At 69.9% G+C, this 48392-nt stretch carries 42 protein-coding genes, 1 tRNA gene and 1 pseudogene; 21 read left to right on the forward strand and 23 right to left on the reverse strand.

Annotation, left to right across the window (positions count from 1 at the left end; all coding sequences use genetic code 11):
• Positions 1–124 precede the first annotated feature (124 nt).
• Entirely contained in the window at positions 125–814 is a 690-nt protein-coding gene (locus ACWIGI_RS39170; protein WP_454208707.1) for an alpha/beta hydrolase, read from the reverse strand.
• A gap of 108 nt (positions 815–922) precedes the next feature.
• Positions 923–1885, reverse strand: a complete 963-nt coding sequence (locus tag ACWIGI_RS39175; protein WP_454208708.1) for an amidohydrolase family protein — start codon at positions 1883–1885, stop codon at positions 923–925.
• A 274-nt stretch (positions 1886–2159) separates the two neighbouring features.
• Here ACWIGI_RS39175 and ACWIGI_RS39180 point away from each other — a divergent pair, with 274 nt between their 5' ends.
• Positions 2160–3518: a hypothetical protein gene (locus ACWIGI_RS39180; protein WP_454208709.1), complete on the forward strand. Its 1359-nt coding sequence runs from the start codon at positions 2160–2162 to the stop codon at positions 3516–3518.
• Here the strand turns inward: ACWIGI_RS39180 and ACWIGI_RS39185 are convergent.
• Together ACWIGI_RS39185 and ACWIGI_RS39190 are read right to left on the reverse strand one after the other, a co-directional pair.
• The gene (locus ACWIGI_RS39185; RefSeq protein ID WP_454208710.1) at positions 3508–6144 is read right to left on the reverse strand and encodes an AAA family ATPase; all 2637 of its coding nucleotides are present in this window, start codon (positions 6142–6144) and stop codon (positions 3508–3510) included. The two genes, ACWIGI_RS39180 and ACWIGI_RS39185, sit on opposite strands and share 11 nt — an antisense overlap.
• 285 nt (positions 6145–6429) lie before the next feature.
• Positions 6430–7062 carry a TetR/AcrR family transcriptional regulator gene (locus ACWIGI_RS39190; protein WP_454208711.1) on the reverse strand — a complete coding sequence of 211 codons (633 nt, stop codon included), beginning with the start codon at positions 7060–7062 and terminating at the stop codon, positions 6430–6432.
• 55 nt (positions 7063–7117) lie between these two features.
• Between ACWIGI_RS39190 and ACWIGI_RS39195 the strand changes: the two genes are divergently transcribed.
• Together ACWIGI_RS39195 and ACWIGI_RS39200 are read left to right on the forward strand one after the other, a co-directional pair.
• Entirely contained in the window at positions 7118–8125 is a 1008-nt protein-coding gene (locus ACWIGI_RS39195; protein ID WP_454208712.1) for a PHP domain-containing protein, read from the forward strand.
• A 435-nt stretch (positions 8126–8560) separates the two neighbouring features.
• A complete protein-coding gene (locus ACWIGI_RS39200) occupies positions 8561–9985 on the forward strand; it encodes a DUF1254 domain-containing protein (RefSeq protein ID WP_454208713.1) in 1425 nt (474 codons plus the stop codon).
• A gap of 14 nt (positions 9986–9999) precedes the next feature.
• Here ACWIGI_RS39200 and ACWIGI_RS39205 read toward each other — a convergent pair whose 3' ends face one another.
• From ACWIGI_RS39205 to ACWIGI_RS39215, 3 genes are all read right to left on the reverse strand, one after another.
• Positions 10000–11118 (reverse strand): acyl-CoA dehydrogenase family protein, encoded by a 1119-nt coding sequence (locus ACWIGI_RS39205; RefSeq protein ID WP_454208746.1) that lies wholly within the window; start codon positions 11116–11118, stop codon positions 10000–10002.
• 84 nt (positions 11119–11202) lie between these two features.
• Positions 11203–12189 carry an AurF N-oxygenase family protein gene (locus ACWIGI_RS39210; RefSeq protein WP_454208714.1) on the reverse strand — a complete coding sequence of 329 codons (987 nt, stop codon included), beginning with the start codon at positions 12187–12189 and terminating at the stop codon, positions 11203–11205.
• 149 nt (positions 12190–12338) lie between these two features.
• On the reverse strand, positions 12339–13040 hold the full coding sequence (locus tag ACWIGI_RS39215; RefSeq protein WP_454208715.1) for a TetR/AcrR family transcriptional regulator: 702 nt from the start codon (positions 13038–13040) through the stop codon (positions 12339–12341).
• 234 nt (positions 13041–13274) lie between these two features.
• On the opposite strand from ACWIGI_RS39215, the gene ACWIGI_RS39220 reads away from it, so the two are divergent.
• Complete coding sequence (locus ACWIGI_RS39220; protein WP_454208716.1) at positions 13275–13958, forward strand: alpha/beta fold hydrolase; 684 nt, start codon at positions 13275–13277, stop codon at positions 13956–13958.
• Between the two features lie 242 nt (positions 13959–14200).
• On the opposite strand, the gene ACWIGI_RS39225 is transcribed toward ACWIGI_RS39220, so the two are convergent.
• The gene (locus tag ACWIGI_RS39225; protein WP_454208717.1) at positions 14201–14659 is read right to left on the reverse strand and encodes a winged helix-turn-helix transcriptional regulator; all 459 of its coding nucleotides are present in this window, start codon (positions 14657–14659) and stop codon (positions 14201–14203) included.
• Positions 14660–14745: 86 nt separating this feature from the next.
• Between ACWIGI_RS39225 and ACWIGI_RS39230 the strand changes: the two genes are divergently transcribed.
• The gene (locus tag ACWIGI_RS39230) at positions 14746–16191 is read left to right on the forward strand and encodes an MFS transporter (RefSeq protein ID WP_454208718.1); all 1446 of its coding nucleotides are present in this window, start codon (positions 14746–14748) and stop codon (positions 16189–16191) included.
• Between the two features lie 29 nt (positions 16192–16220).
• The gene (locus tag ACWIGI_RS39235; RefSeq protein WP_454208719.1) at positions 16221–16721 is read left to right on the forward strand and encodes a pyridoxamine 5'-phosphate oxidase family protein; all 501 of its coding nucleotides are present in this window, start codon (positions 16221–16223) and stop codon (positions 16719–16721) included.
• Positions 16722–17058: 337 nt separating this feature from the next.
• On the opposite strand, the gene ACWIGI_RS39240 is transcribed toward ACWIGI_RS39235, so the two are convergent.
• The 5 genes from ACWIGI_RS39240 to ACWIGI_RS39260 form a co-directional block, all read right to left on the reverse strand.
• Positions 17059–18210, reverse strand: coding sequence for a lipase family protein (locus tag ACWIGI_RS39240; RefSeq protein WP_454208720.1), 1152 nt, complete (start codon positions 18208–18210; stop codon positions 17059–17061).
• 268 nt (positions 18211–18478) lie between these two features.
• Positions 18479–19483, reverse strand: a complete 1005-nt coding sequence (locus tag ACWIGI_RS39245) for a hypothetical protein (RefSeq protein WP_454208721.1) — start codon at positions 19481–19483, stop codon at positions 18479–18481.
• A 5-nt stretch (positions 19484–19488) separates the two neighbouring features.
• Positions 19489–19707, reverse strand: coding sequence for a hypothetical protein (locus tag ACWIGI_RS39250; RefSeq protein ID WP_454208722.1), 219 nt, complete (start codon positions 19705–19707; stop codon positions 19489–19491).
• Between the two features lie 71 nt (positions 19708–19778).
• On the reverse strand, positions 19779–20762 hold the full coding sequence (locus ACWIGI_RS39255; RefSeq protein ID WP_454208723.1) for an alpha/beta hydrolase: 984 nt from the start codon (positions 20760–20762) through the stop codon (positions 19779–19781).
• A 233-nt stretch (positions 20763–20995) separates the two neighbouring features.
• Positions 20996–22270 carry a PucR family transcriptional regulator gene (locus tag ACWIGI_RS39260; protein ID WP_454208724.1) on the reverse strand — a complete coding sequence of 425 codons (1275 nt, stop codon included), beginning with the start codon at positions 22268–22270 and terminating at the stop codon, positions 20996–20998.
• 342 nt (positions 22271–22612) lie between these two features.
• Between ACWIGI_RS39260 and ACWIGI_RS39265 the strand changes: the two genes are divergently transcribed.
• From ACWIGI_RS39265 to ACWIGI_RS39305, 9 genes are read left to right on the forward strand one after another with little or no spacing between them, the layout of a single operon-like run.
• Positions 22613–23347, forward strand: a complete 735-nt coding sequence (locus ACWIGI_RS39265; protein WP_454208747.1) for an ABC transporter permease — start codon at positions 22613–22615, stop codon at positions 23345–23347.
• Entirely contained in the window at positions 23347–24207 is an 861-nt protein-coding gene (locus ACWIGI_RS39270; RefSeq protein WP_454208725.1) for an ABC transporter permease, read from the forward strand. The genes ACWIGI_RS39265 and ACWIGI_RS39270 overlap by 1 nt, the downstream gene beginning before the upstream one ends.
• A 4-nt stretch (positions 24208–24211) precedes the next feature.
• Positions 24212–25246, forward strand: coding sequence for an MlaD family protein (locus tag ACWIGI_RS39275; protein ID WP_454208726.1), 1035 nt, complete (start codon positions 24212–24214; stop codon positions 25244–25246).
• Entirely contained in the window at positions 25243–26241 is a 999-nt protein-coding gene (locus ACWIGI_RS39280) for an MCE family protein (protein WP_454208727.1), read from the forward strand. Before ACWIGI_RS39275 ends, ACWIGI_RS39280 begins: the two co-directional genes overlap by 4 nt.
• Entirely contained in the window at positions 26229–27302 is a 1074-nt protein-coding gene (locus tag ACWIGI_RS39285) for an MlaD family protein (protein ID WP_454208728.1), read from the forward strand. The genes ACWIGI_RS39280 and ACWIGI_RS39285 overlap by 13 nt, the downstream gene beginning before the upstream one ends.
• A complete protein-coding gene (locus tag ACWIGI_RS39290) occupies positions 27299–28402 on the forward strand; it encodes an MlaD family protein (RefSeq protein ID WP_454208729.1) in 1104 nt (367 codons plus the stop codon). Before ACWIGI_RS39285 ends, ACWIGI_RS39290 begins: the two co-directional genes overlap by 4 nt.
• Before the next feature lie 26 nt (positions 28403–28428).
• On the forward strand, positions 28429–29526 hold the full coding sequence (locus tag ACWIGI_RS39295) for an MlaD family protein (protein WP_454208730.1): 1098 nt from the start codon (positions 28429–28431) through the stop codon (positions 29524–29526).
• The gene (locus ACWIGI_RS39300; protein WP_454208731.1) at positions 29523–30479 is read left to right on the forward strand and encodes an MlaD family protein; all 957 of its coding nucleotides are present in this window, start codon (positions 29523–29525) and stop codon (positions 30477–30479) included. The genes ACWIGI_RS39295 and ACWIGI_RS39300 overlap by 4 nt, the downstream gene beginning before the upstream one ends.
• A gap of 15 nt (positions 30480–30494) precedes the next feature.
• On the forward strand, positions 30495–31100 hold the full coding sequence (locus ACWIGI_RS39305) for a hypothetical protein (RefSeq protein WP_454208732.1): 606 nt from the start codon (positions 30495–30497) through the stop codon (positions 31098–31100).
• Positions 31101–31221: 121 nt separating this feature from the next.
• On the opposite strand, the gene ACWIGI_RS39310 is transcribed toward ACWIGI_RS39305, so the two are convergent.
• The 5 genes and pseudogenes from ACWIGI_RS39310 to ACWIGI_RS39330 form a co-directional block, all read right to left on the reverse strand.
• Complete coding sequence (locus ACWIGI_RS39310; RefSeq protein WP_454208733.1) at positions 31222–32859, reverse strand: AMP-binding protein; 1638 nt, start codon at positions 32857–32859, stop codon at positions 31222–31224.
• A complete protein-coding gene (locus tag ACWIGI_RS39315; protein WP_454208734.1) occupies positions 32849–33787 on the reverse strand; it encodes an SDR family NAD(P)-dependent oxidoreductase in 939 nt (312 codons plus the stop codon). Before ACWIGI_RS39315 ends, ACWIGI_RS39310 begins: the two co-directional genes overlap by 11 nt.
• On the reverse strand, positions 33784–34542 hold the full coding sequence (locus ACWIGI_RS39320) for a TetR/AcrR family transcriptional regulator (protein WP_454208748.1): 759 nt from the start codon (positions 34540–34542) through the stop codon (positions 33784–33786). The genes ACWIGI_RS39315 and ACWIGI_RS39320 overlap by 4 nt, the downstream gene beginning before the upstream one ends.
• A 45-nt stretch (positions 34543–34587) precedes the next feature.
• A pseudogene (locus ACWIGI_RS39325) lies at positions 34588–34830 on the reverse strand (TetR/AcrR family transcriptional regulator); the annotation flags it as partial.
• 42 nt (positions 34831–34872) lie between these two features.
• Positions 34873–36066 (reverse strand): MFS transporter, encoded by a 1194-nt coding sequence (locus ACWIGI_RS39330; RefSeq protein WP_454208735.1) that lies wholly within the window; start codon positions 36064–36066, stop codon positions 34873–34875.
• An 80-nt stretch (positions 36067–36146) separates the two neighbouring features.
• Here ACWIGI_RS39330 and ACWIGI_RS39335 point away from each other — a divergent pair, with 80 nt between their 5' ends.
• Positions 36147–36728 carry an XRE family transcriptional regulator gene (locus tag ACWIGI_RS39335; RefSeq protein ID WP_454208736.1) on the forward strand — a complete coding sequence of 194 codons (582 nt, stop codon included), beginning with the start codon at positions 36147–36149 and terminating at the stop codon, positions 36726–36728.
• A gap of 96 nt (positions 36729–36824) precedes the next feature.
• Here the strand turns inward: ACWIGI_RS39335 and ACWIGI_RS39340 are convergent, their stop codons facing one another.
• The 4 genes from ACWIGI_RS39340 to ACWIGI_RS39355 form a co-directional block, all read right to left on the reverse strand.
• Complete coding sequence (locus tag ACWIGI_RS39340) at positions 36825–38057, reverse strand: SGNH/GDSL hydrolase family protein (RefSeq protein ID WP_454208737.1); 1233 nt, start codon at positions 38055–38057, stop codon at positions 36825–36827.
• Between the two features lie 247 nt (positions 38058–38304).
• A complete protein-coding gene (locus tag ACWIGI_RS39345; RefSeq protein WP_454208738.1) occupies positions 38305–38532 on the reverse strand; it encodes a hypothetical protein in 228 nt (75 codons plus the stop codon).
• 222 nt (positions 38533–38754) lie between these two features.
• A tRNA-Arg gene (locus tag ACWIGI_RS39350) sits at positions 38755–38827 on the reverse strand.
• A gap of 113 nt (positions 38828–38940) precedes the next feature.
• Positions 38941–40410, reverse strand: coding sequence for a flavin-containing monooxygenase (locus ACWIGI_RS39355; RefSeq protein ID WP_454208739.1), 1470 nt, complete (start codon positions 40408–40410; stop codon positions 38941–38943).
• 560 nt (positions 40411–40970) lie between these two features.
• On the opposite strand from ACWIGI_RS39355, the gene ACWIGI_RS39360 reads away from it, so the two are divergent.
• The 4 genes from ACWIGI_RS39360 to ACWIGI_RS39375 all read left to right on the forward strand — a co-directional run bounded on the left by ACWIGI_RS39360 (position 40971) and on the right by ACWIGI_RS39375 (position 46255).
• Positions 40971–42605 carry a long-chain fatty acid--CoA ligase gene (locus tag ACWIGI_RS39360; RefSeq protein ID WP_454208740.1) on the forward strand — a complete coding sequence of 545 codons (1635 nt, stop codon included), beginning with the start codon at positions 40971–40973 and terminating at the stop codon, positions 42603–42605.
• A 328-nt stretch (positions 42606–42933) separates the two neighbouring features.
• On the forward strand, positions 42934–44553 hold the full coding sequence (locus ACWIGI_RS39365) for an acyl-CoA synthetase (RefSeq protein ID WP_454208741.1): 1620 nt from the start codon (positions 42934–42936) through the stop codon (positions 44551–44553).
• A gap of 59 nt (positions 44554–44612) precedes the next feature.
• Positions 44613–45701: an HtaA domain-containing protein gene (locus ACWIGI_RS39370; protein WP_454208742.1), complete on the forward strand. Its 1089-nt coding sequence runs from the start codon at positions 44613–44615 to the stop codon at positions 45699–45701.
• A 107-nt stretch (positions 45702–45808) separates the two neighbouring features.
• Positions 45809–46255, forward strand: coding sequence for a hypothetical protein (locus ACWIGI_RS39375; protein WP_454208743.1), 447 nt, complete (start codon positions 45809–45811; stop codon positions 46253–46255).
• A 64-nt stretch (positions 46256–46319) separates the two neighbouring features.
• Here ACWIGI_RS39375 and ACWIGI_RS39380 read toward each other — a convergent pair whose 3' ends face one another.
• Positions 46320–46742: an EF-hand domain-containing protein gene (locus tag ACWIGI_RS39380; protein WP_454208744.1), complete on the reverse strand. Its 423-nt coding sequence runs from the start codon at positions 46740–46742 to the stop codon at positions 46320–46322.
• Positions 46743–46831: 89 nt separating this feature from the next.
• Between ACWIGI_RS39380 and ACWIGI_RS39385 the strand changes: the two genes are divergently transcribed.
• A complete protein-coding gene (locus tag ACWIGI_RS39385) occupies positions 46832–48244 on the forward strand; it encodes a serine/threonine-protein kinase (protein ID WP_454208745.1) in 1413 nt (470 codons plus the stop codon).
• The last annotated feature ends 148 nt before the right edge of the window (positions 48245–48392 follow it).

Genomic DNA, 48392 nt, shown 5'->3' on the forward strand with positions numbered 1-48392 from the left:
GGTGTTTGTGGGGGGGGGTTTGTGGTCGGGGCGGGGGGGGGGGGGGGGGGGGGGGGGGGGGGGGGGGGGGGGGGGGGGGGCCGGGGGGGGGGGGGGCCCCCCCCCCCCCCCCCCGGGCCCCGAGTCAGCCGAGTTCGGCGGCGGCCTGGTCGATCAGGTCGGCCACGGCCTTGGGCTGCGAGGCCAGCGACGCGTGGCTCGCGGCCAATTCGATGGTCTTGCGCGGCTCGATCCGCGCCGCCATGCGGCGTTCGTTGTCCGGGTGGATCATTCGATCCTCGGTGGACACCTGGTACCAGCTGGGCTTGACCTTCCAGGCCGGCGCGGTGACGGTGTCGCCGAAGGTGGAGGCCAGCGGCGCCTTCTGGGTCACCGCCATGACCAGTGCGTCGTCATCGGACAGGTCCTGGCAGAAGCTCTCCTGGAATTTGTCCTGCCGGACCCAGAGGTAGCCGTCGGAATCGGGGGCCAGGTTCGCGGCGGCGGCGGGCGGCTGCTCCTGGGTGATCTGCCCGGGGCTCTCGCCCGCGTCCGGGGCGAAGGCCGCGATGTAGACCAGGCCCACCACGTTCGGCAGGTCACCGGCCTCGGTGATGACCGCTCCACCGTACGAGTGACCGACCAGCAACACCGGCCCGTCGATCTGGCGAACCATCTTGCGGGTGCGCTCGGCGTCGTCGGCGAGCGAGGTCAGCGGGTTCTCCACGGCGTGCAGGTCGGTGTATCCGCGCTGCTTCAGTTCGACGATGACATTCGCCCAGTGGGCGGCGCCGCCCCAGAATCCGTGGACGAGAACGATTGCGGGCTTGGCCATTACGGGTCTACCTCTCCATTGATGTCGTGCCTGCTGATGTCGTGCCTTTTCGAAACGAAGGCGACCGGGAGCACCCGGCGCGCCGGCCACGCGGGCCGGCCGTGGAGATCACGCGGTGCGACTCGCGGCGTGCACGAGTCCGAACAATCGCTCGGCGTTGGTTTCCAGGATCGCGCTCGAATCCTCGGGTGCGATGCTCGGATCGGAGACGTAGTCGATCGCGCGAACGAAGATCTTGTCGGCCTCGTAGGGGAAGTCGGTGCCCAGGACGAGCCGATCCGCGCCGAAGGAGTCGATGGCGGCCCGCAGGGCGGGCAGGTGCCCGTGTCCGACGGTGTCGTACCACATCATGCGCGCGAGAACGCTGGGCGCTTCGGGGGTCTGCGGGGCCTCCCACAGGTACTGGTTGTCGGCGCGCTGCAACAGCATGGGAAGCGCACCGCCCAGGTGCGAGTTGATGATCTTGATGTTGGGATAGCGCAGCGGAAAACCGTTGGTGATCAACTGCATGACGCTGATCGTGTCCTCGATCGGCGCGCCCGCCATCCAGGTCAGATGATAGCCGGAGATCAGCGGCGAGCAGGCGCTGTTCCCCGCCGGATGCAGGTACAGCACCGCGCCGCGCCGATCGAGTTCGGCGAAGATCGGGGCGAATTCGGGATCCACCAGCGCGCGATCGAGCACCGTGGTGTTCAGCGCCACCCCGACCATGCCGAGATCATCCAGCGCCCTGCGGATCTCGGTGATGGCGGCATCGATGTGCGGTAGCGGCGCGGATGCGAAGGCCAGGAACCGGTCCGGATAGGCCGAGACGACGCCGGCGTACTGGTCGTTCACGAAACGCGCTGCGGCGACGGCCTTTTCCCGATCCTCGCCGTAGGGGTTCTGCGGTGCAGTGGACAGGACCTGCATGTCGACCCCGGCGCGATCCATGAGCCGGAGTCTGGCCGCGAGTTCCGCGCCCCGCCCCGCGCCCATTCCGCGCTGGGTATCGGTGTCGGTCTTGCCGAGACCGACCAGGAGATCGAGATAGTCGTCGGTCCAGTAGTGCGCGTGTACATCGATTCGCATGGATGCTCCTGTTCCGTTTCCGGACCGGTCCTGCGGGGTTACACGGGTATCCGAGCGGTGCTCCGATCGATTCGCCTTCACGGTAGGAGCGCCGTGTGCGCCGGGCCCCACCCAGAGCGGGTGAAGCGAGCCGATCGGCACGTGGTGAACCGGACAGGGCACCTGATGAACCGGACAACCGGAAGAAAGCGTACTCCGGGTGTGAAGGGGGTCATACGGCGTGCGCGCTGTTCACCCGGTTCGCGTGAGGCCGCCGGTCCCGGGCGTTCGTAGCGTGACCTCACGCCCGGTCACCATGGCCGGCGGAGTCCAGGAGGAGAGCGTCATGCCCGGCGGCCACGGCATTCGGTGGGAGGTTGTCACGCTGTGCGTGAGCGCGGCCGTGGCCGGTCTGGCGGTCAGCGTGCCCGTCGACTTCCAGTGGGCGGCGCACGGATCACTCCCGGAACTGCAGATGCTCATCTTCAACGTGCCGCGCGCGACCGCCACCGCGGCCCTCGCGGCGGTGGTCGTGGCGGTGCTGTGCACGGCCGCCACCGTTCGCATGGCGTGGCTGACCGCGGCGTTCTGCGCGGGGCTCCTGCTGCTGAGCCACGCGGTGGCGCACGGGCTCACCAACGAACTGGCCACCTTCGGCTACGTGGACGCGATCGTGGGCGGTGCGCTGCTGGGCGCCTTGGCGGCGCTCACGGGTGGTCGCCGCCCGGCCGTGTTCGGGCTGCTGCTGGGTGCGCTGTCGGGCATCCTCGTCGGGAATCGCGTCATTCCCCCGGCGGACGGCGGCCACCCGCATCACGTTCTGCACTGGGCACTGGTCGACCCGCCCTCGTTCCTTCTCCTCGTCACCGCGCTCGTGCTGCTGGCCCGAGGTGCCTGGCGGCACCGGTTGTCCGACGCCGTGCCCTGCGATGAGATACCGCTGCGCCCGGTGACGGCGGTGCTGGTCCTGGTGTCCGCGTCCCTGCTGCGGACGGAAGTTCTCGCCGAGCAGGAGAATTGGATCTTCCGGATCGTCGCCGGCAGCGTGCTGGTGGTGGTCGCGACCCTCGTGGCGGCGCTGCTGCTGGCCGCCCGCGACGGTGTGCTGATCGCGATCGCGGTGGCCTTCGCCGCCGCCGGCGGTGTCGTCGGTACCGGCCCCCGGCCGGCCTGGTTCCCGCTCGTCCTGATCGCCGCCGTCGCGGCAGGCCTGTGGGCCGGGAACCGGCTGCCGCGACCGGGTCTGGCCGTGGCGGCGACGATACTGCTCGCGGTGTTCGAGGCCGTCACCAACAACGTCGCCGGTTCGGAGCCGCTGACCGTGGCCGGCGGCGCGCTGATGGCGGCCGTCGGCGGCTATTGTTTCGGATCGATTGTGCCGCAGGAGCTCTCGACCTTGCCCCTGGCTCTCATGGCCCTGATCGCCCCCGCGGTGGTGGCCGCGGTGACCAGCCGCCGCTTCGACCACGTCGGCAGCTCCAAGGTCTGGTTCCACAGCCCGCCCACCGACAACTGGGTTCCGGGCTGGACCGCGGTGGCGGTCACCGTGGGCTGCGGCGCCGTCGCGCTGGCCGTGGGCCGTCTGCGCGCCCCACGCCCGGGAAACCGGCCGCGGGCCGAGCCGAGAACTACCGCCGTCGCGGTCAGGTCGTGAGCCGGAAGCCGTTCTCGAAATCGATGTTGCCCAGATCGCCTCGACCGGCCAGGCCGAGCTTGGCGAAGATGTGGGACAGGTGGTTTCCGACCGTGCGGGGGCTGATCAGCAGGCGGGCGGCGATCTCGCGGTTGGTCAGGCCGGTCGCGGCCAGGCGGGCCACCTGCAATTCCTGGGCGGTGAGAACGTCGGAGGCGGGCGAGGTCGCGGGCGTCGCGGTGGTGGCGCGGTCGCCCGCCATGATGATCTCGCGCCCGGCGCGTTCGGCCCACGGGCGCGCTCCGGAACGCTGGAAGGTGTTGTGTGCCGGACGAAGTAGTTCCAGGGCCTCGTGGCGGCGGCGCACCCGCCGCAGCCATTCGCCGTACAGCAGCTGGATGCGAGCGTAGGTGAAGGGGCGATCGGCGGGCGCGGCCGCCAGCGCGGCCGCGAACAGCGCTTCGGCCCCGTCGTCACCGGTCAGCAGTGCATCGACCCGGTGCCGGTCCGCCACCGCCCAAGCCGCGCCGCCGTGTTCCGCGTGCGCGATCAAACGGTCGAGACAGGAACGGGCGTGGTCGAATCGGCCGATCCGGATGGCGGCCTCCGCGGTATCGGCCGCGCTCAGCACGGCAACGGTCGGGTGGTGCGCGATATGCCCCGGGGCCGAGATCGGGTCCAGGGCGTCGAACGCCTCGTCCGGTCGCCCCGCGCCGAGCGCGCCGACACCGCGTGACCAATGCACCCCGGCGGTCAGCGGATAGAAGCGGCGCGGAAGCGCGAATCCCAGGGTGTGCTCGGTCAGCTCGGCCGCGGCGGCGGTGTCGCCGCGCACCGCGGCGATGAATCCCAGTGCGCTGTAACCGTAGGCGGGGGTCTGCAGACCGCCGAAGTCCTCGGCGAGCGCGATCGCCTCCCGGGCGTCGGCGATGGCGTCGTCCCAGGCGCCCAGCGCACAGCGCAGCATGGCCCGCTGGCTCAGTGAGTAGCCGAGCCAGGTGATGGGTCCTTCGGCGCGCATGCGCTCGATGCACTCCGAATACAGCCGCAGCGCATGGGTTTCCGCGCCGAGGTCGATGGCGACCTCGGCGATCGGCAGGCGGTACGGGGGCAGGTCGGCGCCGCTCGCGATGTCGATCGCGGCGATGTCGCGCAGCTCGGGCGCACCGAGCGGATCGCGCAACGCCCAGGATGCGCGCAGCGCCAGATGCCGCAGTTCCGCGCCGAAGTGCGGCGCGGCGGATTCCGCGTCCCGCAGCAGCATGTGCCGCGCGCGCTCGGGATCGCCGAGCCCCAGTTCCAGCAGTCCGGCGAGGCCACCCGCGGCCGCGCCCACCCGCGCGGACCCGATCCGCTCCTCGGCCCCGGCCAGCAGCTCCCGCGCGGATTCGACGTCGCCGCCGTCCCACGCCGCCCGCCCGGCCCGCGCCAACCGGCCCGCGGCCGCCTCCGCGTCCGGGGACAGCGCGGCGGCGCGCCGATACAGCCGTGCGGCGGACAGCGCGCCGCCGCGGATCCGGGCGCGTTCGGCGGCGGCGTCCAGGGTGGCGGCGATGCTCTCGTCGGGTTCGGTGGCCGTGGCCGCGAGGTGCCAGTCGTGCCGGTCCGGATCGGTGTTCGCGTACGCCCGTGCCAGCGCCGCGTGCGCGGACCGGCGCTCGCCGGGTTCGGCGCTCTCGTACACCGCCGCGCGAATCAGCGGGTGCTCGACCGTTATCCGGCCGTCGGCCAGGTGCAGGAGATCGGAATTCAGTGCGGCGGACCAATTCTCGGCGGACACGCCGAGCAGTTCTGCGGCCGTGCGGACTGTGCGCGCGTCCGCGCCGTCGTCGGCGGCGGCGATGAGCGCGACCGTGCGTTCGGTCGTGGGCAGCGCCCGCAACCTGGCATCGAACGAGGCCCGTAAGCGCGGCCCCAGCGGCAGGGGAGCGGTCGCGGCCGGACCGAGTTCGGCGCTCGCGCCGCGGCCCAATTCCAGTAGCGCGAGCGGATTTCCGCCGGTGACCTGGACGAGTCGCTTGGCACGCGGCGGACTCAAGCTCGGATTATGTTCGGCAACAAGGGCTTTGGCGCTGGATGCGTCCAGCCCCGTGAGAATCAGACTGGGCGTCGCCTCGGTGTTCGCGGTCCCGGGGTGGGTCGCCGCCAAGACGACCATGGACTCCTCCGCGACGCGCCGGGCCACGAAGCGCAGGCAGTTGCGGCTGGGTTCGTCCAGTAGGTACAGGTCGTCGATGACGATCAGCACCGGGCGCTCCTCGGCCAGTTCCGAGAGCAGTGTCAGCACCGCGACGCCGATGAGCATCCGGTCCCCGGCATGCCCGCCGAGGCCCAGTGCGCCGCGCAGCACCGCGGCTTGCGCGGTGGGCAGCGCGTCGATCCGGTCGAGCACCGGCCACAGCAATTGATGCAGCGCCGCGAAGGCCAGTTCGGATTCACTGGGCACACCGCGGCAGTCGAGTACCCGGAAGTCCGCAGCGCGGGAGCGGGCATAACGCAGCAGGGTGGTTTTCCCGATGCCCGGTTCACCGATGAGCAGCAATGCCGAGCCGGCGCCCGCTCGCGCCCCGTCCAGCAGCCGGTCCAGTTCCCGGCGTTCCCGGTCGCGGCCGTACAGGTGCGGCGCGGGCGTGCTGTGCTGCGGCATCGGAGAGGAACGCTCCCTTCACGAAGGATCGATGCGGGGCAGGCTCGTGGTCGAGCGTATCCCGGAGCCGCACCCGGACTATTGTTGAACGAAAACGTCTAACAAATCGCCGATGGTAGCTGGCCGGTGGCGCGAACGCTCCCGGGTTGTCTCAATTGTGATACTGAATAGTCTCACCTTCGGGTGTGTACCGAGGCGCGGCGGGCCGAGCACTCGCCGCCGTTGCCCGCTCGGCTTCGGCCGGCCGCACGCGGGCGCCGCGGCACCGGCCGTGGCCCCGGGCCGTCAGCTCGGCGCGGGCGCCAGTCCGGTCAGGAAGCAGGTCAGCGTCTCGATGATGTCGTCGAGTGCGGACCGCGACGGCGCGGCGCTCCAGTTGTGCACCAGCGCCATCAGGGCGCCGACGAATCCCATTGCCGCGGAGGCGTATCCGCCCGGCGGCGTGTAGTCCTCACCGAAGGTGTAGCGCAACTCGGCCTCGGCGAACTGCAGCCAGATTCGGCGCTGATCCACCCGGTGCTGTTCCACGCGCGCACTGACGCCGATGATCTCCACGAACGAGATCGCCGCCCGGCGCGGATCCTGGCCGAGCGATTCGGCGTAGGCGGTGACCGCGATCCGGGCCCGGGCCGCGATACCGGTCGCGTCGGTCTCGGACAGCGCGGTCACCAGCGCGGTCCGCGCGTCCTCCTGGATCATGTCGTACACCGCGAGCAGCAGATCCTCGCGATTGTCGAAGTGCTCGTACAACTGCGCGCGGGCCAGGCCGGCGGTCCGGCAGATGCTCGCGATGGAGCTGTTGGCGTACCCGTCGTCGCCGAAGACCACGAGCGCGGCGGCCAGGAACTGCCGCCGCCGCTGGGCCCTGCGGTCGTCGACGGACAGCCCGCCGTAGGTGCGCGTAGTCGAACTCGTCACCCGGTAACCGTAGCCGCACCCGCGTCCCGTCCCGGTCCGCGCGCACACTGGAGTGATGGATCCGGTCGCCGCACTGCGTGAGATCGCCTATTTCAAGGATCGCGCCCGCGAGGAGTCCCGGCGGGTGATGGCCTATCGCCGGGCCGCCGACATCGTCGAACGGCTCGACCCCGCCCAGCGCGAGACGCTGGGCCGATCCGGCGGCTGGCAGTCCCTGCCCGGCATCGGGCCCAAGACGGCCGCGGTGATCGCCCAGGCGTGGGCGGGCGGCGAACCGGACCTGCTCGTAGAGCTGCGGGCCGCGGCCGGGGATCTGGGCGGGGGCGAGCTGCGGGCGGCCCTCAAAGGGGACCTGCACCTGCATTCGAATTGGTCGGACGGCTCGGCGCCGATCGACGAGATGATGGCCGCCGCACAGGCTCTGGGCCACGGGTACTGCGCCCTCACCGATCACTCGCCGCGCCTGACGGTGGCCAACGGCCTGTCCGCCGACCGGCTGCGAGCCCAACTCGACGTCATCGACGAACTGCGCGAACGCTTCGCCCCGATGCGGATCCTCACCGGCATCGAGGTCGACATCCTCGACGACGGCTCACTCGATCAAGACGCCGACCTGCTGGCCCGCCTGGACGTGGTGGTCGCGAGCGTGCACTCCAAGCTCCGCATGGATCGCGACGCCATGACCAGGCGCATGGTGCGCGCGGTGTCGGGCGGCCGAGCCCACGTCCTGGGCCACTGCACCGGCCGCCTGGTCGAGGGCGCCCGCGGCACCCGCCCCGAATCGGCCTTCGACCCCGACCAGGTCTTCACCGCCTGCCGCGACCACGGCGTAGCCGTAGAGATCAACTCCCGCCCCGAACGCCGCGATCCCCCGTCCCGCCTGCTGCGCCAGGCCCTGGAGATCGGCTGCGACTTCTCGATCGACAGCGACGCCCACGCCCCGGGCCAGCTCGACTTCCTCGGCTACGGCGCCCAGCGCGCGACGGACAACGGTGTCCCCGCCGAGCGCGTCATCAACACCTGGCCGTGGGAAGAGCTGCGCCGCAGGCTGACTCGCGCCTGACAGCGGGCGGGCGCAGGCCCGAGTGGTCCCGTGGGGCTCGGGCGTCGCACCTGCCCGAGGGTGAGCGCCACAACCGGCTGCTGGGCTGGACCGCCACCACGGTCGCCCCGCAGATCGAGGTCATCACACTCCATTCCCGGCGGGTGCCGGGAATCCGATCCTGTCGTGCGCCGCGTGTGGGCGACTCACCTATTCCAGGTGATGTCGTATGCGAGCGATGACCGCCGTACGGGTCGACCAGCCCGGTTGGCGGTTCACACCTTTGGGGTGAGGCGCCCACCCACTGCCCGGCGGAACAGTGGGCGCGGTCAGTGCAGAAATCCACCAAGTGAGGTGCTTCATGAATTTTCCGCTCATCGATTTGGGCTCCGCCGCCATCAATTTCGCCGATGTGGTGACCTCGATCATGTCGAATGTCACCTACCTGCTGCAGGCGTGGGGATCGCTGTGAACCCGGTGGCGGGTGTGCTCGGGCGTCGTTCGTTGCTGATCGGGGCGGGTGCGCTGGCCGTCACCACGATCGGCGTCGCGGCCTGCGGGCGCCCCGAATCGACGTCGGGTACGTCGACATCCGTCGCACCGCCACCCGCGTCCGACCCCGGCGCGGTGGCTGCCGACGCCTACGTCTTCGGCTATCCGCTCGTCATCATGGATGTCACGCGGGAGACGAGCGCGCCCGCCGGCCACTTCGATCACTCCCGGACCCTGCCGGACGCGGCGAATCGATCACTGGTGCGCCCGAACCAGGACACGCTGTACTCCAAGGCGTGGCTGGATCTGCGCGCCGAACCCGTCGTGGTTCAGATGCCCGCTGTGGAAGCCGGCCGCTACTGGCTGTTGCAGACCATGGACATGTGGACGAACGTCGCCCAGAACCCGAGCAGTGTTCGGCCGCAAGCGATCTCGGGAGCGAACACCGGGCCCTTCACCTACGCCTTCACCCCGCCCGGCTGGTCCGGCACGCTGCCGGACGGCGTCACGGCCATGCCGGTGCCGACCCCGCAGGTGTGGCTGCTCGGGCGGGTTCAGGTCAACGGCGAGGCCGATCTGCCCGCCGTGCACGCGATTCAGGACGCGATGAAGATCGCGCCGCTGAGCGCGTGGACGGCGAACCCGGGCACGAGCAACCCGCCGGCCGCGCCGCCCGCGCCCGCGGACCCGGTGGACATCGTCGCGAGGATGGACGGGCGGACGTACTTCGACCGGATGAACGCGGTCATGACCGTCGATCAGCCCACGCCGGCCGACGCGCCCGCGCTGCAACGGTTTTCGTCGATCGGCATCGTGCCGGGCGGGACCATCGGCCCGGACTCGGCCGACCTGCTGAACGGCGCCGTGATCACCGGGCAGCAGCGGGTCAACAACTACAGCAATCCGAAGAACACCGTCATCAACCAGTGGAATTACAGTGCCGACGCCGGGCGCTACGGCACCGACTACGACATGCGCGCGTACGTGGCCCGCGTGGGCTTGGGCGGTAACCTCCCCGAGGACGCGCTCTATCCGTCCTACTACGGCAGCGCCGACGGACCGGAAACCAGGTTGACCATCCACTTCGAGCCCGGGCAGCTGCCGCCGGTCGACGCCTTCTGGTCCATCACCGCCTACGCGGCCGACGGCTTCCTGATCCCGAACCCGGACGGCGTCTACTCGGTGGGGCATCAGCTCCCGGTCGGCCGCAATCCGGACGGTAGCGTGGACATCGTCGTGCAGAACGCCAGGCCCGCAACAGAACTCGCGACCGCGAACTGGCTGCCCATTCCGGAGAACGGCAGATTCACCCTGACCATGCGGCTGTACGCGCCCCGGCCGCAGGCCGTGGACCACACCTGGCAGCCGCCCGTCATCACCTCCGGCTAGCCGGGCGGCGGGTCTCACAGCGTGCGGGCGATGATCTCCTTCATGATCTCGTTGGTGCCCGCGTAGATCTTCTGTACCCGGTTGTCCACCCACAGGCGGGAGATCGGGTACTCGGTCATGTAGCCGTAGCCGCCGTGCAGTTGCAGGCACTGGTCGATGTTGGCCATCGCCCGCTCGCTGGTCCACCACTTGGCCATGGCCACCGTGGGGATATCGAGTTCGCCGCGGATGTGGCGCTCCACGCAGTCGTCGGTGAACACGCGCATGATTCGTGCCTCGGTGGCCACCTCGGCCAGGGTGAACTTGGTGTTCTGGAAGCCGAACACCGGTTTGCCGAACGCTTCTCGCGCCTTGGTGTACGTGAGGGTTTGTGCCAGTGCGGTTTCCACCGCGACTGTGGATCCCACCGCGATGATCAGGCGCTCCTGGGGGAGCTGCTGCATGAGCTGGATGAAGCCCTGGCCCTCGACCGTGCCCAAAAGGTTGGTCGCGGGCACCCGCACCGCGTCGAAGAACAGCTCGGAGGTGTCCTGTCCGCGCTGGCCGATCTTGTCCAGTACCCGGCCGCGCCGGAAGCCGGGCCGGTCGCCCTCGACCAGGATCAGCGAAATCCCCTGTGCGCCCGCACCTCCGGTCTTGGCCACGACGATGATCAGATCGGCCTGGCCGCCGTTGGTGATGAAGGTCTTCGCGCCGTCCACGACGTACTCGTCACCGTCGCGCACCGCGCGCGTCTTCACGTTCTGCAGGTCGGAGCCGGTACCGGGTTCGGTCATGGCGATCGCGCCCACCACCTCGCCCGAGGCCAGCCGCGGCAGCCAGTGCCGCTTCTGTTCCTCGGTGCCGTAGGCGAGCAGGTAGTGCGCGACGATGCCGCTGTGCAGCGCGGCGCCCCACGAGGAGTCGCCGATTCGGGCCTGCTCCTCGATGAGCACGGCCTCGTGTGCGAAAGTGCCACCGCCGCCGCCGTATTCCTCGGGTATCGACATGCACAGCAGCCCGAGCGACCCCGCGACCTGCCACAGTTCGCGATCCACGTGGTGCTGGTCGATGAACCGCTCGATGTGCGGAGCGATCTCCTTCTCGCAGAACGAGCGCGCCAGATCGCGCAGCGCGTCCAGGTCATCGTCCATCCAGCGGGAGCGGTAGGGGGTTGTCACGTGCGGAACTCTCTTCTTCGAGACAGGACGGTTGCCGAAAGGTGTTGCGGGCGCGGCTCAGTGCGCGGTACGGGCGGGCTCGCTGCGGTAGCGCGAGACCGGGCCGTCGATCTTGCAGAGCTTCCACAGCACCCGCGCGACCGGATTCATCAGGCCGAGGCCGTGGGCGAGCATGCGGACGTCGGCGAAGAAGTCGCGCAGGTTCTTCCGGGATTCCGGGCTGCTCCAGAAGATCTCGTCCACCACGTGTTTGGGCACGTCGCAGTCCTCGCGGAACTTGCGCGTGGGCACCGCGATGAGATCGCAGATGATACGCATGGTCGGCGCGAACAGCAGGGACAGCGCGAACTTGCGGATCCGGCCCATCCGCGGCACCGCGTTCTCCAGGTAGTTGTGCGCGAAGCTGATGTGCCGGGCCTCCTCGGCCACGTGGATCGCCATCACCCGCTGGATCATCGGGTGCGTGTCGCGGCCCGCGCGCAGCAGCAGCTTCTGCCCGTGGTCGATGGGCTCCTCGCCGGCCAGCACCATGACGAAGAACCACTCGGGGAAGATCGAGGCCAGGAACGGGACCAGCGGCCCGACGTAGCGCACCCAGGTCCGCATCCCGGGGGTATCCATGCCGATCCGGTTCACCACCTCCTGGAACATCATGGTGTGGTTGCACTCTTCGATGGATTCGTGTGTGCAGTAGCGGAATTCGGGTGAGCCGTTGGGCACCGAGAACACGTACTGCATGAGCCCGCGAATCAGGATGTTCTCGAACTGCAGGCCGACCTTGGCGATATTGGCCTGTCGCCACATGCCGATCTGGATCTGCCGGTCCAGCGGCAGCGCGCGGTACCAGGGGTGCGCGCCGAGCGCGTCCTCCGGGGGCATCACCCAGCGCGGGTCATCGGCTCGGACCGCGAAATCCGGGTGGTCCCAGTCGATGTCGAGGTACGGGTCGAAACGTTTGTGCACGGACCCGTAGGACAGGGTCGCCAGTGTCTCGGTGTAGTGCGCGTCGGACTGCGCGGCCGCGGTCTGCGTTGTGGAATTCATCCCCAGCACTCCTGATCGAATGAACGTGACACGGTGTCTCGATCACGTCGTGACACGACCGTACCCCGGCCGGGTGGCGTCGAACAAGGGTGACCGCGACATCGTGTCGCAAACAGAATGTGCGGGCGGCCGCGAGCGCGGCGGCCGGATCAGGCGTCGGTGGTGGTCCGGTCCAGCAGCTCGCGCAGCGGCAGGTGCGGATCGATCTCGACGCCGTGCGCTCGGGCATGGCCGTCGATCATGTAGCAGATGGAATCGGTGAGCAGCCGGGTCACCTCGGCCGCCGGATACTCCCTCGGGCTCGTCCGCATCCAGCGCGTGATCGCGCCGTCCGCCATCGACACCACGGCGAAGGCGGCGACCTCCACCCCGGGTTCCTGGATGTCGAGCAGCGCCATCGACATGCTGAACAGTGTCGAAACACGTTCCGCGATAGCTGCTTTCGTGCCGGTCACCACCGCACGCCCGGCCGGGTCATGACTGCCGGGACCGTGTTCGACCCACTCGTGCAGGCGCGGATGTGCTTCCACCAGCGCCACATACGGCCCGACGATCCCGAAGACGGTGTCGTACAGGCTGTCCGACAGGTCCAGGGTCGGCAGTAATCGGTCCACGTTGGACTCGACCGCGAACTCGCGGGTCTTGGCGTCCAGATCCTTGCGATCGGTGAAGTGCCGGTAGACCACCGACCGCCGGATCCCGGCTCGTTCGGCGATGAGCTGCAGGGGAATCTCGGCCCCGGGCTCGGACTCCTCGATGAGGGCGATCAGGGCCTCCATGATGGCGCGCCGGCGCTCCAGGTTGTGGTCACCCCACCGTCCACCGGGAACATCCGCGCTTTCCGACACCATCCGCCAAGCATCCCATCCCGGCCGCGTCCGTATCGTCCCCCGGTCCGCGGCAGGGGTTCGCCCACGTCGCGCAGATCTGCGCGCCCGGCCCCGGGCCGTCCCGTTCGCGGCCGAGCGGGGAAGATCACTGTGCGCGATCCGGTTGCAGGTGTCGCGTGTTCGGCGGTGCGGTCGTGCCTACCGCCGCCGGCCCGTGCCCGATCCGGGCTCGCCACTAGTCGGAAAGGAGCGGATATGCCGCTCGAGTCCTCCACCCCGGTGCTGTTCCTCAGCGGCGCGGGCCTGCCCGCGTGGATCTGGGACGGGGTGCGCGCCGAGCTGCCGGTGTCCTCGGTGGTCGCGGAGTATCCCCGGGGCGGCCGGGCGAGCCTGCGGGAGTACGCCGAGGCCGCGCTGGCCCAGGCGCCCGAGGGGCGTTTCATACTCGTCGCGCATTCGGCGGGCGGGGCCGTGGCCGGTGAGATCGTCGCGGCCGCACCCGATCGGGTGGCGGGGGTGCTCGGGGTCGCCGCCTCGATCCCCGTGCCCGGCGGCTCGTTCGTCTCGGCCCTGCCCGTGCCGCAGCGCTATGTCATCGGGCCGATCATGCGTATCGCCGGTACCCGCCCGCCGGAGAAGGCGATTCGCGCCGGCCTCGGCTCCGGGCTGGGGGAGGACGACCTCGCCCGGCTCATCGCCGATTTCACCCCGGAGTCGCAGCGGCTGTACCGGGATCGTCTGTCCCCGCACGCTTTTCCCGAGCGGGCCGGCTACGTGGTGACGACCGCCGACCGCGAGTTCGCCCCCGCGCTGCAACACCGCTACGCCGTCCGGTTGACCCCCGCCGCGCCCCGCGAGCTGGCGACGGGCCACCTCCCGATGCTGGAGGACCCGAAAGCATTGGCGCGCATCATCGCCGAGTTCCTCGAGACGGCCTGATCCGACGTGCCGTCACCACGGTGGCGGTCCGAGTCCCCGCCTGCGCGCCTGCCTGTGTAGGCGGCGGGAATCCGGGCGGGTGTGCGGGCCGCGCCGACCGAACGGGCTCCCGGCGACGTGCGTGCCCGCGGCTGCCTACAAATCCGGCTGCGTACCAGCACACTTCGAGGTCGGCCGAGATCTCGCGGGAGTCGATCCGCTCGGTGGACTGAATTCTCGCGACAGCCGACGACTCCCGAATGTCAGTGCGCGAGCGCCACGGGCAGCGTGCCCGCCTCGGCCAGCGCCTGCTGCCGGTCGTACGCGTCTCGCGCCGCGGCGATCTGGTTCTGATGCGCCTCGGTCCAGGTGACCAGCGCCTTGATGGTCGTGTGCAGGCTCGCGCCCAGCGGGGTCAGCGCGTAGTCCACGCGCGGGGGGACCGTCGGATAGACCGTGCGCTCCACCAGACCGTCGCGCTCGAGCTGGCGCAGGGTGCGGCTCAGCATGCGCTGACTCACGCCGTCGATCTTGTACTTGAGTTCGCTGAAACGCAGGGTCCGCTCCTCCAGGAGCGCGATCACCAGGAGCGACCATTTGTCGGCGACGCGGTCCAGAATCTGGCGCACCTCGCAGTCGTTGCGCGCGTCCCAGTGCACCGCGTACAGGTCAGGGTCGGTATCCCCGCAGTCACCGGGTGACTTGAATGTGCCGTCTTCCATGCGATCGAATCTTGCCCGAAACTTCCCTTGGTAACAAGAAGTAACCGACCCCACGCTGGGGAACCGTTGATCAAGGGAGTTGCACGATGTTGCAATCCGGGCCGCCCGCGGTCTTCACCGACATGTCCGCTCGCGCGTGGGCGGTACTCGCCGTCCTGAGCGGCGCCATCTTCCTCGAGGGCATCGACGTCGCGATGCTCAACGTCGCACTGCCGTCCATTCGCGCCGATCTGGGCCTGTCCACCGGCATGCTCAGCGGCGTCGTCTCCGCCTACGTCCTGGGCTACGGCGGATTCATGCTGCTCGGCGGCCGCGCCGCGGATCTGTTCGGGCGCCGGCGCGTATTCCTGTTCTGGCTCACGGTATTCGTGGTGTTCTCCGGTCTCGGCGGCTTCGCGACCGAGGGCTGGATGCTGCTGACCGCCCGCTTCGTCACCGGCGTGGCCGCGGCGTTCATGGCGCCGGCCGGGCTCTCGCTGATCACCACCAATTTCGCGGAGGGGCCGGTGCGCAACCGGGCGCTGCTGGTCTACGCCGGAGTGGGCGCGGGCGGCTTCTCGCTCGGCATGGTGGTCGGCGGCGTGCTCACCACCTTCGGCTGGCGCTGGGTCTTCTTCGCGCCGGTGGTGCTCTCGGCGCTGATCCTGGTGGCCGCGCTCGCCCTGGTGCGCGACGCCGAGGGCCCGCGGTCCGAACGCGGCACGGTCGACGTGGTGGGCGCGATCTCGGTGACCGGCGCGATGATGCTGCTGGTGTACGGCGTCGTCCGGCTCGAACACCCGGGTGAGGGCCCCGCGCTGACCGCGGCGGTGTTCGCGGCGGGACTGGCCCTGCTCGGACTGTTCGTGCTCACTGAGCGCCGGGTGGCCGATCCGCTGGTGCGCCTCGGCATCCTGCGGAACGCGAACCTGGTGCGCACCAACGTGATCGCGCTGCTGTTCATCGGTTCCTTCGCCGGCTTCCAGTTCCTGGCGGCGCTGTACTTCCAGGAGTTGCGCGGCTGGAGCACCATGGAGACCGGGTTGGCGATGGCCGTGATCGGACTCGACGCGATTCTCGCGCCACTGCTCACCCCGAAACTGGTGGAACGCTTCGGCAACGGCCGGGTGGTCTTCGGCGGCGTCGTCATCGCCGCGGTGGCCTACCTGCTCCTGCTGCCCATGGGCCTGGATACCGCCTACACCGCGATTCTGCCCGCGCTCATCCTGCTCGGCATCTCCTTCGCCCTGGTCTACGGCCCGCTGACCATCGCGGGTACGGACGGTATCGACGAGCGGGAGCACGGCCTGGCGGGCGGGCTGCTCTACACCGCCTTCCAATTCGGCTTCGCCCTGGGCGTTTCCGCGGTCACCGCGGTGCACGTGGCCGCCATCGCCTCCGGAGCGAGCGGGATGGACGCGATCCGCACGGCCCTGTTCGTCCCGGTGATCGCGGTGGTTCTGGCCGGCCTGTTCGGCGCCTTCGGCCTGCGCCGCGCTGCCGGCTCCACGGCAGCCGAGCCCGCCGAGATCCCCGCCACCGCCGCGGCCTGACCACCGTTCGATTCGAGAGCAATTTCGACATGACCGCCAAGACAACGGCTTTCGCCGACATCGAGACCCAGTTCGACGACTACATCGGCGAAACCGTCTACGCCCACATGGTGACCGTGGATCGCCAGAACCGCCCTCGCGCCCGGGTGCTCATCCCGGTGTGGGAGACGGTGGACGGCATCCCCGTCGGCTGGCTCGCCACCTACCGCACCCCTGTCAAGGAGGCGCACCTGGCCAACAACCCGAACACCACGTTCTCCTACTGGAACCGCAAACAGAACTCGGTGCACATCGACGCCACCGCGGACTGGATTCCCCTGGAGGACCTGACAACCCGTCAGCACGTCTGGAATCTGTACCTGAACACCAGCCCCCGGGGCGCGGGCTATCCGCTGAGCAATTTCTGGACCGGCATCGAGGATCCGAAGCTGCACATCCTGAAGCTCGACCCCTGGCGCATCCAGGTGATCCGCGGGCGGGACCTGCGCAGCACGCTCTGGCAGGCCCCCGCCGAGGTGGCGGCCCGCTGAGCCCCCGTGTCGAGGGCCGCCGAAAGGCCCGGCCCCACAACCGATTCGGTGTGGCTCCGGGCCTTTCCCATGTGGGCGGAGCGGTGTCCGGTGGTCGAGTGCGGCGCCACACCTGCCGGGTAGGTGCCTCGGCGCATCGGGTCATCCGGCAGGGATCCGCACGGTGTGCTCTACCGGGGGACGAGGTAACGGTCAGCCGGATTCCCGGTCGCCCGGCCGGCCCAGCTCCAGTGTGGTTCCGCCGGCCGAGCTCAACGTGCTGATGGATTTCGAAAAACCGCGTCCAGCAACCATTGTGGTGCGGCGACGGCCCTCCTCGCGAGTTTCCGGTGCCGGGTCAGGCGGCGCGGCGCCGGCGGCGGCCCTCGCCGAGCTGCCCGGCCAGCCAGGGCACGGCCACTCGCGTATGCGCCGGACCCGCGGTCAGGTGTTCCAGTCCCCGGAAGCCCCGGAAGGTGACATCGACCCCGAGCCGGGTCCACTCGTCGCGCAGGACCGGGGCCTGCGCGTAGCCGAGCACCTGGTCCCGCTGCCCGTGGGTGAGCAGCACCGGCGCGGCCGGCGCGATCCCGCCGAGCCGGTTCTCCCGGAACCGCGCCAGCCAGTCCGGGTGGGCCATCAGATCCTCGGTCAGGTACCGGTGGCGATCGAAGCGGAACGGCAGCCCGGTCAGGATCTGGGTGACGATGTGCGTATCCGCCAGGCGCGTGGCCATTGCCCGCCCGGCCGGGGTGAGATAGCCGTCGAGATCCAGTTCCGGATACGCGACGTCCATCCCGAGCGCGGTGTACGCGAGCAGCCAGGCGAACCGCCCGCCGTCGAGGAACTCGCCCTGGAATTCCAGATCAGCGGCCACCCCGCCGAGCGCGGCCGCGGCGAGCGGGACGTCGGGCGCGTAGGTGGGCTGGAGCTGTGCGGCCCAGCCCGCCGCGGTCCCGCCTTCGGAATAGCCGAACAACGCCGCCGGCCCGTCCGGCGGCAGCGCGGCCGCCTCCAGCTGCCGGGCGGCGCGCATGCTGTCCAGCACCGCCGGCCCCAGGGCTCGCCCGACGATGTAGGGGTGCCGCCCCGAAGCACCGAGCCCCGGATAGTCGGTGAGCGCGACGGCCCAGCCGCGCCGCAGCAGCGCCATGATCAGCGCCGTCTCGTATTCGAGCCCGGTGAGCAGTTGCAGTGACGGCGCGCAATGGGCTCCGTGTCCCTGCGTGCCGATGGCGTAACCGATCAGCGGCCGCTGCCCCGGATAGGGGCGGCGCGGCACCAGCACGGTCCCCGAGACCGCGACGGGGGCGCCGAGGGCGGTGGTGCTGGTGTACAGCACGCGCCACGCGTGCGCCCGCAGGCCGATGCCCGGCAGCAGCCGCGCGATCATGGGCTCGGCCCGCACGAGGGTTCCCGGCGGTCCCGCCGCCACCCCGTCCGCTGCCGGTCGGTAGAAGTCGCGGTGCCGCAGGGCGGCCGCGCGCAGCGGCGTGGTCGGCCGTCGCATCAGCGCGCCTCGGACGGCTGATCGAGGCGCCCGCCCAGCGCATCGGTGATCGAGGCCCGAAGCACCGCATCGCGGTGAGATTCATTGGTGGGCAGTGCAGTCCCACGTCTGTTGCCTACCGCGGTCGCCGCCGGTGCAACGACCGTGTCAGCCGCACCCGGCGCGGGGCGCGGTGCGTGGACCGCGGGCGCTGAATGATCTGGAGCCGGGCGGGTCTGGAAGTCCCCGTGCCGTCGTGCGGCCGCGAGCGGCGGAACGGTCGAGCATCTCATCGTGCGGCCTCCGTCAGCTGATCGGCGGGTTCGGGCAGGGCGGCGGCGATCCAGCCGCGCAACTCCTCGCCACCGTACGACGCGATGGCGAGCAACGCCGCCCGGTGCTCGTCCGTGTCGGCGGCGCCCGCCAGCGCTTCGACCGTCTCGCGGTCGGCCAGTGCCGGATGCCGGGCGAGCTCCGTGCGGACCGAATCATCAAGTGCGGCAAGACAGGTGAGAAGTTCCCTGTGCGCACCCGCGGCGTGCGCGGCGGTGAACAGGATGCCGGTCTCGACGTCGGGTCCGCCGAACAGCGTGTCGCACAGCTCACGCCCGATATCGGAGTCCAGCCTGGCGAGCACCGACAGCCCGGCCAGTGCGGTCGCCGCGGCGCCGGAGGTCGCCGTGCGCAGAACCCGGTCGCGGCGGCCGGGCGGCAGCAGCCGGATCACATGTGCGAGGCGCTCGGCGGACGAGCTGAGCGCGGCCGTGTGCAGCAGGCCGGCGTCGTCGCCGATGCCGCGCTCGAAGTCCGCGATCAGCTCGTCGGGCGCGTGGTCGAGAAAGCTCGCCGCGGTCACGTAGTCCCGCCGGGCGAGCAGTTCGTTCGCGGCCGGGATGAGTACCGCGGCCGGGATGCGCGGTGCGAGGACCGCGATCGCGCGCGGATCCAGGAACGGGGCGGCGTCGGCCATGTAGGTCGTGGTCAAGGCGCCGAGCAGCCCCGCCGCGCGATCGGGGTGGTCGATGCCTATCGCGCCGCCCGCGCGTCCCGCGACCTCCGGCGGCACGGCCTTGAGCGCGACCTTGGCGGCCAGCGCGTTCGGAATCAACGGGGCCAGCTTCGACACCCGCGCGAAGGTGTCGGCGTGCGCGTCGTACAGCAGCGCCGACATCCGTTCGCGCAGTGCGCGAATGTCGTCCGCGCCCAGCCGGGTCAGCGACTCCAGCTCGGCCACCGGGGCGGCCACGGTCTGCGCGAGCTGTTCGAGCTGGCCGCGCGTGACGAGGTCGGTCATCGTTCTCACTTTCCGAACAGAATCGAGCGGGCGGGCCTGCGCAGCAGGGCGGGTAGTACGTTCAGCGCCGAATCCATGGCCTGGAACAGGCTTTCGTGCTGATCCGTGCGCGCCTGCCGCAGGTGTCGCAGCAGCAGCTCGGCCTCCCGATCGGTGAGCGCGTCCAGCACGGCGCGCGGCTCACCGCCGAGTTCGGTGTACAGCTCGGCCCTCGGGTCCGTCATTCGAGCGATGCTCCTGTCGGGTGAATCGCACGGCGGTGCGATGAATGATGCTCGGGTACTGCGGTTCTCGGTCAGGCGCTGCGGGACAGCCGGGGCCTGGCGAGTGTCCGGTTCACGAAATCGGCGATCTCACCGAGCGCGCGGGTGGCCTCCGGGACGAACCCGGAGGCCGCCTGGAAGACGTGCACCTGACCGGGCCAGGTCTGCAGTTCGGTGTGCACACCGTGGGCGCTCAGCCGCTCAGCGAGCAGAACCGCGTCGGGATAGACCATTTCGTCGCGGCTGGCCTGGATCAGGGTCGGCGGCAAGCCGGTGAGGTCGCAGTGCGCGGGGGACTCCAGCACGGTGTCGCGAACCGCCGCGCGCACGAATTCGCCGAAGATCGGCACCATGGCCGCGGGGAACACCGCGCAGGTTGCCGCCGACGGCGCTGCCAGCTTGGCGGTGAAATCCCAGTCCGCCAGGGGCGCCATGGCCACCAGTGCGGCGGGCGCGGGCAGTCCTCGGCGTTTGACCTCGATGGCGGTCATCATGGTCAGATAGCCGCCCGCGGAATCACCCATCACCACGATCTCCGCGGGGTCCGCACCCGAATCCAGCGCGTACCGGTACGCGTCGACACAGTCCGATACCGCGTCGGCGATGGTGTGCCGGGGCAGTTTCCGGTACTGCACGCTCAGCATCTGCGCGCCGAGCAGCGTCGCCAGGCGACCGACCATGTGCCGGTGCAGCTGACGGCCCCCGACCAGGAACGCGCCACCGTGCGCGTAGATGACGAACCGCCCGCCCACGCGTCGCGCCGGAGTGGCCAGCACCGCGGAACAGTTTGGGAGCGAGCGGAGTTCGCGCTTCACCCCCCGCACCGGCGGCAGCACGCGGCCGAGCTGATCGACGACAGGGTAGGGCCAGCGCCGCTGCGGACCGCGCGACCACGCGGTGATGACGGGCTTGACGGAGCCGCGCACGAACGCGTGCACCATCCGGCCCTGTCGACTCACCCCGTCGAAATCGGTGCGCGCGAACGCCTGTGGCGTGCCGTTGAATTCGGAGCTCATGCCCCTGCCTCCCTCTGCTGCGAAACGGCGGCGCGCCGGTGCGCCGCCGTCGCGGTTCCGCCGCGGATGCTCCGCCGGCGGGACCGGGCCGGCGTCGGCAGAAGGCGCCCGGCCGGCGCCCGGATAGTCTCCGGGCACCGGTGGGCACGACCTGTCGCCGCGGCCGAATCATCAGTATTGGCAGTCCAGGACGGGCGCGTCACTGCACCGAGAGGAGAAAGCGCGCGGGCCGATTAGTCTCCGGGAACAAGGCGCTCGACGGGTGTATTGTCCACGCGCGCAGGGCTCTCGGCCGGATAGAGCCGGTGAATGATGAGCGCCGCGGCGATCAGGCGGGAGCCCCCGGGATCGGCCGGATCGATGCCGGTCAGCTCGGCCACGCGACGCAGACGGTAGCTGAAGGTGTTGGGGTGCACGTGCACTTCCGCCGCCGCCGCTTTACGGTCGGCGCCGAATCGGATATGGGCGTCCAGCGATTCCAGCAGGTGCGGGTGGTCGAGCAGCGGCGCGATGCGGTCGGCGAGCCGGTCCCGCGCGGGTCCGGGGCGCGTCAACTGGAATTCCAGTAGTAGATCGTCCAATTCGTAGACCCCGCCCGGGCGTTCGAGCATGGCGGCCAGCTCCGCGAGTTCGGTGGCCTGCCGGGCGGGTTCCGGCAGTTCGGCGGTGGCGACCCGGTGCCACGGTACGAGCAGCACCGCGGTCCCGAGCTGCTGGGTGAGCATGGTGGCCAGGCGCAGATATCTGGCCCGGCCGCCGTCGGACCGAACCGGCAGCAGGGCGATGCCGGAGCTGCCGTCGAAGGTGTGCAGCGCGCTGGTGCCCACGAGATCGTCGAGCGCGTTCTGGACCAGGCGCAGGCGGCGGCGAGCCATGGCGTGCCCGGCGAGCGGTTCGGCGTGGGCCGCCGATCGGACGCGGATGGCGAGCACGTCGTACTCCGCGGCGGGTCTCAGGTCCGCGCTGACGGCGAGCTCGCCGACGTCCGCGCCGCGCAGCAGCGCCGCGCACAGCGCCCGCCGGGCGTCGCGTTCGATGCCCGTGAACGACTGCTCGACCGCCAGGTAGTCGTCGGCCATGGCCAGGGTGAGGTTGTTCAGCAGGTCGAACAGCACGAGCGAGAACGCGATCAGATCCGGAAGATCCTCGGGCTCGGCCAGTTCCAGCGCCATGGTCCACAGCCGGCGCGCGCCGCCGAAGAAGGCGTCGATGAGCGCGCGCACCGGAATGCGCTCTTCCACGTGCCGCTGGATCACCGGCGTCATGTGGTCCGAGATCTCGGCGACGCTGAAAGGACGCTGTTCCTGGAGCGAGTGCAGGAATCCGGTCATGGTCGCCACGATGGCGGGCAGCACGTCGGGGGTGAAGTGATCGTCCGGAAGTTCGGCCACCTCGGGCATGGTGGCCAGCGATGCCCCGAACAGTTCCTCCGCCACGGTGGGCAGCAGCGCGGTGAAACGCTGGAAGAGGGCGGAGTCGAGATCGAGTTCGGGGCGTACGGCGACCATCGCCAAATTGTCACCGGCGACAGAGTTTGCGGCAAGTTTCCTGAAGAACCGCTTCGCTGGACAGCTGTCTTGCACTCGAGAGACAAAAACCGATCGGGATCTTCTGCGATCCGTGCAGTGACACTCCTCACGCGGCCGCCCTAGATTCGAACACCGGTCCGGATTATTCGGGCCAACGCATTCGGGCCAGGGGAAGGATGCCGCAGGGTGGTAGTCGAGGTCGGCGCGGGGGAGATTCGGAATGCCGGGGCCTCGAGTCGGCGAACCGTGATTTCAACGGTTCGCCAGAATTTTGCTGAAACCGTCTTGGATGCGATCCGCACCTTCGGGCGCGCCGTCGGCATGGCCGAGGAGTCGGTCGTCGTCGCGTTCGGCGATATGGCGCGCAACCGATTCCAGTGGCGCGAGATGATCATTCAGGCCTGGCGGCTGATCACCGTGACCGCGCTGCCCGGATTGCTGATGGCGATTCCCTTCGGGGTCATCGTCTCGGTACAGGTCGGCAATCTGATCCACACGCTCGGTGCGGATTCGCTGCTCGGCGCGACCGGCGGACTCGGCGTGATCAAACAGGGCGCGCCCATGGCCACCGGCTTCCTGCTCGGCGGCGCGGGCGCGGCGGCCATCGCCGCGGACCTGGGGGCGCGCACCATCCGCGAGGAGATCGACGCGCTGAAAACCATGGGCATCAATCCGATTCAGCGGCTGGTCGTGCCTCGCATGGCGGCCATGCTGCTGGTCGCGCCGCTGCTCAACATCCTGATCATCTTCATCGGCGTGCTCGCCGGATACGTCGTGGCCATCGGCGGGCAGGGCGTCACCCCGGGCAGCTACTGGGCGACCTTCGGCTCGTTCACCACCACCGCCGACGTCTGGGTCTCGCTGATCAAGGCGCTGGTCTTCGGCTTCCTGGTGGTGATCGTGGCCTGCCAGCGCGGGCTCGAGGCCAAGGGCGGACCCCGGGGCGTGGCCGACGCGGTCAATGCCGCGGTGGTGCTGTCGGTGGTCTCCATCGTGGTAGTGAACCTGGCCATCACCCAGCTCACCGCCATGTTCCTGCCGACCAGGCTGGCGTGATGGCCGCGCCGTACCGGCCCCGCGCCCTGGCCTGGACCGCGCGGGTGCCCGGTCCGCGCGGCGCGCTGCGCCCGTTCGAATCGCTGGGCTTCGCGGCGGGCTTCACCTGGCAGGTGCTCTCCGCTGTTCCCTTGGCGCTCATGCACTATCGCGCCGAGACGCTGCGGGCCATCACCAATATGACCTGGGGCCGCGGCTCGGTGATCGTGGGCGGCGGGACCGTGCCCATGATGATCGTGCTCGGGCTGGCCATGGGCGCCTCGGTGGGCGTGGAGTCCTTCGCGACGCTGAACATGCTGGGCCTCGGGCCGGTGACGGGCGTGGTCTCGGCCTTCGCGACCACCCGCGAACTCGCTCCCATCGCCGCCGCCATCGGCTTCGCCGCCCAGGCCGGGTGCCGCATGACCGCCGAGATCGGTTCCATGCGCATCTCCGAGGAGATCGACGCGCTGGAATCGCTCGGCCTGCGGTCGGTGCCCTTCGTGGTGACGACCCGCGTGATCGCCGGGGTGGTCGCCATCGTGCCGACCTTCCTGGTCGCCCTGGTGCTGAGCTACCTCGCCTGCCGGGGTCTGATCACCCTGGTGCACGGGCAGCCCGCCGGTGTCTACGACCACTATTTCTTTCAGTTCATCTCCGGATTCGACATGCTCGCGGCGGTCGCCAAGGTCGCCGTCTTCAGCACCGCCGTCATTCTGATCCATTGCTATCAAGGATTTTTCGCCGTCGGCGGACCGGAAGGTGTCGGCATCGCCTCGGGCCGGGCGGTCCGCGCGAGCTTCGTCGCCATCATCGCGATCGACATGGTGCTCTCCATCGCGCTGTGGGGATTCAACGCGGCCATCAGTTTCACGGGATAGGGATATGCCGCACTACGGAATGCCTGGCGTACAGGTCGACAGAAGACAAGCGCTCGCGGCGGGGGCCGTGATCACCGTCGTGGTGACGGCGATCGTGGTCGCCTGGACGGTGACCTCGGGTCTGCGCGAACCCGACCGGGTGCCGGTCACCTTGCGGACCGAGCGGATCGGCGAGGGCATCCGGCCGGGTGTCGACGTTCGCCTGGACGGGCTCGCCGCCGGCACGGTGGACGACATCGAGCCAGGGGAGCGCGGGACGCAATACATTCGGCTGCGACTGGACCCCGAGGCCGCGCGGGCGCTGGACGACAGCATGCTGGTCGACTACGCCGCCGCGAACCTGTTCGGCATCAGCGAGATCGATCTGCGCCGGGGCGCGGGCGGGGCGCCGCTGCGGGCGGGCGCGGTGATCGATCTGACCGGTCCGGGCGCGGCCAAGGCGTACGACGCCACCATGGGTAGTCTGCTGCGCTCGCTGTCGCAGGTGACCAATGACGTGCTCACGCCGCAGCTTTCGAATGTGCTCGCGCGCATCGCCAGTGATGTGGGTGCCTTCACGCCGCTGCTGCAATCGATGGTCGTGCTGGCCCGGACGGTCGCCGACACCCGCACGGTGCCGCTGTCCGAGCAGTTCGGGGCCTACGGGTCGACCCTGGACGGTGTGGGCGTCTTCGCCGGAGCCATCGTGGACGTGATCGGCCAGGCGTACCGCATCGACGTATTGCGCACCGACAGAGCGAAATTCGACGCCACCATCGACATGGTGGTGCAGCGCCTGTTCCCCGCGCTGCAGAACACGCTCTACCACGCCGCTGATCAGTTCTCGGAGTACGCGGGCATGCTCGCTCCGATCCTGTCCGGTGCCGCGGCGATGGTTCCGGAGCCGCAGCGATCCAGTGCCGAACTGCGCGCACTGCTCGACAGCCTGCGCGCGGCCATGCCCGATACCGGGGCGGGACCGGTCCTGAACGTGGACCTGGATCTGAGACTGGTTCCGGCACTGGCCGTTCCGCTGGGCGCCACCGGGGAGGCGCGATGAACACGGCGGGGCGCGCGGGCTGGCGACTCCTGGTGTTCGCGGCCGCCATGCTCGTGGTGCTGGCGCTGATCGTCACCGCCATCCGCCGGCCGGTGGCGGGGGAGACGACACAGTTCCAGGCGCTGTTCACCGACGCCAACGGGCTCAAGACGGGCGATGACGTCCGCATGTACGGCGTGCAGGTGGGCAAGGTGAAAGCCATTCGCCTGCACGGGAATCTGGCCGCGGTGGATCTCGACGTCGAGAACGACTCCGCGATCTACGACAACAGCAGGTTCGCCATCCGCTACCAGAACCTGACCGGCCAGCGGTACGTGGACATTCAGCAGGCCGCCACCCCGGGTACCCGCACCTCCCCGGGGACCGATGTCGGCACCGACCGCACGGTGCCGTCGTACGACGTGACGAGCCTGTTCAACGGGCTCGAACCGGTGCTGTCCACGCTCTCCCCGGAGGCGCTCAACCGGTTCGGTGAGAGCATGCTGGCGGTCATCGACGGCAACGGCAGCGGTATCGGCCCCGCGCTCGACGCGATCGGTCAGCTCAGTTCCTACGTGTCCGATCGGCAGGCCGTGATCTCCACGCTGGTGCGCAATCTCGCGGAGATCTCCGACCGTATCGGTGGTCGCTCACCGCAACTGGTGACACTGCTCGCCAAGCTCTCCGATGTCTTCGAATCACTGCAGGTCAAGATCGACGGCCTGATCGACTTCGCCCTCACCGCCCCGCCGGTGCTCGATCCCATCGACCGGCTGCTCGCCACGGCCGGTCTCACCGAACAGCGGAATCCCGATCTGGACGCCCTGCTGCGCACGGCGTTCCCGAATCCACAGGACATCCTCGACATGTTGAGCAGGCTGCCCGGCGTCGTGGCCGGTCTCGGCGCCACGCTGCCCGGTGGCGGTGCTGCCGAATGCGGCCGCGGCGCCGCGGACATCCCCGCGCCGCTGGCCATCCTCGTTGCCGGACAGCAGGTGACGATATGCCGGCGCTGACCATCCCCGCCGGTGTGCGGAACCGACTCCGCCGGGACGACACCCCCCGCGACGCGGCCGCCCAGCGCCGCTGGGAAACCCGGCGCGGCCTGTTCGGAGCGCTCGCGGTCGTCATCGCACTCGTCGCGGTCGCGGTGCTGTACGCCGTGCCCTTCGGAAAGCACACGTACACCGCCGAATTGACCGAGGCGCAGTCGGTGCGAGCCGGCGACGACGTCCGTCTGGCCGGCATCTCCGTCGGCAAGGTCGAAAGCCTGGAACTGCGACCCGACCGCGTCCTCATGACGTTCACGGTCGACAGCGCCGTGTTCCTGGGCCGCGAGACCTCCCTCGACATCCGGATGCTCACCGTCGTCGGCGGCCACTACGTGGCGCTGTTCCCCGCCGGGACAACCGCATTGGGCTCGGAGCGTATCCCGGCCGATCGAGTGCGGCTGCCCTACAGTCTCGCGGAAGCCTTTCAGGACGCGGCGGCGCCGATCCGCGGCGTCGACGGAGCGACGCTGCGCGGCAACCTCGATGCCCTGGCCGGGGCACTGACCACCGCGCCGGACGGGCTGCGTCAGATGCTCGACGGCGTAGAGAACTTCGTCGACGTGCTCACCCAGCAGCGCTCGGATGTGTCGAAGGCGATCTCCATCTCGGACGAATACCTGCGGGGACTGGTCACCGCCCGCGGCGAACTGAAGCGCCTGGTGGACAAGGTCAACGTGCTCGAAACGGTGCTCGGCGACAAGCGCACCGAAGTCCGCCTCGCGGTGGAGACGCTGAACCGGGTCGTCGGCCGGCTCGCCGGCGTGCAACCCGCCTGGGAGGGAACCCTGAAACCGATGGCCGAGCGGATCGCCGCCGTGGTCCCCGAATTGGACAGGCTCGGTGCGCAACTGGAACCGCTGCTGGGGGCGGTGCAGGCGCTGGCCGGACAGCTGCGCGCACTGACCACCGCCGAGCCCGGCGTCACCGTCGACCGGTCCGAGGTGGTCCTGGACGCCCAGGCCGCGATAGACCCGGCCGCGTTCGGCGAGTTCTGTGTTCCGGTGCGGGGCAGGGACTGCCGATGATCATCAGACTTCTCGGCTCGCGCGGGTTCATGTCGGCCGCGGGCGCACTCGCGGTGGCGGCGCTCGCGGTGGTGGGCTACCTGATCATCGTCCAGCCGCTGCGCGCGCAGAACGCGTACTGCGCCATCATGTCCGACGGCATCGGGCTCTACCCCGGCAACGAGGTCACCATGCGCGGCGTGCCCATCGGCACCGTGCGTTCGGTGGAACCCCGGGGGCGCACCGTACGGGTGGACTTCGACGTGGACGTGGATTACGCACTCGCAGGTGATGTTTCGGCCACGACCGTGTCGCCGACCATCATCGCGGACCGTGCGCTGGCGCTGCTGAGCCCCGACCCGGACGGCCCGCGCTGGGACGGTTCGCAGTGCATCACCAAGACGCTGACCCCCAAGAGCATGACCGAGACCCTCGGCGCGCTGGCCGAACTGTCCAGGCAGACACTGGGTCCCGACGGCGAGAGCCCGGATGCGCTGCGGCGCGGCGTCGCCGCCCTGGACGCGGCGACCGCGGGCACCGGGCCGCAGCTCAACGAGATCATTCGGAAGCTCGGCACCGCGCTGAACTCGCCCGACGCCGCCATCGGTCACCTCGCCGGCGTGATCGACTCGCTCTCGGCCCTCTCGCGCAGCATCGCCGGGAACTGGGGCGACATCAAATCCATGCTGGTGCGGCTGAGTTCGGTACTGAACCAGGTGAACAACGAATTGTTCAGCCGCACGGTCGAGATCATCGACGGCTTCCAGCGGGTGCTGCCGATGCTCAACGACATCACCACGCTCTTCGGTGATCCCATCTTCCGGGTGCTCGACTCCACCGTGCCGCTGGCCGAATTCATCGGGGCGCACGCGAATACCCTGCGCGACCTCATCGGTACCGCTCCCGTGCTGACCGGCGCGTTCGCCGCCGTCACCGATCTGCGGCCCGACGCCACCGGAATCGCCTATCGGCCACCTCGTTTCGCGATTCCGCAGCCCCAGGCCGAGCAGGTCTGCGCGGCGATGAACGCGGTCACCGCCGGTGCCTGCGCGGGTGCGGCGAACGGCCTGGTGGACCTTCGACTCGTGCAGCTGGTGCTGGGAATGGCGGGTGCGCGATGACACGGCGTTCGATCGTCCGGCGTTCGATGATCAGATCCACGGCGACCGGTTCCGCCGGCCGGTGGCGGGCCGGGACCGGGCGCGCCCTGGCCGGGCTGGCGGCCGCCACGCTGCTGCTCGGCGGGTGCGCGTTCGATCCGGCCGCGGTGCCCATCCCCGGTACCGAGGTCTCCGGACCCGCGTACGAGATCGGCATCGAGTTCAGCAACGCGCTGAATCTGCCCATGCGGGCCAAGATCTTCGCGAACGGCGTGCGCATCGGGACGGTCGAGGACGTCACGGTGCACGAATCGGCGGAGCCCGGCGGGCACGGCGGCTACGTGGTGGTGCGCGCGAGCATCAGCGAATCGGTGCGCCTGCCCGTCACGACCACCGCCGACCTGCGGCAGGACACGGTGCTCGGCGATATCCACCTCGCCCTGACCACACCGCCGGACGGGTTCGGCGAGCTGCTCGGCGCGGGCGGAACCATTCCGCTGCGGCAGACCCGGCCGCCGATTCAGATCGAGGACACCCTCGCGGGTATGGCGACGTTCGTGCAGGGCGGTGCGATCAATCGGATGCAGGAGATCGTCAACCGGTTCAATGCCGTGCTGCCCGAGGACCCCGCGCAAACCGCCCGGATCGCGCAGGTGGTCGGCGGCGACGCCATCGATCTGGCGGCGAATCTCGCGCAGGTCGAGTCTCTGCTGAACGGGCTCGGCGGCACCGCGGCGAGCGTGCGCGCCAACGGCGACGAACTGGCGGAGCTGCTCACCGATGACGGGGTGCGGCAGGTGTCGGATTCGGTGACCTCCATCGTCGGTGTGGTCGGCGTGCTGGGCGCGCTCGGTGACGTCGCGCACTCGCTGGCCTGGCTGGCTCCGCTCGCGCAATCCGGTGACGCGGCGGCGGCCGCGTTCGTACCGCTGGCCCTGACCGGGCGGCCGCTGGATCTGAACGCGCCGTCCAATCTGAACGCCCTGGTCGCCCTGATTCGCGACAAGATCATTCCGTGGGTCGAGCACGGCCCGAAGGCGAACATCACCGCCGCGCGGATCACCGGGGCGGGGGAGCCCCCGAGCACCGACGACCAGATCGCGCACATACTCGACGCCCTGCGCATGATCGGAGCCGTGCGATGAAGGCAGGCAACGTGTTCTCCCTCGGCGGGATCGCCCTGATCTGCGCGATCTGCGTGGCCTACCTGAGTTTCGGTGTGCTGCGCGCCGACCCGCTGTCCGAACCGATCCGGGTCGCCATGGCGCTGCCGGAAACAGCCGGGCTGCAGGTGGGTTCGCCGGTGCTGCTGCTCGGGGTGAAGGTCGGTGAGGTCACCTCGCTGCGGCGCGCGGCCGCGGGGATCGAGGTCGGACTCGAGGTCGAACCCGAACGACCGATCGCGGTCGACAGCACGGTGACCATCGAAACCCTGTCCGCGCTCGGCGAGCCCTACCTCGAGTTCGTGCCCGGCACCGACGACGGTCCGCACCTGGTCGACGGCGACCGGGTGCGCACCAAGGCCGTGCGCGTTCCGCCGTCGATTCCGGAGGTGGCCCGGGTGGTCACCCAGGTCATGAACCAGCTCGATCCCCGCGCCATCGAATCGCTGATCGGCACCGCCGGAACGGCATTGGCGGGCACCGAGGCCGTGGTGCCGGATCTGGCGCGCGCCACCGACGTGCTCGCGGCCACCCTGATGACCCGATCCCCGCAGATCGCGTCCATGCTCACCGATCTGCAGTCGATGGTTCCGGACACGGCCTGGACCGGTCCCGCGTTCACCGCCGCCGCACCGGATTTCGTGGAGTTCGGGCAGCGCGTCGACGAGATCGCCAGGGCCGTGGAACGTCTGGTGCGTACCGGTGACACCCCGGCCATGTACCTCGAGGGCCAGGGCCTGGTGCCGTTCCTGGACCGGCTCACCGCCTGGATCGACAAGGCCGGACCCGAACTCCAGCCCTTGATTCCGGTGCTGCTGCCCTTGGCCGAGAGCTCCGCCGCCGCCCCGCGCATCGATATCGGCGCGCTGATCAGCCAGGCCCTGGCCGCCACCGCGCCCGACGGCGCGATCCGGCTCCGGGTCACCGTCAACTAGAGGTTCGAGGACACCATGAGCGACGAGACAACGGGCAGCGCAACGGCATCGGAGACCCCACCGCGTCTCGACAAGGCGCCCGCGCGGACGCCGGCGAGCGGCACCATCTCGGTGCGCCGATCCACCCTGGTCACCGGGGCCGCGCTGCTGGCCGCGGCGGCGGTCGCCGGAACGACCACGACACTGTGGCTGTCGGCTCGCTCCGACCTGAATGCGGCGGACGCCGCCCGGAGCGCGGACCGGCGGGCCGAACAGGTCGCCACCGACTACGCGGTCGGTGCGGCCACGATCGACTACACCCGGGCCGACGCCTGGGTTGGCAAGCTCAAGGCCAATACCTCACCGGAGCTGGCCGGGAAGTTCGACGCGACCGCGGGCAAGCTCCAGGAGATCCTGGTACCGCTGCAGTGGATGTCCACCGCCGCGCCGGTGGCCGCGAAAGTCGCTGGGACGGACGGTGATCTGTACCGGGTGAACGTCTTCGTGAACGTGACCTCCAAGAGCGCCCAGAACCCGGACGGCGTGCAGACCACGGTGACCTACACCGTGAGCGTGGATGCCGCCCGGGGCTGGCAGATCGTCGACGTCGGCGGTAGCGAGGGCGCCTTCCCCGCCAAATAGCCCGATGCCGGGCGCGGTGCGGACCGAGACGGCGCTGTTCGGGAACGATTCCGCGCGGCGGGGTTGGTTCGCGACGCGATGCTCCCGGCGCGGGAAAGCACCGGGAGCACAGGAGCTTCGGTCAGCCCCGGTGATCGCTCGGCCGGGCGTCGAGCTGCTTGCGCAGCACCTTGCCGCTCGGATTGCGCGGTATCCGGTCCAGGGAGCGGAATTCCTTGGGGACCTTGTAGCGTTCGAGCCGGTCGCGAATGTGGGCCTTGAGCTCGTCGTTCCCAGGCACCGAGTGACCGGCCGCCGGGACGACGTACGCGCGCAGTACCTGACCGAATTCCGCACTGGGAACCCCGATCACGACCGCGTCGCCGATCGCCGGATGGTCGGCCAGCACGTCCTCCACTTCTTTCGGATAGATGTTCTCGCCGCCGGAGACGATCATGTCGTCGTCGCGGCCGTCCACATACACCCGGCCGTCGACATCGAGGTGGCCCATGTCGCCGGTGTTCACGTGGCCGTCGACGATCTCCTTGACCGGGGTCGGCGAATTCGCCTCCGCCACATAGCCGTGATAGCCGAGGCCGCCGCGCACGAAGATGGTTCCGGTCTCGCCTGTCGCGGCGGGGGTGCGGTCGGCGCGCAGCACGCGCACCGAGACCCCGATGGCGGGCCGTCCGGCGGTCTTGGGCGAGAACAGCAGGTCCTCGGGGGTGGCGATGGACACCACCCCCGCCTCGGTGGACCCGTAGCCGTTCACCAGAATCGGGCCGAAGGCGGCCAAGAACTTCGAAATCGTCACCGGGGCGATGGGGGCCGCGCCCGTCACCGCCAAACGCAGTGAATCGGTGCGGAACTCGCGGCGGCGCTGCTCGGGAACCGCCATCAGGCGCTGGATCATGACCGGAACGCCGACGAAGACGGTCGCCCGGTGTCGCTCGATATCGCCCAGGGCGACTTCGGGATCGAAGCGGGTGCGGGTGATCACCGTCGCGCCCAGCGCCAGCGCTCCGGTCAGCAGGGCGAGACCGAAGCCGTGGAAGAACGGCGGCGCCAGCACCAGGACGTCGCGGGCGGTGAAGCGGGTCGCCGACATCGAGGTCGCGACCATCTCCAGCAGCACGCGCTGACCGATCGGGCGGGAAACGCCTTTGGCCAGGCCGGTGGTGCCGGAGGTCAGCAGGGTGATCTTCACCGGGACGCGGACGCGCGGCGCGGAGGGATGCGACTGCCGGGCAAGCGAATCCAGGGTCGGGCCGGTCGCGTCGGCGTCCGTGCGCACCCGCGTGCCCCGGTACCCGGCCGCGGCGACGGCCGCCTCGTACTCCGCGTCGTGCACCAGGATGTCCGGCCGGTGCCGATCCAGAATCTGCGCGAGCTGAGCGGCGGGCAGATCGGTGTTGAGGAAGACCAGCTCGCACCCCAGCTGCGCTCCGGTCACCATGGCCTCGATGAAGCCGCGGTGGTTGCGGCACAGCACCGCAAAGGTTTTCGCGCCGGGATGCGTCGCGTTCAGAGCGGCGGCGATGGCCTCGGTGCGGCGCTGAAGGGTTCCGTAGGTGACCGCGCCGCGCTCGTCGATGATCGCGGTGCGATCGGCGTGCCGGGCGGCCGAGATGGCCAGCACCGTCGCGAGCGAGGGACCGTACTGTTGCACAGCGGCCCCGATGCGGACCGCGGTGACCGGGCCGACCGGCGTCAGCGCGCCCGAGGCGAAGAGCGGCAGCACCGCGTCCCGCCAGCGGAAACCCTTGGCGTCATGCGGCATTGCCGTCCCCCTTGACCACGGCCAGCGAGGCTCGAGTGTCCCCGAGGAAGCGGTAGAGGAAGCCTGCCCCTATCTCGAGCGGATTCTGCAGCAGCGCCGCCAGCACCGCGCTCGGCCGGCCGTAGACGGGGGTCAGCGTGCGCGGTTTGCGCACCACGGCGCGGGCGATGATGTACCCGGCCTCGCGGGCGGAATGCCCGGGCAGCGCGGAGATCCAGCCGCTGGGCGCGCTCATGCGCGTGAACATGGCGCCCGCGTAGAGGGTGGTCAGCGTGACGCCGTCCGGGCGCGCCTCCATGCCGACCGCGCGCATCCAGATGTCGAACGCGGCCTTGGAGGACAGGTAGAAGCCCCACTTCGGCGCGACCGGGAACATGACCCCGACTGTCGAGACATTCACGATGTGGCCGGATCCGCGCTCGCGCATGCTCGGCAGCAGCGCCAGCGTCAGGCGCATCGGGCCGATGTAGTTCGCGGCCGTGGTGGTCGCGAGATCCTTCGGCCGGTTGTAGGACAGGTGGATCGAACGGCGCAGCGACTTGCCCGCGTTGTGCACCAGGTAGTCGACCCGGCCGAACTGCGTGAGCACCTGTCCCGCAAAGGAAGTGACCGAATCCTCCGACGCCAGATCCAGCGGGATGGCGACCGCGCTGCCACCCGCCGCCTTGATCTCGGCCACGATCAGTTCGAGCTGATCGGCCGAGCGCGCGCCCAGCACCACCGTCGCGCCCGCGGCGGCGAGCATGCGCGCGGTGGCCTCGCCGAGGCCGTAGGACGCGCCCGTCACGACGGCGATCTTGCCGTCCACCTCGCGGCGCAGCCGGTCCGGATTCTTCAGCCCGAGTGGGCCGATCAGCCAGGCGATACCGCGCCCGAGCGGACCGGCCGCGAGTCTGTTGGTGGGTCCGGTGTCCAGGGAATCGGTCATCGGTCGGGCTCCGTCTCGTCGTCGAGTGCGAATGCGGTGGGGGAGTGCGCCGTATCGGGATCAGCCGGCGCGGTGTGGTTCGGGTGCTGGGCGTGGTCGAGCAGGGCGGCGATGGCGCGAGAGGACAGCGGCGTGCCCGGATCCATCGACAGCACCGCCTGCGCCGTGCCGAAGAAGTTGGTGAGCAACAGCTCTCGCAGCTGCTCCCGGCTCACGACCGGGGCGCGCAGCCAATCGGCGACGGCGCTCTCCACGAACCCGAGCCAGCCCGCGAGCGCGGTGCGAATGAGAGCGGTGCCCGGTCCGCCGGAGACCTCCTGGAGCATGGCGCGGACGAGCTGGTCGAAATACCGCTCGGCGACGGCGCGCAACTCCGGGTCGGTGGCGCGGGCGCTCAACGCCAGCGGGGAACCGAGGTATCGCTCGGCGTGGGCGAAGTACAGGTCCAGGCCCCGGACCAGCCGGGAGAGCGCGGGGCCGCGCAGTGCGCGCAGGCTCTCCCAGAATTCGGCGGTCACCGCCTCGACGGCGGCCAGGTACAGACCGCGCTTGCCGCCGAAGTGATAGGTGATCAGGCCGATCGCCACCCCGGCCCGGCGGGCGATCTCGGTGGTGGAGACCTCGTCCACGCGCTGGGCGGTGAAGGTGGCGACGGCGGCGTCCAGCAGCGCGGCCCGCGCGCCGCCGCCCCGGGCAGACGAGGTTGAAAGTGTTTCAATCGGCGACTGGGCCGGATTCTCTTGAACGGATTTCAAAGCGTTTCCGGTCGCGCCTGCATCGTCGGAATCCGCCGTAACCGAGGTGTCGCCCTCGGTTACGGCGTGATTCGCGGCCTCGGCGTGGATCAGTTCCAGCACTTCCAGACACAGCTCGTTCTTGTTCTGAAAGTTCGAGTAGACAGCGCCTTTCGAGTATCCGGCGGTCTCGGCGACCTGGGTCAGCGAGGTATGCGCCGGACCCTGCGCGACGAAGAGATCACGCGCCGCGCGTACCAGGTCGGCGCGAGTGCGCGCCCGGCTCTGCGCCCGATTCATCCGTGCCATGCGAATCAAGATACCAACGGAATTTGAATACCGGAAGACTCGTCACGCGCGGGCTCTCTCCATCAACACGAACGGCACGGTCAGCAGGGCGAGGACCGCGCCGAGCCACGGAACAGCGGAAACGCTCGCCCCGGAGTTCAGGACGGGGCCGGCCAGCACCGGCACCAGGCCGATGCCGAGCTGAAACGCGGATACCGTGGTGGCCCCGGCCAGGGTGGGTGCGTCACCGGCGATGGTGAACACGCGGCTGTAGATCGCGGGATTCAGGACGAATCCGGCGATGCCCAGCAGCAGCACGAGCGGGATGACGGCGAGCGCGTGCCCGGCCAGCGCCGCGATCAGCACCGAGCACAGGGCGATACCCGCCGCACCGGTCAGCAGGGCGCCGTGCGGCCGCCGATCCGAGATCCGGCCGCCGATGGCCAGGCCGATATACGCCCCCACCCCGAAGAGCACCAGAATCGGTGCGAGCCAATCATTCTCGATACCCGTGACGGTGGTCAGCAGCTCGGCCAGATAGTTGAAGGTGATCATGTAGGCCGCGGTGCTGAGCAGGGTCGCCGCGTAGACGAGCCACAGACTCGGCCGTCGAATGGCCGCGAACTCGCGATCGACGCTGCTCGGCGCGGACTCGGCCGAGGTCGGCGGGAGCAGGACGGCCACCGCGGCGGCCGCCACGACCGTCAGCGCCACCACCAGCCAGAAGCCGCCCTGCCACCCCGTGCGGTAACCGATGAACGTGCCCGCCGGCCCGCCCAGGATCATGGCCAGGCTCAGTCCGCTGATAACCACGCCCGAGGCCCGGCCCGCCCGGTCCGGGGCGACCAGGCTCACCGCCGTCACCGCTGCCACCGCGAAGAACCCGGCGTAGGCGAGCCCCGCCACGAACCGGGTGACCAGCAGGGCGGGGTAGGTGCCGATGAGCAGTCCCGCCGCGATGCTCGCCGCGAACACCACCTGCGACAGCACCAGTGCGGTGCGCCGCGGCCAGCGCAGGCTCACGACCGCGAACGGCGGCCCGCCCACCACCACACCGACCGCGAACGCGGTGATCAGGCCGCCGACGGTGGCCATGCCGACCCCGATGTCCGCGGCGACCGCGGGCAGCACCCCCGCGAGCAGGAATTCCGCGCTGCCCATCGCGAAAAGACTGAAGGCCAGCAGATATACCCCGGCGGGCAGTCGGCCGCCGGTCCCCGGGGCGCGGGCCCCGGACTTCTCGATTGTCGAACTCATGCTTCGGAGCGTGCTGCCCACGGCGAACACCGGCAATGAATCGTTGCCGAAACAGCAACGCCTCGCGTCTACTGGATCCGGTGGAGAATCACCCCGCCCTCACCGCCACCCTGGCCCAGGTCGGCGTGCGCCTGCGCCGCCTGCGCGAGTCCAAAGACCTGTCCCTGGCCGACCTGCACCGCCTGACCGGCATCTCCAAGAGCACCCTGTCCCGCCTCGAATCCGGCAACCGCAAACCAAGTTTGGAGCTACTGCTCCCGATAGCCGCCGCCCTCGGCGTCCCCCTGGACGACATCGTCGCCGCTCCCCGGATAGTGGATCCCCGCCTCCCGCAGCAACCCCGCCACACCGCCGGCCGAGTGATAGTCCCCCTCTCCCGCACCCAAGGCGAGCCGAAGGCCTACAAACTCTTCATCCCCGAGTCCGAGTCCGCCCCCTTCCCCCGCACCCACGCCGGCTACGAGTGGCTCTACGTCCTGACCGGCCGCCTCCGCCTGATCCTCGGCGACTACGACATAACCCTGGGCCCCGGTGAGGTGGCCGAGTTCGACACCCAGCACCCTCATTGGTTCGGCTCGACGGGTCATGGTCCGGTGGAGATCCTGAGTTTGTTCGGCGGCCAAGGCGAACGGATCCACATCCGGGCGAGATCGACGTCGTGATGTGAGTCGAGTTGTTCTGCACCGCAAGCTCTTTCGATCACCGGGACGTTGGCCGTGGCCTCGAGGAATGCGCGGTCGATCGCTCGGGCGGGGTGGTCAGCCGAGATCTACGTCGGTCGCCGCCGTGGCCATCGCGGAATAGCCGGCGTCGCTGGGGTGCAGGTGGTCGCCGGAGTCGTACGCGGCCGCCAGGCGCCGTGGGTCGGCCGGATCGGCGAGGGCGGTGTCGAAGTCGATGACCTCGTCGTATTCGCCGGAGGTGCGAATCCAGTCGTTGACGCGCGTGCGCTCGGATTCGTTGTGCGGCGAGAAGTAGGGCGACCCCTGCATGGGTAGGAGGGTAGCGCCTATCACGCGCAGACCCCGGGCACGGGCCTGGCCGATCAGTGTGCGGTGGGCGGCGACGAGTTGATCGGCCGACACCGGAACCGGGGGTTCGCCTACCTCCGGCGCGCCGGCGCTGAGTCCGATGTCGTTGATGCCCTCCAGGATGATGACGGTGGATACGCCGGGCTGGTCGAGGGCGTCCCGGCCGAACCGCCGCAGCGCGCTCTCGCCCAGCCACTCGGAGTCGACGGTGACCCGGTTGCCGCCGATGCCCTGGTTGAGCACCGCGCGCGAGTTGCCCTGTGCCGCCAGTCGTTCGGCCAGTTCGTCGGGGAACCTGTTGTTGGTGTCGGCGGTGGATCCGACGCCGTCGGTGATCGAGTCGCCGAACACGACGATCCCGGCGGTGCGCGGCAGGATGTCGGCCACCTCGACCCGGGACAGGTAGTACCAGGCCCGGGTGGTGTCGGTGAACGCCGCGCCGTCGGTGTCGGCGCGGTGGTCGCCGGCCGCGCGATAGGAGGTCGCGAGGGCCTGGGAATGCTGGGTGACCGGCCCCGTCGCCGCGGCGAGGTGGAGGGTGACGGCCAGCGTGTCGAGCGGCGCGACCAGCAGCAGCACCGGGTCGGTCAGCAGCTCCGCGCCCGGCGCGATGGTCACGGACCGCGCGCCGCCGAATGTCATCTCGCGCAGGGTGTTCGGGACGATCGCGGCGCCGGACGCGCTGTGGGCGAGATTCGCCCCGGTGATCGGCAGGGGCGCGGTGCCGTACCGGTTGGACAGCTGGATCCGCACGACGGCGCCCCCGGCGGTCACTCGAATCTTCTGGCGCACGGTGTGATTCGCGAATCCGTCCACCGACCAGTTCGGTTCGGGGAACTGGTCCGCTTGGTACAGCGCGGTGGTCCAGGCTGCGGACCAGCCCGGCGGGGTTGTCACCGCGTCGGCCGGAGGCATGGTCGCGGGCAGCGCGAGCAGCGTCACCAGCGCGAGCGCGGACAACAGGTTAGCGAAAACACGAGAGCGGGAGCGCACGACGAAATCCGTTCTGCGATAAGCGGAATGAGCCCGCGCGAGCCGCGCGGTACGACAGCGATTGCTGTACGTCCAACGCTATGACGCGAGGGCGCGTGCTCCAATGTGCGGCTGACTCGGAACCATGCTCGAAAAGAGCAGCCGATCGCCGACGCCGCGCTGTTCGATCCTCACACCGGGCGTTCCAAAGGCGTGGTCGTCGCCAGCGGCGCGGTCAGTCGAACCAGCGGCCCGGCACCTGGCCGATATCGACATTCCATGTGTAGTCGGAGTCGCAGATGATCGGTTGCCCGGTGGCTGGATCCGTGGCCCTGCGGCCGATCTCGTAGCCGTAGCAGGCGTCGCCCAGGTCCGGTTCGGACGCCGTGGAAACCGGTGCGGCGACGCCTGTGGCAACACCTATCGACCACTGAATGAGCAAGACGAGAGCAGCGATCTTCATTTGGGGCCTTCTTCCGCCGGCCGTGCGTACTTCCCCTGATCTTCCGTGCCTTCGATTGTCCCGCACGGTCAAGTCCGGATCGACGCGCCTGACGACAAACAAACGTCGCCGCCGGACAGGCGACGACGCGGGAAGGAGAGAGGCATGGCCCAGGCGAATCGCACCCCGGGTGGGAATCGCCCTGCGACCTGCCCTTCAGGGCATCGGGCCGAGCCTCGGTTGTGCCCTCGGCAGGAATCGAACCTGCGACCTACCCTTTAGGAGAGGGTTGCTCTATCCCCTGAGCTACGAAGGCTGGGCCGGTGCGGTGGGTTACCGAGCCGGACGTCGGGGAGTCTACCTGGTCCGGGGCCCGTGGACAGCATCGAATCGGGGCAGCGCGGCCGGGTACGGCGCGCCGCCGGGGTGTCAGCGGCGGTCGGCGCGCTGCTCCTCGAAGTCGGCGGGGTTGAAAGATTTTGTCTTCCAACGGAACAGGACCGTCGCGCCGGGCCAGTTGTTGGTGATCCGGCCCGAGGCGTTGCGGTACCAGCTCGAGCAGAAGTTCCAGGGGGTGTCCTTCAGGCGCTTCTGCAGCCAGTCGTCCCAGGACTGCTCCGCCTCGGCGCGCGCGGACAGGTAGCCGCCGGGCTTGCCCGCCAGGTACTGCGCGACCTGGCGGATGTAGCGGGCCTGCGACTCCAGCATGTAGATGATCGAACCGGAACCGACATTGGTGTTCGGGCCGTACATCATGAACATGTTCGGGAACTCCGGCACCGACATGCCCAGGTACGCGCGGGCGCCCTCGGGGGTCCACTGATCGATCAGCTTGCGGCCGCCCAGACCGTAGATGTTCATGGGCGCAAGGAATTCGGTGCCCTTGAAACCGGTGCCGTAGACGATGACGTCCACCGGGTGTTCCACGCCGTCCGCGGTGCGGATGCCGGTCGGGGTCACCGCCTCGATGGCGGTGGTCTCCACGTGGACGTTGGGCTGACCCAGCGCCGGGAAGTACTCGTTGGAGAACAGCCCGCGCTTGCAGCCCGCCGCGTAATCGGGAGTCAGCTTGGCGCGCAGGGCCGCATCGGGCACCTGCTTCTCGCGATGGCGGTCCGCGATCGCGATCACCGGGGTCTTCATGGCCGGGATATCGGTCAGCGCCAGCGCCAGCACCTCGAAGAAGCCCCAGATCGCGAAGCGCTCGGCGAGCCGGGTGGCGGGGAGGCGCTCGAACAGCGTGTGATGCAGCGCGGTGTACTCGGTGTCGAGCTTCGGCAGCACCCACGCGGCCGAACGCTGGAACAGCGTCAGATGCTCGACCGTCGGCTGAATGGCCGGAATGTATTGAATGGCACTGGCTCCGGTGCCGATGCACGCCACCCGCTTACCGGTCAGGTCGACCGAGTGATCCCACTCCGCGGAGTGGAAGGCCGCGCCGGTGAAGCTGTCGATGCCGGGCAGATTCGGCATGGCCGGGCGGGAGAGCTGACCCACTGCGGGAATGAGGATGTCGGCGATGTGGGTGTTGCCGTCGGCGGTGCGGACACGCCAGATGCCGTTGCGCTCATCGAATTCCGCCTCGGTCACCTCGACCCCGAATTCGATCTTCTCGGGCAGCCGGTGCTTCTCGGCGACGTCGCGCATGTAAGCGTGGATATCGGCCTGGTGCGAGAAGCGGCGCGGCCAATCGGATTTCGGCTCGAACGACCACGAATACAGGGGCGAGGGCACATCGCAGGCGGCACCCGGGTAGGTGTTCTCCCGCCACACCCCGCCCAGGTCGGCGGCCTTCTCCAGGATCGTGAAATTGGACAGGCCGTGGCGTTGCAACTCCAGCGCCATGCCGAGTCCGGCGAACCCGGCGCCGATGATGAGGATGGACGGCTCACGATTCATAACCCGACAGTATTGGGTATCGGTGCTGGTCAGAAAGACATACCCGGACACTGAATCGATATTTTCGGCCACATTGGGCCGGTCGGGGTCGAAATGTTTGCCGGGAGTCCGGCGCGACGACCTCACAGCCGGAATTTCGGACCGGTGAGCGGCGTCTGACCTGCGCCGCTGTCGCCGACTGGACACCGCGCGGCCGCCTTACCTATATTCACGGAAGACTGTGCTCCAATTTGCTTGTCCTGGTTAGTGATTGGCTATTCTGCGGCGCCGCAGGGGGCGTCGTAGCCGTCGATCTTCTCCGGGACTTCGAGGCCGGCCGGTCGTCGTTCACGCGGCGGCGGGTCGGCGACAGGCTGCGGGCGGCGAAGGTGGGGTTCGCCGCCCGCAGTCATTTTTCCGTTCCGACCGGCCGTGTGTGTCTGCGGTCACCCTGCCATCAGTTACTGCGGGTAACACTAAATCGGTTACCCGAGGTCACAGCTCTGTCCGATTCGACTATTCTGCCGGATAAGTGACCTGGTTCACGGTCGCGAGGAAACGGGCAAGGGAGCGGTTGGGAAATGTTGAGCACAATGCAAGACGAGCAGCTGTCACTCGCGACGCTGCTGCGTTACGCGAGCACCTTCCAGGGTGAGAGCACCATTTCGACCTGGACCGGCGACGGCGTGCGCACCCAGACTTTCCGGGAGATCGGCGCGGACGCCGCCCGTCTCGCCAACGCCCTGCGTGACCTGGGCATCGGCGAGGGCGACCGGGTCGGCACCTTCATGTGGAACAACAACGAGCACATGGTCGTGTACGTGGCGGTCCCCGCCATGGGCGCGGTGCTGCACGCGCTGAACATCCGCCTGTTCCCCGAGCAGCTGGTCTACGTGGCCAACCACGCCGAGGACCAGGTCGTCATCGTGGACGGCACGCTGCTGCCGATGTTCGCGCAGTACCTGCCGAACCTGAAGACCGTCCGCCACGTCATCGTGGCCAACGGCGACGCGAGCGCGCTCACCGCCCCCGAGGGCGTGCAGGTGCACTCGTACAGCGAACTGCTGGCGGCCCAGCCGGACACCTACGACTTCCCGGTCGTGGACGAGCGTTCGGCCGCGGGCATGTGCTACACGTCCGGCACGACCGGCGATCCCAAGGGCGTCGTCTACTCGCACCGCTCGAACTTCCTGCACGCCATGCAGGTCTGCGCGCCCAACGGCATGGGCTTCTCCGAGGCCGACACCGTGCTCGCCATCGTGCCGCTGTTCCACGCCAACGCCTGGGGCCTGCCGTACGCGGCCATGATGTCCGGCGCGAATCTGCTGATGCCCGACCGCTTCCTGCAGCCCGGGCCGCTGCTGGAGATGATGGCCGCGGTCAAGCCGACCTTCGCCGCCGCGGTGCCGACCATCTGGGGCGGCGTGCTCGCGGGTCTGCAGGCCCAGCCGCAGGACATCTCGCACTTGCGCACCTGCGTGGTCGGCGGCGCCGCGGTGCCGCCGTCCATGATGCAGGCGTTCCAGGCCAAGCACGGCGTGCGCCTGCTGCACGCGTGGGGCATGACCGAGACCTCGCCCCTCGGCTCGGTCGCGCACGCTCCCGCGAGCGCGGAGGGCGACGAGGAATGGGCCTACCGCTACACCCAGGGCCGATTCCCCGCCGGCGTGCAGGCGCGCCTGGTCGGCGACGACGGCAGCGTCGTCCCCAACGACGGTGTGGCACTGGGTGAGCTGGAGGTGAAGGGCCCGTGGATCACCGGCTCGTACTACTCGCCGACCGGCGCCGAGGTCGATCCGGACAAGTTCGACGACGGCTGGCTGCGCACCGGTGACGTCGGCAAGATCAGCCCCAACGGCTTCCTCACGCTCGTCGACCGGTCCAAGGACGTCATCAAGTCCGGCGGCGAATGGATCTCCTCGGTGGACCTGGAGAACGCCGTCGTCGGCCACCCGGCCGTCGCGGAGGCCGCGGTCATCGGCATCCCGGACGAGAAGTGGGACGAGCGCCCGCTGGTCGCCGTCGTGCTGGCGGAGGGCGCCGACGCCAAGCCCGAAGAGCTGCGCGACTTCCTGGCGGACAAGTTCGCCAAGTGGCAGCTGCCCGAGTACTGGACGTTCATCGCCGAGGTGCCCAAGACCTCGGTGGGCAAGTTCGACAAGAAGCGGCTGCGGGCGCAGTACGCCGACGGCGAGCTGACGGTCACCGCGCTGTAGTCCGGTTGCCGCGGGGACCGGACTACCGACGGTCCGGATTCTCGCTCGACGCACAGGTCACGCCCGTCCCGGTGTATCCGGGGCGGGCGTTTCCGCGTCGTGGCGGGACCCGCCGGGAACGGGTTTCGCGGCGCGGCGGGGTGCGAGGTTCGCCGAGCCATTCCGTTCGAGGGCTCGCGGTCGTACGGTTGTTTTCGCGGGCACACGCCCGCGGTCGCCGGTGGCAGCCGGCGGGGGTGGACGAGGAGGTCCGGGTGGAATCAGCAGGGGCGCAGGGGCAATCGCGGGCGGCGTACCGTCCGGCCGGTCCGGCGAACGGGGTGCGCGCATGACTCTCGGCCTGATTCGCGCGGTGGGGGAGCGGGCCTATACCGAGGTGGAGTCGGCCCGCCTGATCATGGAGGCCGGGCTGGCCCGGGTCGAATCCCCGACGGTTCTGCTGGCCGCCGCCACCGCCATGCTGCGGTACGGCACGCTGGCCGCCGGTCTCCGGCTCTCGGCCGCCCGGTACGGCGGGCGCACCGCGCTCATCGACGAACTAGGCTCGCTGACCTTCGCCGAGTTGGAGGACCGCTCCAACCGGCTGGCCAACGCCTGGCGCGAGCGCGGCCTCGAACCGCGCGAGGGCGTGGCGATCCTGGCCCGCAACCACCGCGGCCTCCTGGACGCCACCTTCGCCGCCGCCAAGTGCGGCGCTCGAATCATCCTGCTCAACACCGATTTCGCCGGTCCGCAGATCCGCGACGTCGCGACCCGCGAGGGCACCGACCTGCTCGTCTACGACGACGAGTACGCGCACATGCTCGACGGGGTCACCCCGCGCCGGGGCAGCTACCGGGCCTGGACCGACGACCCGCGCGAAGACAGCCTGGAGTGGCTGATCGACATCGGCTCCTCGGCCGCGCCGCCCGCGCCCGGCGTGGAGCCCAAGATCATCCTGTTGACCTCCGGCACCACCGGCACCCCCAAGGGCGCCCCGCGGCCCGAGCCCAAATCCCTTGCCGCCCTGGGCGGTCTGCTGTCCCGGGTGCCGTTCCGCGCGAAGGAGGTGACCGAATGCTGCGCGCCGATGTTCCACACCCTCGGTTTCGCCTCCGCCATGCTGGCCCTCGGCTTCGGCTCCACCCTCGTCGTGCGCCGCCGCTTCGACCCGCAGGCCGCCATCGACAGCGCGGCCGAGCACGGCGCCACCACCATGATCGTGGTGCCGGTCATGCTCGCGCGCATGGTCGACCTGGGCGGTCGCGCGCTGACCGGCAGGGATCTCTCCGCGCTGCGCATCATCTTCGTCGCGGGCTCGCAGCTGGGCGCCCAGCTGTGCCGCGAGGTCACCGCGACCTTCGGTCCGGTGGTCTACAACCTGTACGGATCGACGGAGGTCGCGTACGCCACCGTCGCCGGGCCCGAGGATTTGGCCGTCGAACCCGGCTGCGTCGGGCGCCCCGTGCTCGGCGCCCGCGTCCGGATCCTGGACGAGAACGGCCGCCGCGTTCCCACCGGCACGACCGGCCGCATCTTCGTCGGCAACGTCATCCAGTTCGAGGGCTATACCGGCGGCGGGCACAAGGAGGTCATTCGCGGCCTCATGTCCTCCGGCGATGTTGGCCACTTCGACTCCGAGGGAAGGCTTTTCATCGACGGCCGCGACGACGACATGATCGTCTCCGGTGGCGAGAACGTCTTCCCCTGCGAGGTGGAGGAGCTGCTGCACACCCATCCGGCAGTCCGCGAGGCCGCCGTCGTCGGCGTCCCGGACGAGACCTTCGGTGCGCGGCTCAAGGCGTTCGTGGTTGTGCACGAAGGGCATTCGCTCAGCGCCGAGGACACCCGCGAATTCGTGAAGACGAACCTCGCCCGCTACAAGGTGCCCCGCGAAGTGGTGTTCCTGGTCGAGCTACCCCGCAACCCCACCGGCAAGGTGCTCAAGCGCAAACTGCTCGAGGCGTGACGCCGCCCCGAAAATACCCCTTGAGCCTGGGTATTTTCGGCCCGGGTTAGGGTCCCCTTATGAGCACAGTGTCGCTGGGTCGTATCCGGAGCCGGCTGGCCGCCGGCCTCGCCGTCGTGACGGTGGCGGGCGGCGCGGTCGCGCTGGCCGTGCCCGCCGCGGCCGAACCCGCCCCCGCCATCGAACTGTTCGCGGTGGACGGCACGACGCCACTCGGTGACACCGTGGTGCATCCCGGCGACAAGATCGTGGTGCGCGGCCGCGGCTTCGACCCCGCGGCCAACACCGACGGTCTGCCGGTGCCCGTCCCGCCCGGCGTCCCGCACGGCACCTTCGTGACCTTCGGCGGCTTCGCCCCCGACTGGCGTCCCTCCACCGGTGCGCCCACCGCGTCCCGCGGGGTCAATCGCGGGGCGGTGCAATGGATCCTGGGCGAGTCCGCCCTGAACCGGGTCCCCCGGGCGCCCTTCGATCTGCAGCGCACCATCCGCAACCAGTGGGTGCCGCTGGCCGCCGACGGCACCTTCACCACGGTGCTCGACGTGGTGCAGCCGAGCAAGGTCCCCGCCGACGCGGTCTTCGGCGTCTACACCTACGCCGCCGCCGAATCGGTGAACCCGGCCCAGGAGCTCGCGGTGCCCGTCCGCTACGACCCCGCGCCCGGCCCGAACACCCCCGAACCGCCGTCCGCCGACCTGACCTGGGCCCTGGCCCCCGGGTTCGCCGACACCGTCACCGGCCCGCTCCAGGGCTCGATGTCCGGCACGAACGGCGCTGCGGTCCGCGACAAGTCCCTGACCTTCGAACTCGACGAAGCTGCCATCGACCCCGCGACGGGCCTGGGCGAACTGCGCTACCGCGGCACCGTGGTCGCCTCGACCCGCTTCCACCTGGGCGAGATCGCCCTGGCCAACCCGTGGATCGAGTTCACCGGCTCCGGAACCTGGCTCACCGCGGAGACCTCCACCACCGACACGATCGGCGTGGACGACCTGCGCCGCATCCGCCTGGCGCGCCTGGACGCGCCCGCGACCCCCGACCGCACCGAATGGTCGCAGGTGTCAGCCACTTTCGAGCCGGCCCTGACCCCCACCTCTCTCCAGCTCTACGCGGGCCGCCCCGCCGCCCCGCTGACGTTCCGGTACTGATCGCGGATTCACGCTGCGGCCGAGATTCGCAGGGCAGCATCGGCCCGCACGCCACCGGAGATCATCACGGCGGGCCTGTGCTGCCCCGGGCGCGCCACAATGGGGTCATGGCAGCCCGATGTTGTGCCGACCCGCTTCTCACGCGGATCCTCCTGCTCGAACGACGCGGGGTGCCGCACGGCCAGCCCGCGCACGCGGCCGTTTTCGACTACACCGAGATCGGGCGGTGCGCCGCCTGCGGTGGCGGTGTGGTCGAGCACTTCTCCCATGACTGCTGGGAGTCGGAACACTCGGAGTGGGACAAATATTGGTGGTGGCGGATCGACGTCGCCGACATGCGGCTGCTGATCAAGATGACCGGCTTCTGCCCCGCGCCGCTGGACGCGGAATGCACGTGCTCGCTGCACCGCAACCTGAGCGCGGAAACGCCGCGCCCGCTGCCGCCGTCGGTGGAAACCGCGGCCGAGGACGCGGTCGTGCCCCGGGTCGGGGTACGAGTCATCGGCGGGGTATCGCGGTGGGAAGCAGTGGAAGAACGCGACCAAACCGAATAGACGACATCGACGAAAAAGCCGCTGTCACAGAGTGATTCGGCCGCCACGCGAAGCGCCGAGCCGACTACCCCGCCAACCGGGCCAGTAGCGCGGCGAACTCCGCCCGCGACAACCGCCCGTCCCCATCCGAATCCGCCGCCGCCAACAGCGATTCCGCGCTCTCGTGCGTCAGATCCGGGCAGGTGCGCAGCAGCGACTCGAGCTCGTCGAGCTCCAGCAGCTCGTTGCGATTCGCGTCGAAGGTATCGAACGCGGCGTCCGCGTCGGTGATCTCGGGATCGCGCCCGAGGCGCGCCGCCTCGAATTCCGCTCGGGAGACCAGGAAATCGCCATCGGTGTCGGCGGCCGCCACCAGCCGCTGCACCGCGTCGGGATCGATCTCCAGGCCGAGCGCGGTGATGCCGGCGAGGATGTCGTCGGCGGAGATCTGGCCGTCGCCGTCGCGATCCCAGAGGTCGAAGGTATCGGCTGACTGGTCGCTGGCCACACAAACTCCTCGAAAGACTGACTCTGCTGTCGTGCCTTCCGATCGTATGCTGAGCCTGCGCGTCAGGCGGTGCCGTAATTGGAGGACAGGTGTTGGGGGATGGCAAGCTCGGCCACTATCGGCTCGAGGAGTTGCTCGGGCAGGGCGGTATGGGCCAGGTCTGGCTCGCGTACGACACCCGCATGGGCCGCGATGTCGCACTGAAGGTGCTGCCCTCCGAACTCGCGAACGACGCCGACTATCGGCAGCGGTTCGAGCGCGAGGCGCGGCTCGCCGCCAAGCTGCGCGGCCCACATGTGGTGCCCATCCACAATTTCGGCGAACTCGACGGCCGGCTGTTCATCGACATGGAACTGGTCGACGGCGTGGATCTGGCGCAGGTGCTGCACGATCGCGGGCCGCTGTCGGTGACCATGGCGGTGGACATCGTCGGCCAGCTGGCCGAGGCGCTGGACGTCGCGCACGACGCGGGCCTGGTGCACCGCGACATCAAGCCGTCCAACACCCTGTTGCTGCCCAACGGTTTCGTCTACCTCATCGACTTCGGCCTGGCGCGCGGCGCCGGGCAGACGGCGCTCACGTCCACCGGCGGCGCCGTGGGCACCTGGGGATACATGGCGCCCGAACGCTTCTCGGGTGAGGGCGGTATTCCCTCGGACGTGTATTCGCTCGCCTGCGTGCTCTACGAATGCCTGACCGCGCGCCGTCCGTTCGGCGACACCGATCCGGCGCAGCAGATGCTCTCGCATCTGACCGCGCCCCCGCCGCGCGCCTCCGGCCACAACGCGGCGGTACCCGCGCGGTTGGACGAGGTCATCACGCGGGGCCTCGCGAAGGATCCGGGTCAGCGCTTCGACACCGCGGGGGAATTGGCTGCCGCCGCGCGGGCTGCCCTGCGCGAACAGACCGCGCCCGGGCGGGCGCCCACCCCGCCGCGCCCGATGCCCGCGGAGAACCCCCGGCCGTACGCGGCGCCGGCCTATTCCGCCGCGCCCTCGTATCCCGATCCGCCACCCGCGCAGCCGTACCCCGCCGCGCCGCTACCGGCCACGGCGGTGGGATCGGAAATGCACTGGAGCCCCATGGGTTACGGCGCGGCCGCGCCCGAGTACGGCTATGCGCAGCCCGTTGCGTCGCCCGGATCGTCGGCGCCGCTGCGGTATCCACCGCCCCCGGCGCGGAATCCGATCCCCGGGTCCCCCTACCCGTCGGCCCCGGCCGGACAGCCCCTGGGCCACGGCACCCCCCTGCCGCCCGGCAGGCCCAAGCCCGCCAATCGCCTCGGTCAGCTGTCCTGGTGGATCGTGCTCGGTGTGTGCACGGCGTTCTTCGGGTTTCTGTCGCTGGTCTGCGTCTTCGGACTGTTCGCCGGTGACCAGAGCATCGGCACGCGAGTGGCCATCAACGTGGTGTTCCACGTGCCCACCGCGGGGTGCTGCTGGCTGGTACGCCGCGAGCTGCGCAAGCATCGCATGCGGGCCATCACGGACTATCCGCGGTGACCACCGAAAAATATTGAGACGCAAGCGAATCGGGGCGGCCCGCACCCCCGCCGCCCCCCATAGGCGCGCCCACCCCGCAGCCGGTTCGCACGTCCGGGGGGGGGGGGAGCAGCAGCGCGCGGGGGGGGACGAAAGGGGGGTTTGTGTG

This window comes from Nocardia sp. NPDC055321, from assembly GCF_053645575.1.

Excerpts from the sequence above, each read along its gene's own strand:
- ACWIGI_RS39215 (WP_454208715.1), bottom strand. The coding sequence starts at position 13,040 with ATGGTGTCGGAAAGCGCGGATGTTCCCGGTGGACGGTGGGGTGACCAC.
- ACWIGI_RS39270 (WP_454208725.1), top strand. The coding sequence starts at position 23,347 with ATGGCCGCGCCGTACCGGCCCCGCGCCCTGGCCTGGACCGCGCGGGTG.
- ACWIGI_RS39185 (WP_454208710.1), bottom strand. The coding sequence starts at position 6,144 with ATGCCGCAGCACAGCACGCCCGCGCCGCACCTGTACGGCCGCGACCGG.
- ACWIGI_RS39170 (WP_454208707.1), bottom strand. The coding sequence starts at position 814 with ATGGCCAAGCCCGCAATCGTTCTCGTCCACGGATTCTGGGGCGGCGCC.
- ACWIGI_RS39235 (WP_454208719.1), top strand. The coding sequence starts at position 16,221 with ATGACCGCCAAGACAACGGCTTTCGCCGACATCGAGACCCAGTTCGAC.
- ACWIGI_RS39250 (WP_454208722.1), bottom strand. The coding sequence starts at position 19,707 with ATGACGGACCCGAGGGCCGAGCTGTACACCGAACTCGGCGGTGAGCCG.
- ACWIGI_RS39265 (WP_454208747.1), top strand. The coding sequence starts at position 22,613 with ATGGCCGAGGAGTCGGTCGTCGTCGCGTTCGGCGATATGGCGCGCAAC.
- ACWIGI_RS39305 (WP_454208732.1), top strand. The coding sequence starts at position 30,495 with ATGAGCGACGAGACAACGGGCAGCGCAACGGCATCGGAGACCCCACCG.
- ACWIGI_RS39300 (WP_454208731.1), top strand. The coding sequence starts at position 29,523 with ATGAAGGCAGGCAACGTGTTCTCCCTCGGCGGGATCGCCCTGATCTGC.
- ACWIGI_RS39275 (WP_454208726.1), top strand. The coding sequence starts at position 24,212 with ATGCCGCACTACGGAATGCCTGGCGTACAGGTCGACAGAAGACAAGCG.
- ACWIGI_RS39195 (WP_454208712.1), top strand. The coding sequence starts at position 7,118 with ATGGATCCGGTCGCCGCACTGCGTGAGATCGCCTATTTCAAGGATCGC.
- ACWIGI_RS39375 (WP_454208743.1), top strand. The coding sequence starts at position 45,809 with ATGGCAGCCCGATGTTGTGCCGACCCGCTTCTCACGCGGATCCTCCTG.
- ACWIGI_RS39230 (WP_454208718.1), top strand. The coding sequence starts at position 14,746 with ATGTTGCAATCCGGGCCGCCCGCGGTCTTCACCGACATGTCCGCTCGC.
- ACWIGI_RS39225 (WP_454208717.1), bottom strand. The coding sequence starts at position 14,659 with ATGGAAGACGGCACATTCAAGTCACCCGGTGACTGCGGGGATACCGAC.
- ACWIGI_RS39220 (WP_454208716.1), top strand. The coding sequence starts at position 13,275 with ATGCCGCTCGAGTCCTCCACCCCGGTGCTGTTCCTCAGCGGCGCGGGC.
- ACWIGI_RS39360 (WP_454208740.1), top strand. The coding sequence starts at position 40,971 with ATGTTGAGCACAATGCAAGACGAGCAGCTGTCACTCGCGACGCTGCTG.
- ACWIGI_RS39290 (WP_454208729.1), top strand. The coding sequence starts at position 27,299 with ATGATCATCAGACTTCTCGGCTCGCGCGGGTTCATGTCGGCCGCGGGC.
- ACWIGI_RS39365 (WP_454208741.1), top strand. The coding sequence starts at position 42,934 with ATGACTCTCGGCCTGATTCGCGCGGTGGGGGAGCGGGCCTATACCGAG.
- ACWIGI_RS39210 (WP_454208714.1), bottom strand. The coding sequence starts at position 12,189 with ATGAATTCCACAACGCAGACCGCGGCCGCGCAGTCCGACGCGCACTAC.
- ACWIGI_RS39330 (WP_454208735.1), bottom strand. The coding sequence starts at position 36,066 with ATGAGTTCGACAATCGAGAAGTCCGGGGCCCGCGCCCCGGGGACCGGC.
- ACWIGI_RS39260 (WP_454208724.1), bottom strand. The coding sequence starts at position 22,270 with ATGGTCGCCGTACGCCCCGAACTCGATCTCGACTCCGCCCTCTTCCAG.
- ACWIGI_RS39205 (WP_454208746.1), bottom strand. The coding sequence starts at position 11,118 with ATGGACGATGACCTGGACGCGCTGCGCGATCTGGCGCGCTCGTTCTGC.
- ACWIGI_RS39245 (WP_454208721.1), bottom strand. The coding sequence starts at position 19,483 with ATGACCGACCTCGTCACGCGCGGCCAGCTCGAACAGCTCGCGCAGACC.
- ACWIGI_RS39355 (WP_454208739.1), bottom strand. The coding sequence starts at position 40,410 with ATGAATCGTGAGCCGTCCATCCTCATCATCGGCGCCGGGTTCGCCGGA.
- ACWIGI_RS39280 (WP_454208727.1), top strand. The coding sequence starts at position 25,243 with ATGAACACGGCGGGGCGCGCGGGCTGGCGACTCCTGGTGTTCGCGGCC.
- ACWIGI_RS39295 (WP_454208730.1), top strand. The coding sequence starts at position 28,429 with ATGATCAGATCCACGGCGACCGGTTCCGCCGGCCGGTGGCGGGCCGGG.
- ACWIGI_RS39240 (WP_454208720.1), bottom strand. The coding sequence starts at position 18,210 with ATGCGACGGCCGACCACGCCGCTGCGCGCGGCCGCCCTGCGGCACCGC.
- ACWIGI_RS39255 (WP_454208723.1), bottom strand. The coding sequence starts at position 20,762 with ATGAGCTCCGAATTCAACGGCACGCCACAGGCGTTCGCGCGCACCGAT.
- ACWIGI_RS39315 (WP_454208734.1), bottom strand. The coding sequence starts at position 33,787 with ATGACCGATTCCCTGGACACCGGACCCACCAACAGACTCGCGGCCGGT.
- ACWIGI_RS39345 (WP_454208738.1), bottom strand. The coding sequence starts at position 38,532 with ATGAAGATCGCTGCTCTCGTCTTGCTCATTCAGTGGTCGATAGGTGTT.
- ACWIGI_RS39370 (WP_454208742.1), top strand. The coding sequence starts at position 44,613 with ATGAGCACAGTGTCGCTGGGTCGTATCCGGAGCCGGCTGGCCGCCGGC.
- ACWIGI_RS39310 (WP_454208733.1), bottom strand. The coding sequence starts at position 32,859 with ATGCCGCATGACGCCAAGGGTTTCCGCTGGCGGGACGCGGTGCTGCCG.
- ACWIGI_RS39175 (WP_454208708.1), bottom strand. The coding sequence starts at position 1,885 with ATGCGAATCGATGTACACGCGCACTACTGGACCGACGACTATCTCGAT.
- ACWIGI_RS39285 (WP_454208728.1), top strand. The coding sequence starts at position 26,229 with ATGCCGGCGCTGACCATCCCCGCCGGTGTGCGGAACCGACTCCGCCGG.